Genomic DNA, 57671 nt, shown 5'->3' on the forward strand with positions numbered 1-57671 from the left:
ATATCCTGGTATCCAATGTAATTGACCCCAGAACCCGCCCCTACAGTCTTGGGTTCCGGTAGGGAGCTAAAGAGACCCAACAGGTGGTAAAATCGGAGAGCTAACAGACCCAAGACTGTCCCCCTAGGGGCAAAATGTTAAAGTGTGTGAATTTAATTGCTGTGGGAACCTATGGATTTTTCTAATCTAGCGGCCCAGTTGAATGCTGGGGCGATTTTACCAGAAAGTATTGTATTGATCACTTTGATGGTGGTCTTAATCGGTGATCTAATTGTAGGGCGGACAGCATCTGCTAAATGGACACCCTATGCCGCTATTGGCGGGTTGCTGCTGTCTATCGTGGCTTTATACTCCCAGTGGGATAGTACCAACACCCTGGCGTTTTTGGGGAGTTTTAATGCTGATCCCCTCAGTATTGTATTCCGGGGAATTATTGCCCTGTCGGCGGCAGTGACAATTTTGATGTCCGTTAGCTATATTGAACAAACGGGAACCGCTTTAGCAGAATTTATTTGTATTTTGCTGACAGCGACTCTGGGGGGGATGTTCCTGTCTGGGGCTAATGAGTTGGTGATGATCTTTGTGTCCCTGGAAACTCTCAGTATTTCCTCTTATATGCTGACAGGATACGCTAAACGAGACCCTCGGTCGAATGAGGCGGCGCTGAAATATCTGCTAATTGGGGCAGCTAGTGCGTCGGTGTTCCTGTATGGTTTATCGTTGCTGTATGGTCTATCTGGCGGCGAAACTAACCTAAATGCGATCGCCCAAGCCATTGCTAATAACGGAGTAAGTGACTCTCTGGGGCTGGTAATTGCTTTAGTATTTGTAATTGCGGGAATTTCGTTTAAGATATCGGCGGTTCCTTTCCACCAGTGGACTCCTGATGTCTATGAAGGTTCACCAACTCCGGTGGTCGCATTTCTCTCCGTGGGGTCCAAGGCGGCCGGGTTTGCTTTGGCAATTCGTCTGTTATTAAATGCTTTCCCTGTATTGTCGGAACAGTGGCACTTTGTGTTTACTGCCCTAGCCATCCTCAGTATGATCTTAGGAAATGTCGTGGCCCTCGCCCAAACCAGCATGAAACGGATGTTGGCTTATTCTTCTATCGCCCAGGCGGGGTTTGTCATGATTGGGTTAATTGCCGGAACTGAGGCGGGTTATTCCAGCATGGTATTTTACCTGTTGATTTACCTGTTTATGAACTTGGGCGGTTTTACCTGCGTGATTCTGTTCTCCCTGCGGACCGGTACAGACCAAATTAGTGAGTATAGCGGTTTGTATCAAAAAGACCCCCTACTAACTTTGGGGTTGAGTATTTGTCTGTTGTCTTTGGGTGGTATTCCTCCCTTGGCTGGATTTTTTGGGAAAATTTATCTATTCTGGGCCGGTTGGCAAGCGGGGTTATATGCCCTGGTTTTACTGGGTTTAGTTACCAGTGTGGTTTCCATTTACTACTACATTCGGGTAGTGAAAATGATGGTGGTTAAGGAACCTCACGAAATGTCTGATGTGGTGAAAAATTATCCGCCAATTCGCTGGAATTTGCCGGGGATGCGTCCCTTACAGGTGGGCTTGGTTTTGTCGGTAATTGTCACCTCTCTGGCGGGGATTTTATCTAATCCTTTGTTTACCCTGGCTAATGATTCTGTTAGCCGTAGCCCCATATTCCAACAGGCGGCAATTTCGCAGGCGGAAACTGTGGCAACTGTTGATGTTATTTCTAGTCCGGCAATAATCGCTCAGGATTAGTAATCACCTGGTTTAGGGGCGGGTGATATCGACAGCTTTTTAGTTGCTCGCAAATCTGGCTAAACTCGCCCCTAATCATAGCGGTTGGCAGTAATTACCCCCGTTGGGCGATCGCATAATATCTCCACGGGGCGGGGTATCCTTCCATGGTTTCTTGGGGATTTTCGGGGTTGAGAAACTCCTGTAAACTGTCGATATTAGCCCAGGTAGTCCGCCGTTGTTCTTCTACTGATAAAGGTGAAGCGAAAATACAGCGAACTTTAGTAAATCCTGCCCTAATCATCCAGGTTTCTAAACAGGACTGGGTGGGGAGAAACCAAATTCCTTTGGCGTTGGCGTAGCGTTGGCGAGGGGTGAGGGCGATCGCTTTTTCTCCGGGGATACCCTGACAGTCGATGATGATTTCTCCTTTTGGCGCTAAGGCTTGCCGCATTTTTCTCAATAAACCAATGGGGTCGGTGTGGTGATAGAGAATACCTAAGCAGAAAATGGTATCGAAAAATTGGGGATAATAATCTATATGTTCGACTCCTAATAATTCAAAATGTAGGTTTGACTGACGGACTAGGTTTTGCATTAGTTGGAAGTTCCAAAAGTGTTTGGCGTAGGGTTCAAAGCCAATTACACAATCGGGTTGCTGGTCTGCCATGCGAAACATATAATAACCATTATGGCAGCCAATATCCGCTACTTTTCGCTGTTTTAGGGGCTGAATATGGGGGGTAATTCTCTCCCATTTTAAATGCGATCGCCATTCCGCATCTATCAGGGTTCCAAATAATTCAAAAGGCCCTTTTTTCCAGGGGCAAAAAGTTTTTAATGTCGCCTCAAACCGCCGTTGCTGGTCTGCGGAAAGTTCCCCCAAGCGTCCGATTTTCACCACCGAACCCGACAAGTCAAACCATTGAGTTTGGATATCCTCAACTGCTTCTACTGCTTCTCTATACCGGTTTATTTTATCATCAAATAACCGAGGATAAGCATATTGGCGCTGTTGCTGAATCCCATCACGGTTAATGTCGATATCATAGGCAGCCAAATAATCATCAGCATGGTACATATAACAATCCTTATTCGCTGTCAATTTTCCATCAATAATTAGCCAAGGGTCATTGGGGGTTATTTGATAGCAATAAATGAGGTGAAATTGTGAAACTTTAATAAGGAATCCACCGCCGCAAATCCACTGTCATGCAGCATGGCTACCTGTTGCATTTGAGTGAGGGGAATTAAGACATTTTCTAGGGCTTCCTTTTTGCGTTCAATCTCATTTGTCGCATAGCCGTTTCTGGTTTTAAAGGCTTCATAATGGCGGGTCATGGTTTCCTGGAATTGGGGATAAGGCGATCGTAATTTTTCACTCAGGAATAATAAACCACCCGGCACTAACCCTTCATAAACCGCATTTAAAACCTGTTGTCTCTGGTGAACCGGCAGAAATTGTAGGGTATAATTCATCACCACAATACTGCTATTTTCAAAACTACTATTTCCCGCACTTTCACAGATTAACTCTATGTGGTGGGTGTCTTCTAAACCTGATAACTTTTCCTTAGCTTTCGCTAACATAGGTTCCGAGTTGTCAATACCAACTAGGGTAGCAGGTGTTTTTAAAAATCGCCCCAGTAACTCTAAAAACGTCCCCGTTGAACAACCCACATCAATAATTTTAGTACCAGGTTGATAATAGGCTTTAGTCCATTGTACCGCACAGGCAACCACTTCTTTATATAGGGGAACCGAACGGGAAACCATATCATCAAAAACCCGCACCACATCTTCATTAAAAGTAAAAGGTTTTGGCCAGGTTTCCTGTTCAAATAGTTGGTCTTTGTCGGAACTTAGATAAAGTTCTGTATCCCAGAAGTTAGTCATAATTTAATTTTCCATATCGGGTCATACAATCATATTTTACAACCAACCTGCCTCCCCAACATCAATAATGACGGTAACAGACATTACTGATAATTTCAGAAATTGATAAATTTGATAATATCATGTAATAGTTCAACCATCAAATACCCAGATGAATCTTATGTTTTTGGCTAAAGGTTTAGTTATTGGCTTCTCCATTGCTGCCCCCATTGGACCCATTGGAATTTTGTGTATTAGGAGGTCTCTGACTCAAGGTAAAATAGTTGGCTTAGTGTCCGGTTTGGGGGCGGCTACTGCTGATGCAATTTATGGCTTTATGGCTGGTTTTGGACTCACAGCAATTTCTAGTTTACTCCTGGGTCAACAAACATTATTAAGAATATTGGGCGGTTTATTTTTATGCTATTTGGGCTGCAAAATTTTTGGGGATAAGCCAGCTAATGAGTCTGCTAAAATTAACCATAAACTCGGTGCTTATGCTTCCACCTTTTTATTAACTCTCACTAATCCCATGACTATTTTAGGGTTTATTGCTATTTTTTCTGGCTTGGGTTTAGGGGAAACCAATAACTATTTTGATGCCACGTTGTTAGTGTTAGGAGTATTTTGGGGTTCCGCCCTCTGGTGGTTACTGTTGGTGGGGTTCATTGAATTATTTCGCGATCGCTTAAATTCTACTATTTTTCAATGGGTTAATCGAGTATCTGGGCTAATAATTATCAGTTTTGGTATCTTAGCCATTGCTACAGTTATATGGCAATAAAACCGCCCTAGCTGGCGCACCCTCTGACCCGATAATTTTTAAAGGTAGACAAATTAACTGATATTCTCCAGGTGCAATTTCCGCTAAATTAATGCCTTCTAAAATAACCACTCCTGCAGTCAGTAATATTTCATGAGTTAAGGGACTATCATTAAACCTTTGAACTGACAGATAATCAACACCGACTAATTGAATACCAGCATCAACTACCCATTGGGCGGCATCAGCAGTTAAGGCAACATAATCTTGTTTAAATTCCGATATTCCTCGCTCCCAAAGCTGAGAATTAGCAGTTTTAAATAAGATTCTTTCCGTGTCTTTGGGGATGTTTAATTTATTTAATAAATTAGCAGTAATTTCGGTAACATCAGCCACTGAAATTACTAAAGCCCGCCCGATTAACGTCTCTAATGATAGTTGTTCGACAGTAAGACCACCATTAATAAAATGAGAGGGAGCATCTACATGGGTTCCCACATGAACGCTGCTTGCCATTTTAGAAACATTTACCCCATGTTGGTCAATGGTTTTGGTAGACTCTAGTTGAAAGTTTAAACCTCCTGGCCAAGTGGGGAGTTGGGAGTGTAGACCAACGGAAATATCGAGTATTTTTACCATGTTGATAACCCCAGGAATTGACAACCTTGCTCTAATTATACCATGAGTTATCTTACTATTCATATAATGATAATTAGAGACTTCAATATTTCAAATAAAAATCACGGATTAATGCGATAAATTCATCACTGTAAATGTGTCGGTATTTTTCAATTATTAAGGTGTGTGTCTGGCAGGGTTTTTGATGTTTGCTTAATTCCATAATGATGCGTTTAACGGAATGTGTGGCTGTGGGTTTGATTAACAATTGACGATCGCAATATAATCCGAAGGTTGGGGCTATGTCTTGAAAGTTGATGGCGGCTGCTGTGGGATAAATTATTGCTAGTTTCCCGGTGGGTTTTAATAATTTGGTCGTTACTTGTAAAATATCTAGCTGGGAGAGGCTGTCGCTATGTTTGGCGAGGGCTATTTGATGATTATTGGGTTTATAAGCATTGGCAAAAAAGGGGGGATTAGAAATGATTAAATCGTATTGTATATCACAGAAATCCGCATATTGTTGGATAGAATTATGATGAATTTTTAGGCGCGATCGCCAAGGGGAATTAGCTATATTTTCACTGGCTTGTATATAAGCATCTCTATCAATTTCTACAGCATCAATTTTCGCTGGTGAACGTTGGGCTAAGATTAAAGCAATTAATCCGCTTCCCGTCCCAATATCTAAGATATTATCGACAGATTTTACATCTGTCCAGGTTCCTAATATTACCCCGTCTGTGCCGACTTTCATCCCACAGCGATCCTGAAAAATGGTAAACTGTTTAAACTGAAATTTATGGCTGACCATACCTAGGATTAATTGCGTAAAATTAAACTACCTGGGGTAACTTTTTTAATCCAGTCGGTGATGATAATTTGGTCACGATCGCCTTTTTTGATTGGGTCTCCTTGGAGATTTTTAAATGTCACAGTTTCAGGAATATCAACTTTTTCTCCGGTGGGAATTACCACTTGATTAATTTCGGATATATCAAAAGGACGTAGGACTTGGAAAACGATATATTTACCACTTTCTCCCCCCAAAACTTCGGCGACACATGAATCATTGCGATAATGGGAAATTTTGGATTTTGACTTCATTCGGGAGAAAATAGAGGTGGTGCGATTAGCTTTAAAAAATGGCGATCGCGCTTCGGTCTGCCAATTTTTTTTAAGGGTTACTGGGTCGGTGAAAATCTGCTCACATATCTGGTCAATATCTGGGGCTAAATTACCATTTTTTCCGAAGTGTCTGAGGTCTAGGCGCAGGCTATGTAAACCCGCCTTTTCTAGTCCCTCTAGTTGATCTAAAATAAACCAATCTTTATCTAAAAATAGAAAAGTTCCCTGGTGAGTTTCTACCGCAGGAAGGGGGCGATCGCCATTTTCTTCAGCCATAGCTTTCACTTCAATAAAACCTTGATTATTCTCCTCTGATATATGTTCAGCTAATAGCGATCGGGGTGAGTAAAAAAGCAAAATTCTCCCCACCCCCAATACTTCACAGGGTACAGGTAATTTCTGGCAATATTCAATTAACTTATTTTCGGGAATTTCAGTTGATAAAATCAGACGTTCTAAACATCCAGCGAACAGTTGACACCATCCTATTAACGCCTCAAAATTATGATTTCCTGTCTCTACAATTAACTGAATAGGTAATTGGGGATAATGAACCATTAACCATTCCGCCGCGCCAGGATCACATACTCGAATAGCGGCAAAATTTAGGAGATCCCAATAACAGAGGCGATCGACAATTTGCATCATCACCCCTTCGGTCATTAAAATATCCCAGACCAAAACCGGACGCAACCCCCGCTTTTTCGCCTCTTCCGCCAGAAAAAACGCCTCTGGCTCGGTTAACTTTCCCTGTCTAGCCAATAAAAAAGGTTCTAATAAAACCTCCCCTAAATTAGCTACCCTAGCGCATCTATCTAAGTCCTCTAAACTACCCACAAAAGTATTAAATAGCATCAATTATTCCCTAATTAACTACCAGTAACCATAGAGTATGGGGCTGTTATTTCCACTTTAGATGGAGATAATCTCAGCAAATGCAGTTGGTTAACTTGCGCCAATTTGGGGACTTTGGGGATACAAACAATCCCATCTTTTCGCATACAATTAATCTCCTCACCCACGACGGAAAATAAGCGATTAACTTGATAATTAATGGGCTGACTATGAGGAAGGATAAACTCGACTTTATCTCCCACAGATAAAGGTTCTACCAATTTGATAGCGATCGCCTCTTCAGTCGTATCTAAAACCATCCCTAAATAATCATGAGTTCCGGTATTATTTCCGGCGGCTTGCTCAAAAACCGAACCATCACCCGCCGCCGTTTCTAGGGAACCAGAAAAATAATCCCTATGGGGAATTGACTGTAAATCTGCCGCTATTTCCTGCAATAATTCCGGGGTTAACTCACCTTGAGAATAAGCATCAATCGCCCGACGATAGGCTTTACAAGTCATCGCTACATAAAAGGATGATTTCATCCGTCCTTCAATTTTTAGGGAACAAATGTGATGTTTGAAAAAATCACCCACCTGATAGATACCCCACAAATCTTTGGAGGACATAAAGGTAATTGGGGAAGCCTCAGAAGATAGTTGATAAGGAAGGCGACAGGATTGAATACATCCACCTCGGTTAGAATCCCGTCCGGCGGTATAATTAGAAATGGTACAATGTCCAGAATATGCCATACACATCGCCCCATGAATAAACATCTCTATTTCTAAGGGCGCTTTCTGGGGATTTTCGGCTGAGAATTTAGCCCGAATTTGACCAGCTTCGGGGATGCTAACTTCCCTACCTAAAATTAGGCGATCGACCCCAAATCTCGTCCAGAGTCTCGCTGCATATCCATTTAAACAGGAAGCCTGAGTTGATAGGTGAATTTTCAGATTAGAACAGTTTTTAATAACTCGCATAACTCCCAAATCGGAGACAATGACTGCATCCACATTGAGCTGTTCTAATAGTTGACAATAATCCCCAAATTCGCTAAAATCTTCATCATGAAGGAAAGCGTTTAAAGTTACATAAACTTTAGCACCCTGTTGATGAGCAAATGTAACACCTCTCTGTAATTCTTCGGGGCTAAAATTATCAGCCCTAGCCCGCAATCCATAATTTTGACCGCCCAGATAGACAGCATCTGCGCCATAGGTAATAGCAACTTGTAATCTTTCTAAATTCTTGGCTGGGGCTAATAGTTCTGGTTTCCACATAACAAAAAAACTGCTTAACTAACGGGTGTCTGATTAACTTCTAAAATCTCTCTAACGGTTCGTCCATCTCCTTGAAATCCAAAATACCATAAAGCTGTCGCTGCTTCCGCCCTAGTGACAGTTTTTTGCGGTTGAAATAGGGTAGTAAATCCAAACACGCGCCGAATATTAGCATTATCTCCGTTATCAAAATCTGCTAAAATTGCCCTGATTGCATTACTATTAATTTTCGAGGCATCCTGAAATCCCCAACGTTGTTCAACGGCATCTACAGTCCCTTGGGGTAAGCCTTGGCGAGTATCTAAGGGCACTTTCCAAAGGATTAAATACTCGCGGGTTAAGGGTGCATCTGGGCGGAATTGCACGGCGGTAGAATCCCCTGATAAAGAACTAGGAATTAATCCAGCTTCAGCTAGTCCTTGAATTTCGGAAAAATAGGGATGATTCGCGGGAACATCGGTAAATACAGGTTGACTACTAGAAATGGCTAAACGAATTTGTCTACCGGGAATATCAGCATAAATTTTATTGTTAGCTTGGACTAAAGCGCGGGCAAATTCTCCCCTGGTAATAGCTTGATTAGGATTAGGAAAATTTTGCTCAAAAATACCTATTTGGGCGACATCCATGGCAAACTGTTTTAATTCCTGGGGAATGTCGCTAGTTGTAGAAGTGGTGGGGGTAGGGGTGGGAGTAGTTTCAGATTCTGGGGTAGGACTTGAAGTGGTAGCTGTAGGGTCAGGAGACTCTGGGGACTCGGAGGGGGTAGTTTCGGGTTGAGAAGCGATCGCTTGTGGGTCGCGAGAATAGTCTATAGAAAACTTAGTTTTTCCCTCTAATACTTGCTCCAATTGCAGGTTAATTGTTACCTGTAAATCCTGTTTAGTCGCCACCAACAAACCATCACTTTCTTGGTCGCTATTGCTAACTATTTCCCAGCCATCTGATGTCAATCTATTTTGATAGTAGGTTTTGACTAAATCAATGGAGTCGGTGGTTCCCCAAACTGTTGAAGTTTTTTGTGTATCGCTGGCTGCGAGGGTAACATCTTGTAAGCTGGAACCGGGATAAATGGCGATTTCTTGGGGGAAATTAGCGGGTAATTTGAGAAAATCATCCGGGGGGGAAATTTGCTGATTTTCGGTATCAGTAGATTCCTGAAAAGGTTGATTTTCTTGCAGTTGTGGATCTGCTTCTAAAGATTGTTGTAAGGAGTCTCCTAGGGTACTGTTGGCACAACTACTTAATAGGGCAGTTATGCCAATTATGGGGATAAGTTTGATTAAATAGGGGCGGGAATATTTCACGATTTTAGGTTCTCAATGGGTTGATAATTACTCAAGGAAATGGCTGATAATTTAATTGGGGACAGTTACGGGAACCCCATTTTTTTTGGGGCTCAGTCCTAGAATAAAAGGAACTGCTTTTTTCACCCATTCCTGTGGGGAAGTAAAAGCGGCTGCATCTTCTCCATAACAAATTTCTAACATATCTGTGTGAATAATTCCCGGACTCATGGGAATGGCTGCTAACCCTGGGGGAAGTTCCTGGGCGAGGGCTTGGGTTAACCCTTCGATCGCCCATTTTGAGGTACAATAGGTGGCTACCTGGGGAGAAGTAGATCGCCCCCAACCGGAACTCAGGTTAATGATGATACCGCTACCCCGTTTAATCATGGCGGGGACTAGATAACGGATAACATTTGCTACTCCTTTAATATTGACATCAATTACCTGATTAAATTCATGGGGTGGCACTTCCCACAGGGGCGCAAGTGGATTAATAATGGCGGCGTTATTAATAACTATATCGGGGGCAGGATAATTTTTTAATAGGTGGTTAACCCAATTTTCGACTGATTGATGGTCTTCGACATTAACTACTTGAAAATCATGGGGTTTTCCATATTGTTGGTTCAGTAGGTCTATGGGTTCCGGGGAACGGGCGCAACCAATAACGGTATGCCCTAAATTAATAAAACTCTCGGTCAAAACTCTACCTAAACCTCGACTGACTCCAGTAATTAAAATAATCTTACTCATCATTAACTCCTATTTAGCCATTAATTAGTTTAACAGATAATCGTTTAAATTGCCATCATAAACTCTATCAATCTGTCAATATGTTCTGGTTCATGGGTTGCCATTAAGGAAATCCGCAGGCGGCTGGTGGTGACGGTGGGGGGGCGAATAGCGGGGGCAAAAATTCCCTGCTGTTGTAATTTTTGGGCTACCTGTAAAGCGATCGCTGCATTTTTTAGGTGGTAGCATAAAATCGGGGAAGTAAAACTGGTAAAGCCGGAAAAATTGGGATTTTCAGAATTATCAATATTCCCTAATTTTTGCTGAATAGTTGCCACATTTTCCCATAATTGGGCGCGTCGGTGGGGTTCTTGTTGCACAATTTTAACTGCTGTTAAAGCGGCTGCTGTATCCGCTGGAGTTAAACCCGTTGTATAAATCCAACTAGGGGCGCGGTTTCGCAAAAAATCAATGGCTGTGGCTGAACCTGCTACATAACCTCCCAGACTTCCTAAAGCCTTACTTAGGGTTCCCATTTGTAACAGGGGAGTCCCGGTTAAATCGAAGTATTCGACACAACCCGCGCCAGTGTTTCCAAAAACTCCGGTAGCGTGGGCTTCATCGACTAATAACATACTATCAAAATCTTGGGCGAGTTCTACTAATTGTGGTAGGGGGCATAAATCGCCATCCATGCTAAACAGAGTGTCGGTTATAATTAGACTTCTGCGGTATTGGTGGCGATGATTTTTTAACAGGTTGGTTAGGTGATTAATGTCGTTGTGGGGATAGTTAAAAACGGTCGCACCGCTGAGTTTTGCCCCCATCTTTAAACTGGAGTGGTTATACTCATCAGAGAGAATGATATCTCGCTGATTAACTATGGCGCTAATAGTGCCAATATTAGCTAAATAACCGGAACTAAAAACTATGGCATCTTCGGTATTTTTCAGGTGAGCGATCGCCAATTCTAGCTGTCTGTGTAATTCCCGATGTCCGGTTAAAAGTCGCGAGCCGGTGGTTCCTGTTCCCCACTCACTGGTCGCGTTCATGGCGGCTTCTATTAGACGTTTATCTCCTGCTAAACCTAAATAATCATTACTCGCAAAATTGAGCATTTCTCGCCCATTTACAGTAATTATCGGACCGGGAAGACTCGTAATGGGTGTAACGGAACGATACCAATTAGCCTGGTGAATAGTATTAAGCGATCGCTGCATCCACCCATAAGCATCTTTAACCATAACTCGTATTTTTTAATCGGGGAATAAATGTTCAGAGGGGTTAATAGTATCGATATCCGCACTATTGCCACGCACAGGAGGCAGCCTTTCGACTAATCCCATATCAAAGGCAATATCTGGCAACTCACCCACCATATATTGTCCGGCTTCCCAAATGCGATTAGGGGTAAAACAGATCTGGCGCAGTTCCACCACTTCGGTGGGGTCAAACATTTGCCTAGACATTCTTCTTTCTAGTCCCATTCTTCTATAATCTCCTCTTTTTTGATTCGATGACGGGCATTTTTGAGGTCATTACTATTAATCATTTTACCACAGTGGGGGCATATAAATCTGGTGACTTCATATTTTTGGGCTTTTCTTTCCTCAATTACCTCCGCAAAGCCAGAGGCGATAATACCTGCGGGAAGTGCAATAATACCAATACCAGTGATGGCTAGAACCGCCCCCAATAATCTCCCCCAGGGGGTAATGGGATAAACATCACCATATCCCACGGTGGTTAATGTCACTACCGCCCACCACATGGCTAAGGGAATATTAGCAAACTGTTCCGGTTGGGCTTCATTTTCCAAAAAATAGATGAGACTCCCGGAGAAAAACAACAAAATTATCACCATTCCTAGGGTCATGATTAACTCTTCTTTTTTATTGTTTAAAACACTTTTAATCATGTTTAATGATTTCATATATCTAGTTAATTTAAAAAACCGCAAAAATCGAATTAATCTAAATAAACGCGCCGCCCTCATATCGGGAATCATCATCGGCAAGAAAAAGGGTAAAACTGCTATTAAATCAATTAAAGCCAAAGGGGTTAACATATATTTAATTCGTCCCCAAAATGGATGCTTATAATGTTCATCGATTGTACAAGACCACAGCCTCAAAATATATTCGATGGTAAAGGAAGCAATGGAAAAATATTCAAAGTTTTGGAATAAAACATAATATCTTTGTCTAAAATCAGCCACAGTAGCTAAAGAAACTGCGATGACATTGAGGACGATTAAAATAATAATAAAAAAATCGAAAATCTTACTAAATGAATCATGGATAGTCCAGACTTCTAAAATGAGGAAAAGTCGTCTTTTGAATTTTGGTAGCATTATTCATAAACCCAGCTAATGTGATGATTTTATTATAAAACACGAAAAGTAGCGATCGCGTAATCATTACCCGATCGCCACTTTCAGAATTATCAACTTAGGGAATAGCCCCAGTGTTACCGACTCACATTAGCATCCTGTAGTTCCCCAGGACGCACCGCGATTTGTTCCGTAGCATTTCCCCGCCTAACTTCCAGTCTTAAAGGCTTCCCAATTTGGGCTTTTTCGACAACCTTCTGTAGTTGGTCTGTTTGAGTAATGGATTTACCATCAATTTTAGTCACCACATCACCGCGACGTAAACCGGCGTTGGCGGCTGGACTGTCAGGAATAACCTGCACTACCAAAACTCCCTCAATTTCAGGAATCATCACCATCGAGTTAGGATCACTATTAAATTCCTTAGCTAATTCTGGCGTTAAAGTAATCATCCGAATACCAATAAACGGATGAGGGATTCTTTCACCCCTGGCTAAATTGTCTTTAATAGCCTTAGCCGTATCAATAGGAATGGCAAAACCAATCCCTTGACCATCGGCGCGAATCGCTGTATTTATGCCAATTACTTCCCCTTGTTCATTTAACAAGGGTCCCCCCGAATTACCAGGGTTAATAGCTGCATCAGTTTGGATAAATTCTAGGCGTTTATCAGGGATTCCTACCTGAGAACTAGGACGGTTTAAAGTGCTAACAATTCCTAAAGTCACCGTGTTATCTAATCCCAGGGGATTACCAACAGCGATCGCCCAATCTCCCACCTGTACTTCCGCCGAATTACCCAACTTAGCCACAGGTAAATTATTGCCATTAATCTTAACCACAGCTAAGTCAGAAGGCTCATCAGCCCCCTTAACTTCTCCTTGAAATTCGCGGCCATCTCGCAGCGTGACAGTAACTTTATCCGCACCTCTGACCACATGGGCGTTAGTTAAAATCATGCCATTACTGTCCACAATAAAACCCGAACCTTGTCCCCGTTGTTGATATTCCCGGGGAAATTGTGGCATATCTTCCCCGAAGAAACGCCGGAAAAATGGATCATCAAAAAAAGGTTGAGGAATATTAGTAGAAACAGTCCTTTCTGTATCCAATCGCACCACCGCCGGACCCACACGATTGACAGCATCGGAAACAAAATTTCCGACCCTTTGGGGGACAAGCGCCACCGTTTCCGGTGGGGTAGTTGACCCCCTTACCACCTCCTGCTTAATGGTCGCCTGGGCTACAGGGGTTAACCAATCAGGAAACAATCGCAGGAATCCTAAAGTTAACCCTACACTCAACACAATGGCGATCGCATAACCGCCAAACCGACCCAAAAAGTTAGATCCTTTTTTGTCTTGCATTAACCAGCCTCTCAACAAGCATTTGATTATATTTTAGATTGCCGGCCACAAAATATCACTAGCTGTTTTAAACCAGCCATTCACCTTGCGCCATAACCTTTCTGGTTTATTATCTACCACCTCAGAGGCGATAGTTTCCACATCGACAACTGTGGCATTTTCCCAATCATCCCGTTCAAAATTCCGAATCGGACGGGTATAAGATGCCATATTTTCCGATTCAATTAATTTCCTTTTCACCCAGTCACGCACCTCTCCGGTTTGATTAATTACCAAATTTTCCCAGGTAGTTTGAGAGTTCATAGCTTCTCCTTTGTGTGAGTTGTTTTACTTCAGCCAATTTTCTAGGTTTTGACGAGGGTTAAAACTGCTGATTTGTTGTAGTTCTTGGTATAATTGCCGTTGGCGATCGCTTAAACTTTTCGGGGCTACCACCTTTAACCGCACAATCTGATCACCTCGCCCCCCTTTAGGAATCGGCCAACCCTTACCTCGCAGCCGCAGAGACTGTCCCGATGCCACCCCTGGGGGAACCTTCATTGTCACCTTACCGGACGGCGTAGGAACCTGAATTTCCGCCCCTAAAACCGCCTCCTCTGGACTAATTCCCACCTCACAAATTATATCGTTTCCATCAAACTGAAAAAACGGATGTGCTTCGAGTTCAACAGTCAAATATAAATCCCCTCTTTTACCAGAAGTAGGACTAACTCCCCCCTTGCCTTTTAAGCGGATCTTACTATCAGGCTTCGCCCCTGGGGGAATTTTTACCTTAATCGTTTCTCCATCCAAGTTAAATTTCTTTTCCACCCCATTAAAAGCCTCCGCAAAAGTCAGAGGTAATGTCGCCGTAAAATCGCGGGGAGGCACTTGTTCATAATCCCTATAACCGCCACCAAAAAAGTCCCCAAACTCATCAAAAGCACTATAACCGCCACCACTAGGATAGCCATAGGACTGGCGAGGATTACCCCCAAACCTGCCTAGTAACTCATTAATAAAGTCATCAAAATTACCATATTGGTTAAAGTCAAAATCACCCACCCCTCCCGGTGGTGGTCCCGCACTAGAAGGGTCCCAATATTTCCCAAATTGATCATACTTCTGTCGTTTATCGCGATCGCCAAGAACCTCGTATGCTTCATTAATATCTTTAAATCTTTGTTCCGCAGTGCGATCGTTAGGATTAACATCAGGGTGATATTTCCGCGCTAAGTTCCGGTAGGCTTTTTTGATCTCCTGTTGACTGGCATTCTTATCTACCCCCAAAATCCCATAATAATCTTTATAGTTCGTTTTAGATGACATCAGCAAGCACCTCCTTCTTAGCTTATCTACAAGATAACAAAATTGGGAATTGGGTTCAAAGCCAGATCACCTTTACTTACCCATTCCCAACTTATTAACTCTTATATTAGCAGTCTAGTCGCTGTTTTTCTGGGTTCAGAGTACATATCAGCCAGCCTGATCAGCATCCAGTCTACCTAGATTATAACTGATTTAACCCAGATTGACTTTAACCACCCGATTTTTTTCTTCCTCAGCTTTAGGGAGAGTCAGGCTGAGAATGCCATCTTTATATTCTCCATGAACATTAGTATTTTGGACCCGAATTGGTAGAGGAATCACCCGGCGGAATTTACCATAGCGAAACTCACTGCGGGTTACTCCTTTTTCTTCCGTGTGTCTTTCTAATTTCCGTTCCCCACTGATAGCAATAGAATCCGCCGTTACCTGTACATCAATATCTTCGCGATTCATTCCCGGAACTTCTAATTTCAGATGTAAGGCTTCTGGGGTTTCCTGAAGTTCGGCTGGTGGTACAAATGCCGAACCCACATCTTCCGAAGTAGTAGTTAAGCTATCAAACAAGTGATTCATTTGACGTTGCAGAGTGTCAACTTCCCGGAAAGGTTCCCAACCAAAACGAACGAGTGCCATAATCTTTTCTCCTGTTTTCTATCCTGGTTTACTTGAGGTTATCTCTTACCTCTTGTCTTACAGAATAGTCGATTTATCTCAGTCGTGGATTCGGTTTTAAACACTGAGAATATGGCAATAACCGAACTGCTTTAGTTTCCCTTTATGGTACGTTAAACCGTACCTTAATGGTCGTGAAAAGTGAACCCGCCCCAATCATTTATCAATAGACATAGTACCCCTATCTCAGCCTGATTTCCGACTTGTCTTGCCTTTTCCCCTCCAGCAGCGTTATATTTAGACAATCCACAAACTGAGGCGACTATGAAAATTTGGGTCAACGAACAGCTAGATCCCAATGGTATTATCTATTCTTGTATTGCTTGTTGTGACGAAACTCAAGCTATGGAATGTCATGAGTCTTTCCAAAACAATCTCACGGAAACTCAAAAGGAAATGGGTTGGGTAGCCAGACTCCGCACTGTCGAGTCTTGGGATGATGTCCCTGTTAGCGCCTTGAAACTCAATTAGAACCCCCATCAAATTAAAATCCAGCCCCAAAGTACCGGGCTGGATAATCTTAAACATTCTCCCTGAGACTTACTACAAACCCATTAACCTAGTCAGCCTTTTGAAAGTCTAGGGAAGCCGAATTCATGCAGTAACGCTTTCCTGTCGGTCTTGGTCCATCCTCAAAAACATGACCTAGGTGAGCATCACACTTAGCACAGAGTACCTCTACCCGGCGCATAAACAAACTATTATCTTGTTCATATCGGACACTATTTTCGGAAACAGGTTCCCAAAAACTTGGCCATCCCGTACCGGAATCATATTTGGTTTCTGAGGTGAATAACTCATTACCACAGCAAACACAACGATAAACACCCTTTTCTTTGTTATCGTAATATATGCCAGTAAAAGCCCGTTCAGTTCCCTTTTTCCGGGTGACTTTGAACTGTTCTGGCGTTAGCTGTTGCTTCCACTCTGCCTCAGTTTTTTCTACTTTATCAACCATAAATGAGTCACTCCGATTTGTGTTCTTCCAAAGCCTAACTTAAAGCCTAACTTAAAGCCTAATTCAACGCCAGCCATTTTTGAGCATTCAGGCGCTGAACCACCCCAAACACCAGCAAATCTAAAGTAATCCGGCGCTCATCTCCCAAAAATCCCTCGATCGCCGATGGTTGAGTACCATTAGCCGCCCAGGAAAAAAACTTTTGACCCTTAATATCCTCTTGGGGAAAGTAGATATTGAACTTCCTTGCCCCACCTTGCCAGCTTCCCGTCACCTGCCAACAATCTTCTGCAATTTGCAGGCTAGGCGGAAACTTCGCCTTGACGAATGCCACATCGAGATCTGTAATTCCCTGTTCCTCCAGGGCTTTCTTAACCGCCGGAATATAATGATTTTCGATAAACTCTGGAAACGGCTTATCCTCCACTGCCGGGGGTTTCTCCTTTTTCGCCTTGGCGGCCGGTTTTTTCTTTTCTTCTTCTGACATCGATAGTTCCTGAGTTAAAATTCACCCAAACGTATTCTATCGCTATTCGATCGCGATCGCCTTCCCTCAAAAAACCTCCCCACCTTCCACAACAGTCACCCTCAGATAATCACATCAGTTTTCCTAATCTATAGCTCCCCATAGATTTAATATTCCAAAGATTGTTAAGAATTAATACATTTTTGTTGCTAATCTCTCGCAAAAAGTTGACGAGATTATGGGGGTTATGGTATCCTCAGATAAATCGCATCCAAGGGGTTACTCTGTCTTGATGCCAAAATAGAGGCTACAACCCTGATTATATCGTCGCCTAAATTATTCTCTCACCACAAGTTAAAATTCACGATGCACGAGTTTTGAGGCCAAAAGCGATCGCCATTTTTAGACCTATTGACAAAACCGACATTATGTGCATAGGATGCAATTTTCCGAACAGAGGGAATTTAAACGATGTTAGCCAGTGCCATATTAATCCTAGTGATGGGTTTTTTTGCTGGGGAACTTGCCCGCAGATTAGGAGCGCCGCCTTTGATTGGCATGATTTTGATTGGCATTATCATGGGCAACGAATTTGGCAACTTAATTAGTCCAGAAGTCCTAGAAGCTGCCGATGATCTGCGACTGGTAGCCGTAATGATTATTTTAATGAAAGCAGGTCTAGGACTCGATCGCTCCAAACTAGCGCAACAAGGAACAGTCGCCCTCCGGCTAGGATTTTTACCCGCCGCCATAGAAGCCTTAGTAGTAGCGATCGCCTCAATATTCCTATTCAATTTTGACTTCATGACAGGTCTACTATTAGGCTGCGTAGTCGGCGCAGAATCACCCGCCGTTATTGTCCCCGGAATGTTGCGCCTCAAAAGCCTAGGCTGGGGTGTAGCCAAAGGCATTCCCGATGCCATTTTAACAGGTAGCGCCTTATCAGATGTCCTGCTATTATTAGTATTTAGCCTACTGCTAAATTTCCTAAGTTCAGGAAGCACAGAAGCCCTTAACCTAGGTTTCATTAGCCTATCATCCTTACAAATTCTACCATTCCAAGTAATCCTCGAAATCGTCCTAGGATTAGCTGCAGGTTTCCTAGCCGCGCGATTATTAGTATTTGTATTAGTCAAGCAGACCTGGACGCGCAACGTAGTTCAAGACATCATCATCGCCGCCAGTTTAGGACTGTTTCTGGTAATTTTCAGCAACACCTTTCCCTACTACTCCGGCTATCTAGCCGTAATGGCGATGGGATTCTTTTTAATTGAATTTGATGCTCCCCTAGCGCGATTAATCCGCAATGGCTTTGATGTTTTGTGGATTGTAGCAGAAATTGTTTTATTTGTACTAATGGGCGCTACCATTCAGTTACAGGTTTTAGGAGATGTCTTGTTACCGGGTTTATTGTTACTAGCAATTGGTCTGATAATAGGTAGAGGACTAGGCTGGTATTTATCCACATTAGGGAGTAATTGGAATCTCCAAGAAAAGCTCTTTTTATTACCTGGAAATATGGCAAAAGCCACCGTACAAGCAGCCATTGGTGCTTTACCCTTGGCGGCGGGAATTGAGGGAGGGGAAATAATTTTAGCGATCGCCGCCTTATCAATTCTAGTAACCGCCCCCTTGGGTGCTTGGTCTACCCAAGTATTTGCGCCCAAACTCTTAGAAAAGGGAGAAGTAGACCCCACCAAAGTAGCCGTTAAAGGTCATCCAGTTTTCTTAGCTGCTGTAGACCCATCACCCCTATCCACTTCTGTATTACTAAAAGCCGCCGACCTAGCGCGGCGCAGCCATGGTAAAATCATCGTTTTATATGTAGATAATGTGGTAGACGAACCCGGAAGATTACACCTACAAAAACAAGCCCACCAACTTCTAGCAGATATCCGCTTTGAATTTCTAGTATTATCAGGATTAGTCCCAGAAACCATTATGAAAACCGCCACCAGTCGCGGGGTCACTGATGTAGTGATTGGTAAAAAATCCACTAACGGTAAAAAGGTCATGGTACATTCAGTCTCTCAAGCCGTTTTAGAGATGAGTACAATTCCAGTAATTACCGTATGAGGAAACCAGAGAAAGTAGAGACAAGGCGGGTGTCTTGTCTCTCCAATTTGGTAGTGTTAAATCTCAGCGTAAGCACGCTCAACTAAACGTCGCGCCAGAGTCTGAATACCCGTATGAGTGTAGTAGTTAGTGGTCATGTCTAGGAAAGCCGCCACATAATCCAACTTATCGTCAGCGATATCAACAAAACTCTGGAGGTTGCTAACTACCTTAGAAGGTGTCAATTCATGATCGCTAACAAAACCACTCATCCAACCCGTGACCGAGTTAAAACTTTCCTGAACAAAATGCAACTTTCCGTCTGGGTCTCCCCCAGGAATCATGGGATTAATCCGTTTAAAACCCTCACTTTTCTCCAATTCAGAGGGAGTCAAATTCGCAATAATACTCAACCCCTTTTGAATAAAATCAGGACCCAAAGGAATTAACCCATCCAAACAGACCAAAGCCGCCATACGCATGATAGACTCGCCGCCATAGTTAGCCAGAGAAGCGACAAAATCGCCGATACTATCCCCAGGAATGCCATTAATTTGGCAAAATGCCACCAATTCAGTGACCACCTTTAAAGATAAATCGATCGCCTGTGCTTTATCAGCTTTGGGGGTCAAGTTCCCCAGAAAACCGAGAAAACTGACATTCTGACTAATTTTATTAGCCAGCGCCGCCGTCCCCAAAGCCGTCCCCGCACTGTCAATGGTTTGATATAGCCAAAGTGCGCGCTGATAGCCCTGAGATTTATCATTATAAAGCCAGAGGGCGCGCTCACTGATATCCTGAATCAGACCCGGATCATCCTCCCCAGTGATAGTTTTAACGGTATTTTCAAAACCTACCAAATTATCCCACTGACCAGGAACCGCAAAATCTAGCCCCCGCAATACCATCACAGTTATCCCACCGGTAGGGAGTTCATCAACCAATTCAATAATAGACTTACTCACAATGCAGGCTCCTTGCTCCCAAAAACTTGACAGATTAACGTAATTGTGCTAAACCAGAGAGATTAAAATTTTGTAACCAGACTTCACGATCGCTGGGAGTAAAAGACTCAGAACTAGATTGAACCTTAACCTGAAAGCGATCGCCTACCAATAGCGCCGTAGTGTTTCTACCCTGAGTCACCGCCGGATATCCACCAATTCTCTGGGTAGACTCCTGAAACTTGCGGGCGGCGCTAGGGTTATTAGCCAAATCATTAATCGATAGCAGCGCCAGAGCATCACCACCACGAGAAAGTTGCGCTTGAGCAAATCCCTCTTTTTCTTGGCGGAAGGTAACACTATAGCCATCGGCACCCCTGGGAAAATATCGGTTAAACTGACCGCCAGGGAGAGGTTGAGCATCTGCGACCTGTTGAACAGCCCCGGTAGTACCAGTATCAGGCGTGCTGGTGGTTAGATCTCCGCAGCCGGAAACCAGCACCGATAGACTCAGGACAACCGCCCAGACTAACTTGGGAAAATAGTTGATTTTGATCATGGTTCCCCATTTGTGGAAGGACAGCGAATGGGACATTAGCCAAAAAGCTAATCTGATTTTATGCTATCGGTGAACTACACAAGCATTATCTGGATTTCCTGACTCAATGATGATTAATTAAACTTGTATCAAAGGAGATATCGAGATTTTCTCATAGCAAGCTAAAATCTACGGTTTAACTTCTATGGTTATTGCAGCATGGTCAATCTCACACCAAATCCGAGTTTTAGTGTCACCCTGCGCTTACAATTGCCCAATAAAGCGGGTAAGCTGGCCAGTGTTGTTCAGGCGATCGCCAATACTGGGGGAAATATGGGTCCGATTGATCTGATCGAACAAACTCTCCATACCACCGTCAGGGAGTTCACCGTTGATGCTTCGAGTACAGAACACGCCGAGCAAATTATCGAATCGGTCAAAAATCTACCCGAATCAAAGCTGCTGAAAGTTTACGATCGCACTTTTAACCTACATCGCAGCGGCAAAATTAGCATTCATAGCAAAATCCCCCTTAAATCCCAAAGCGACCTAGCCATGGCTTATACTCCCGGTGTGGGTCGCATTTGTCGGGCGATCGCCGATGACCCAGAACAGGTCTATAATCTCACCATTAAACAAAATACCGTCGCCATTGTCACCGATGGTAGTGCAGTTTTGGGTCTGGGAAATTTAGGACCCGGAGGGGCTTTACCTGTCATGGAAGGTAAGGCTATGCTGTTCAAGGAATTTGCCGATATTGATGCCTTTCCTATCTGTCTGGATACTCAAGACCCTGATGCGATCGTAGAAACCGTCAAAAATATCGCCCCGGTGTTTGGTGGCATCAATTTAGAGGATATCGCCGCCCCTCGCTGTTTTGAGATTGAAGCGCGACTGCGAGAAATTCTTGATATTCCCATATTTCACGATGACCAACATGGTACGGCTATTGTCAGTTTAGCTGCTTTAATCAATGCCCTGAAGTTGGTTAACAAATCCATAGAGGAGGTCAAGATTGTTTTAAATGGGGCGGGGGCTGCGGGAATTGCGATCGCCCGACTTCTCCGAAAAGCTGGGGCTACTCAAATTATGATGTGTGATTCTCACGGTATTCTCTCCAAGGGGCGATCGGACCTCACCCCCCAAAAACAAGAATTTGCTGTCGAGTTATCTGGGACTATTGCTGATGCTATGAAAGGGGCTGATGTGTTTATGGGGATCAGTGTTCCCGGTGTGATCACCAGGGAAATGGTTAAATCTATGGCTAGTGATCCCATTGTATTTGCTATGGCTAACCCCATTCCTGAAATTCAGCCGGAATTAATCACTGATGATGTGGCGATCATTGCTACCGGACGCAGTGATTATGCTAATCAAATCAATAATGTTTTGGCATTTCCTGGCATTTTCCGGGGGGCTTTGGACTGTCGGGCTTCCACTCTGACTATGAGTATGTATTTGGAAGCGGCGGCGGCGATCGCTGCTTTGGTGACAGCTAATGAGTTGAGCCCTGAAAATATTGTCCCCTCCGTTTTTGATAAGCGTGTGGCGATCGCTGTAGCTGCAGCCGTCTCCCATACTGCGCGCCAAGAAGGAATTGCTCGCCGTTAGAGTTGAACTATTGGGGGAATTTTCCCCCACTCCTACTCACCATTCCCAAAATTGCCATAAATACCTGCTCACAGCCTGGCCAACTGGTTGAATTTCATGATCAAAATGTCAACAACTACTCTATTATATTGGGCGGGGAGTTTTGAACAGGCTCCACCTCTATGATACGGGGCGCATATTTTAGATCAATCATAATATTGACAGGAGAAACTCAATCAATGGAGCAAAGAGGTGTAACAGTCTGGTTTACAGGCTTGAGTGGCGCGGGTAAAACCACCATTAGTCAAGCTGTAGCCGAAAAGCTGAAATCTCAGGGATATAAATTAGAAATTTTAGATGGGGATATCGTCCGCACTAACTTAACCAAAGGCTTAGGGTTTAGCAAAGAAGACCGCGATGAGAATATTCGCCGCATTGGCTTTGTTTCTCATTTGTTAACTCGCAACGGTGTGATTGTATTTGTTTCGGCAATTTCTCCCTATCGAGAAATTCGTGAGGAAGTCCGTCAACGGATTGGTGATTTTGTCGAAGTCTTTGTTAATGCGCCCTTAAATGTTTGTGAAGAAAGGGATGTTAAAGGACTCTATCAACGGGCTAGGGCTGGTGAAATTAAAGGCTTTACTGGTATTGATGACCCCTACGAATCTCCCCTAAATCCTGAGATTGAATGTCGCACCGACCTCGAAGAACTTTCGGAAAGTGTTGATAAGGTGATTCAAAGTTTACAAAAATTGGGTTATTTAGGAGCTTGAATAACTCCCGATTCTCAGGGAGGCAACAGGGACTAAGCCAGCACTGAGGGGAATTGATTAACTCTCCCCTTGGGGTTCTGGCTAACTCTATTAGGTTCCTCGCTTCAATGCTAATATCCAACCTCTGGGATGCTGTTTAACTGCAATTAATCAGATAATTATCAATATATTAATGGTCAATTATCCATGAGTGACTTATATATTTCTTGGTCTGAATATCACCAAAAAATCGAAGTTTTAGCAGCTAAAATATATCAATCCCAGTGGGAGTTTAATCAGATTATTTGTCTGGCTAGGGGAGGGCTACGAGTTGGGGATATACTCTCGCGTATTTATGATGTACCCCTAGGGATTTTGGCGGCTTCTTCCTATGGCGGACCGGGGGGAAAAATCCGAGGAGAACTTCATATCGCCCATCATCTTAGCATGACTACAGAAAATTTGGGCGATCGCATTTTGTTAGTAGATGATTTAACTGATTCTGGGATTAGTCTTCAACGTTCGATGGTTTGGTTAACAGAACACTACCCTGATGAGATTACGGAAATTCGTACAGGAGTAATCTGGTATAAAAGTTGTTCTACCTTTGTCCCCGATTATTATGTGGATTTTCTGAGTAATAATCCCTGGATTCATCAACCCTTTGAATATTATGAACAAATCCAGCCCGCCGATTTAGTCCACAAGGTGAATGGACTAGATTCTTAAACAAAATTAACGTTTAACGCCAAGGTATCATATATTTGATAGTCTTAATGGTTGTGTGCGAGACGTTCAGGCTAAACTGTACACTAAAGCAAACCACAGTTGAAAGCTAATGTCAGAGATTGAATCGAATCTCCAGATCTTGATGCGAACCTTGAGACGGAGACTGCATTTATCCCAAGAAGGGTTAGCCCAAAAACTTGGGGTGTCTCGTGGTAGTGTCAATCGTTGGGAAAATGGTCGCGGTGAACCTTCTCAAGCGATTCTTAATAGTATTCACCATCTATGGGAATCGGTATGTGATGAAGATGAACCCGAAGCCAGAACCTCTTACCTCAATAATGTGCCCAAATTCCGACAGTCTGATGTAATGCGGATTTTAGGAGTATCTCACCAACGGGTCAGAACTTTGCGTATTCGCCAGACCCTAAAATTTTATTGGGATGAAGAAATGAATACTTGGGTTACATCAGAAATCGAAATCAAACGTTATCTACGTCGCAAAGGAAAACGATTAAAATACAAGGAAATGCAGTAATCAAGCCCTAGCCCTATGTTCGATATTCCTAGCCCCAGACGATACGCCCATAAACCTATCCCAGGGCGGTTAGTTTTCATCTGTTTACAGCTACCCAAAGGGACGGGAAGCGATCGCCTCTGCCGTCACAGTGCATCGGACTAATTATAGCACAAAATTACTCGAGTTAATCAACTAATAATATGACTCCAACAAGCTGGAAATTACTATTTATATCAACCCCCGTAGGTCCCCTAGGTTCAGGATTAGGTGGGGGAGTCGAATTAACATTATTGAATATGGCAAAAGCCTTAAAAAGCCGAGGTCATGATATAACCGTTGTTGCGCCTTCTGGGTCAGTGTTAGAGTCCCTATCAATTATAGAAATTCCGGGGGAACTACAACCGATCGCCCAAAATCAAGACCGAGATTCTCTGATTACCATACCCGAAAATTCTGTGTTAGGAAATATGTGGGAATATGGGCGACAGGTACAGACAAACTATCATGCAATTGTCAATTGTGCCTTTGATTGGTTACCATTTTATCTCACCCCCTTTTTCGATACTCCCATCGCTCATTGGGTCAGTATGGCTTCCCTAATTTCCGCCTTAGATCAGATAGTTGGTCAGGTGATGAAACAGTTTCCGGGGACTGTCGGATTTCATAGCCATACCCAAGCCGCCACCTTTGGTTCAGACCTAGACTATGCTTGTTTAGGAAGTGGCTTAGAAATGGAGCGCTATCAGTTTTGTGAGCAACCCCATCAACAACTAGCTTGGATGGGTCGTATTTCCCCGGAAAAAGGCTTAGAGGATGCGGTGGCGGCGGCGGCTCAAACAGGTATCCCTCTGGAAATTTTTGGCAAAATTCAGGATGATCAATATTGGCAAAATATCCTGAATACTTATCCGAATGCACCCTTAAATTACCGGGGATTTTTGAAGACAGATGAACTACAACAGGGTCTGCGTCAATGTCGGGGTTTATTAATGACTCATCGCTGGGTAGAAGCCTTTGGAAATGTCGCTATTGAAGCCTTAGCCTGTGGGGTTCCCGTGATTAGTTATCGACGGGGAGGACCCGCCGAAATTGTCCGAGATGGTGAAACGGGTTGGCTAGTTGAACCCGACAGCGTAACGGGTTTGGTCGATGCGATCGCCAAATTAGAGCAAATTGACCGCCGCCAATGTCGCGCTGTAGCCGAAAAGGAATATTCCTTAGCAGCTTTAGGCGATCGCTTAGAAAAATGGTTATCTGATGTTACCCGGCTTAAAAATTGAACTGAGGATGTATCCTAGGATTGAGTTTTTCCTGGACAGGTTTTCCTCCCTGTAAATGTTGGCTGGCGATCGCCTGAACATCCTCCGGTTGAACTCGATAGTACCAAGTCTCATCGGGAATTACCCGCACCGTCGGACCTATATTACACTGTCCTAGACAGCCACTAGCCTCCACCTTCACATTAGGGATATCTGCATCCTCAAAGGCTTTCAGAGTCTCCTGGGAACCATTCCGCAAGCAGGACTGATGCTGACAAACCAGGACACACCGAGATTGATCGGAAGTCGTTTGTGGTTGGGGTGGCTGGGTTTCTGGCATTTGGGAGGTTTTGCTAAAAATTTCCATACTCCCATTATGTACAAAACCCGATCGCTAAAGCCAGGCTATCATTGCTGAGAAGGTCTCACCTCCAAAACCCCCCTATCTGTAAATACCACCTCAAATACCACTGTCTGACCCGAAGTTTCCGCCGCCATAGCATCAGATTCCACTAGAGCAGGTAGAGGGGTATTATCAACGTTTTCGGAAGCCTCAGAAGACTTAGGTTCAAATTCAGCGATCGCCCCCGTCGGAGTCACTGTCACCATATAACTGACCGCCGTAGGAACCGGGGTTCCTTTCACAGTCCAAGCCCGGTCAATTTTATCGTAAATAATATTATTCAATTCTTCAATATTCACCGTCGTCTCAGGAGCTGCCGCCACCTCGTTTCCCGTGGTCATCTCAGCCGTAGGAGTTGGGTCAGGAGTCATGGCTGCTTCAGTTTCCGGGGACTCTGATACTGCTGTAGTTTCTGGTGTAGTTTCTGGAGTCGTTTCTGGAGTCGTAGCAGTAATATCCTCCGTAGTTTCTGGGGTCTGAGGTTCAGAAGCGATCGCATCAGGAGTTTCTGTTGTCTCCGTCGCCGTTGTCTCCTCTACTGGTGCCGGAGTCGCCGCCGTTTCTGGTGCATCAGTAGTTGTCGCTGCTGTTGTTTCCTCTGGAGTAGTTTCTGCCGTTTCTTCCACCACAGAGGCGGCGGGAGTAGTCACCACTTCCATACTACCCTCAGATTCGGTCGCCATAGTCGTCTCTTCTTCCGACTGAGTTGTGGTTGTGGTAGCTGGGTCAGGACTAACCATCAGCGACCCAACCACCGCCATCATCACCACCGCAATTAGGGCTACAATAGACCCAGTTTTGAGCGCCGGGGACATTTCTGAGGTAGTCGTGGAATTATTGACATTTTGCTGAGGGATAAGTGGTTCATTTTCCGGGGTTTCCGGGGAATTATCTTTATGGGAATACATATTCAGACACCTCTGATGATATCAATGTAAATTCGCGCTATATTGTAGATGCTTTCCGTAGTCTTGCCAACCTCTGGCTGGCTGGCTTCCAATTAAACCAGGATTTTTAATACTTAAAAATATGGGTATTTTTGAAAGTAAGTGTGAGGCGATCGCCTCCATTTTGTGACAAAAGCGATCGCCAGCAACACCAAACCCCAAAACACAGACCGATTTTATAGTATCCCAGTCATCCTTAAAGTAACCGATTATACCAAAACCTAGCGCAGATTGAGAATTGCAGATACCGCCGCCAGGCTTTCCTCATACAAAACATCTCGGCCCCAGCGTTGTAGCTGTTGCGCCATCAGATATTCTGCTTTTTGGTCTGTCACCGAAGTCACTTGTTCAGTCTGACACGACTGGGCGCTACCCCCCGCCTCCATACGCATACAGCCAGTAGTTTCCGAACATAGAATAGTGCAGCAATTAGCCTTGGGATTAGTAGAAGTCAGGCGCACACCCACCAAATCGCCCGGAATTTCCCCAGTATCTGCCATAGGAATAGCAGCGAGTTCCCCAATAATCTCCTGATTATCAGGACCACGGAACTTAACGTGCTTCAGGTCATAGTCTCCCCCCGACTCAGTAAACTCCAGAGGTTCCCACTGCAAACGACTAGCAAACCAACCGAGGAACATCAAAGCCTGAGCCGCATTACCCTTTTCATAGTCGAGGGTAATATGGTCAATATCCCCAAGATACATCCGACGTTCTGGGGGGTCAAAAGTAGCCGCTGTCAACTCCTGCCAAGGCGAGAGACGATGCCAATTCAAATCAGCAATATAGGTTTCTTGGTCAACCAGTTCCTGCATTTTGAGTAATTCCGATTCAGGGTCGCTGAAATAACAGGAATCGACAATCACACAATTACTGCAACAGGACAAATGCTTAAACAATTCTTGTTCCGGGTTAGGGGTAGCCTTCCACCAGACAAACTTAGGCAAATCGGGAATTAATAAAGATGTGACCACATTACTAACCCTTTCCAAAGCCGCCTTAGTGCCTCGGAGGGTGACATATTCACAACAGATTAAACCCTCTTCCTTGTTGTTTTGTAGGGGACAATAGGCAGAAACCTGGGCCGTAACTCCCGTATCTTCTCCCCAAGTCGGACAGAGAGTGATAATGCGGCAGGGATTTTGGTTAGCAATAGTTTCGCTGATGCTAAATCCACGAGCATCAATATTTCTAATCACCCGCTGTTCTGGGGAAAGTTTAGCAAACTCAGTGCGTAGGTGTTCCAGGGTATCCGAATCTACCCGACCCGTAATCGGCAATTGATAAGCCTTTTGAGCATCACGAACAGCATCACGGGTCTCCGTACCATGAATACCATCGATCGCCCCTTTATAAAAGCCGAGACCCCCCAGGAGTTGCTGAAACTCCTCCGGTTCATAGATCACCATGCTAAAAGTAGCCGCCCTAGTAGCGATCGCCGCCGTTTTACCCTGACCGAAACTTTGACTAAGCCAGATGCTATTAAGTTCTGCCTCAATTTCACTCAGAGAAATATCCTTTGGTTTCTGGAGTGCAACAAGTGGTGTATTCATATTTAACTCAGTAGCTTATTGATTGAACGCGAACAAAAGTTATAGATAGACCCAAATATCAAAGCCTACGCCAACGGCGACCATCCCGGTTAAGCAATAGTTCCGCCTCCACAGGTTCCCAGGTTCCCGCCTCATAGAAAGGGATACTATCTGGCTTCGCCGGAGCATCCCAGGCTTCCAATACCGGAGTTAGAACCCGCCAGGACGCTTCCACCTCATCCCCTCGCGTAAATAGAGTTTGGTCTCCCAGCATACAGTCAATCAATAACCTAGCATAAGCATCAGTGCTAGGCTTACCAAAAGCCGTATCATAGCGGAAATCCATATCCACCGAGCGAGTTCTGAGGGAATTTCCCGGAGTTTTCACCTCAAACCGCATCGAAATCCCTTCATTCGGCTGAATTCGCAGCGCCAACACATTAGGATTAGCCTGTTTAGCAGCAGATTGGAACATTAAAAAAGGCACTTCCTTAAACTGAATAGCGATTTCCGTAACCTTCTTAGGCATTCGCTTACCAGTACGCAGGTAAAAAGGTACACCCTTCCAGCGCCAATTATCAACACTAAGTTTCAAAGCCGCATAGGTAGGCGTAGTAGACTCTGGTGATGCGCCATCTTCGTCACGATAGCCCGGAACCTGCTGACCATTCATCCATCCCTTGATATATTGTCCTCGGACTGCTGCTGTTTCTAGGTTATTAAAATCTGCCAGACGGGTAGCTTGTACCACCTTAACCTTTTCCGTGCGGATACTATCAGCATCCAAAGAGTTAGGGGGTTCCATAGCCGTGAGCGAGAATAACTGCATCAAATGGTTTTGTACCATATCCCGCAGCGCCCCAGCCGTTTCATAATATCCCGCTCGTCCTTCCAAGCCTACAGTTTCCGCCACCGTTATTTGTACATGATCAACAAACTGACGATTCCACAACGGTTCAAAAATAGCGTTAGCGAACCGAAACACCATCAAATTCTGTACTGTTTCCTTACCGAGGTAGTGGTCAATACGGTAAACTTGCTCCTCAGTGCAGACATTACGCACCACCCGGTTAAGGACTTGCGCCGAACCCAGGTCACGACCAAAAGGCTTTTCAATAACTAGGCGTTGCTTTTTGGGGTCTTCCAACATTCCGGCTTGTCCCAGTTGTTGGGCTGCTTCTCCAAAAAATCTAGGAGCCACCGATAGATAAAATACCCGATTTCCACGGGTTAGGCGTTTCGAGTCTAATTCAGCCAAAAGGGATTTTAGCTTTTGGTAGCTTTCCGGTTCGTCCATATTACCGGAACAGTAGTATAAGCCTTGGGCGAAGTTATGCCATATTTTTTCCGATTGTAGCCCGCCGCCAAATTCTTCAATACCCTGTCGAAGATGCTCACGAAAATAGTCATCAGTCCAGTCTCGGCGTGCTACCCCAACAATGGTTAATTCTGGGGGTAACTTACGTTCGAGGTGCATTTGATAAATGGCGGGAACTAGCTTACGCTGGGTTAAATCGCCGGAAGCCCCGAAAATTACTAAAATTTGGGGTTCGGGAATGCGGTCTTGTTGTAGACCAACGCGGAGGGGATTTTCTGAGAGTGTAACCATCTAGGCTGTCGTGAATAATTAAGTTAACAGAGGTTGCCGGATTTTATTATTGATCTAAGTTTCCGTTTCGCGACGTTTGCGATCGCTTATAAATGACTCCACTAAACCTACATCCTCTTTACTACCAATAATCAGAGGCGTGCGTTGATGGAGTTTTTCGGGAACCACATTTAAGATATCCTGACTACCCGTACTAGCGCGACCCCCCGCCTGTTCCATTAAAAAGGCCATTGGTGCCGACTCATATAATAGGCGCAATTTACCATCAGGGTTTTTCACTGTTCCCGGGTATAGGAATACTCCTCCCTGACAGAGGATGCGGTGAATATCTCCCACCAAAGCCCCACTATAGCGGGCTGTGTAGCCATCATGGCGGTGAACATAACGGATATAGTCTCGGTAGCATTCCTCCCACTGCCAAAAATTACCTTCGTTAACACTGTAGACCGGACCATGTTCGGGAACTTTGATGTTTTCCTCAGCCAGGATAAATTCCCCCAGACTGGGGTCTAAAGTGAATGAATGAACCCCCGTACCAATTGAGTAAACCAGGAGCGTGCTAGGACCATATAGGATGTATCCAGCAGCGATTTGTTTATGACCGTCTTGCAATAAGTCTAGGGCTTCTCCTTCTTCGTCGTAACCTTCCTGTTGACGGATCGCGAAGATGGAACCCACATTCATATTAACATCCAGGTTAGAGGAACCATCTAGGGGGTCATAAAGCAGAGTATAGCGTCCGATGGGGCAGTTTTCCGGGATGTAGTAGGGTTTATCCATTTCTTCGGAAGCTAGGCGACACACTAAGCCGCTTTGTTTGAAGGTCGAGATAAAAACTGCATTCGAGAAAAAATCCATTTGTTTCACTTCTTCCCCCTGGATATTCACTTCTCCCGTAAATCCTAGGGTTCCTTCTACCAACCCCGCCCTTGACAGACGACGGGCGATCAGTTTCCCCGCTAGTCCAATGCGGTTCATCAGGGCGCTAATATCTTGAGCATCTGGACCGAAACTTTGGAGTTGCTGTAAAACGTGCCGCGATAGGGTTGTACAGTCGCGATCTAAGTAGTATCCTCTATCTAAACCTAGGGGATCTGGCTGCATTTGACCGCTTGCTGTCTGTACCATAAGTTAAATTCTCCGTTGAGTTCAGGCTGAGTCGATGTCGATACTGTAGCCTTGGCTTCTATTGTAGGGAACTGTTGGGAGTTTCCGGTTCAGCCTTTAGGCAAACTTTAAGATCTCGATCGCTTATCCTGAATATTTGGATTAAACTGTTGAAAATTCCCTTATTCATGGTTTGCGGTTGTTTAGATGAAGTTAAAATTTACCCCGGTTTTGCTGTTGATCATGTTTGTGGTGGCTTTGGCGGTTCCTATGGTTTTGTCTACTGGGGGACTGGTGGTAGCCGAGGAAGTGGCTAATGTTAATTTAGAATTGCAGCCTACCTGTGGGGTTAGACCTACTACTAATGTAGCTGTGGCTTCTACCCAGGTGGGTCCCCCTATTGAACAGCCAGCACCTTTGACGCGGTTTCGTCGTCCCTTAACTCAAAATTACTCTGGTCATACTCCTCAAGAATATCAGGCGATCGCCAATCAGACTAACTACGGCCAGCGGTTTGTCTATGATATCAATGGTCAACTGAACAATAATCAGCCAATTATTGTCCTCCACGAAACTGTTACCACCAGTCAAAATGCCATTAATTTTTTCCGCACTCGCCACACTTCCGAAGATAATCAAGCCAGTTACCATACCTTAATTACCCTCAATGGGGATATTGTTTATATTGTCCCTCCCGATTTAAGGGCTTTTGGCGCGGGAAATTCTGTCTTTGTTGGTCGTCGCGGTGAAGAAGCCGTCAGGACTCATCCTAAATATCCCGCTTCTGTCAATAATTTTGCTTATCATGTTTCCCTGGAAACGCCCGTAGATGGCATGAATAACGGGTCTAGCCACAGTGGATATACTATGGCTCAATATCAGTCTTTGGCTTGGTTAGTTTCCCGCACAGGGGTTCCTAATGACCGCATTACTACCCATCAAGCTGTTGATAGATCTGGTCATAGATCTGACCCCAGAAGTTTTAATTCACAGCTTTTTTATCAACTTCTCAATAACTACCCCAGAACCCAGGAAATTATCATTGGTTGTCGGGTTCCGGGTTCTCAAGGATAATTGGGGTTTGATTGACTCTCAATAGTTATAGCGTTTCTCATATCCATAAGGTACAGCCCGCTCAAAGAGAAGCCGCTGCGCGTCTACACCCCAAACCCCTCTCCCATACGGGAGAGGCTTGTCCTGAGCTTGTCGAAGGGGGCTTTGAAAAGTACCTCACCAATCCACCGAACCGCTATAATAGTTAATTGGGCGGGTTAATTACCCGCTTTTTTTATTTCCTGAGCTGTGGTTATTGTTGTTGGACTGAATAACCTTGGTCGCGCAACATTTGGATGATACTATCTTCTCCCACTAAATGACCAGCACCAACGACGACCAAATAGTTTTTATCATCTTCTAAAAACTTCTGTATTTCGGTCATCCATTTAATGTGGCGATCGCGAAAAAGGCGATTTCCCAATTCTGGATAATCTTTAAAGCCAGTAATTATCAAATTTTCTAAAGTCTGTTTGTCTCCCGACTTCCAAGCCTGTAGCATTTGTTGAAATGAGTTTTCTAAGGTGTCAATTTCTTTGAGGGTTTGTCTGAGCATCTCATCCTGTTGTTCCCAGGACAGGCTATCAAATATCTTGAGTTGGTCGCTCATGGTTTCTAAACTCATGATGGTTTTGTCTTGGGCGATCGCTTGCTCAAAAAAGTATCTATCCACACCATAAAGCGGGTCAAAACCCAGATTTTGCAGTTGTAATGACATCAAAGACATCGACACAAACCACGGCTTAAAATTCGCAAATATTTGGATAGGATATTGCAACTTTTCCAGGGTTTTTTGAACCAGATGATAAGTTTCATCACTGATTAAATCTAGCAAGGTTTTACCATCTGGCGGCGTAGCTATTTCTAGCATAATATCTTGGCTTTCCAGACTTTCCAGGTCATTGATATTCAGTTCAAATACCACATTATCAGCTTGATTAAAAGCATCAGTCATTACTTGGGGTAAAGGATAATCATCTGCACTCAAAACATGAATAGAACCCAAAAAATAAACTTGATTTTGGGGAGTTTCTACAGACCAGAGAAAGTGTTTAGACTCCGCCGCGTGTAAATGTGTCACCTGGTGGGAAGCATAAATAACCACCAACGCAGTAATTAGACCCGTGGTAACTAATTTTCCCAAAGTAGTTACCAACAGGGACTTGATGAATTTTCGCATAATTAACAAATTAATAGGATTTGATGGTTATTATAACGGTTGGTCGGGGTATCTGGTATAATTATAGTGATTTTATCTAGGGAGTGAGACACTCCCTAACTATTAGGGACTATTCCTCATAAGCCGCCTCGGTAACTTTCCCACGAAAGACAAAGTATTGATAAATGTTGTAAAACAACATCACCGGAATTAAAGCACCGACAAAAATAATCATAACCACCATTGAACTGGGGTCAGCCGCCGCTTGATAAATGGTAATTGTCGGGGGGATAATATAGGGAAAAACGACCATTGCTAATCCCAAAAAAGTGAGGACAAAAATTAAAATTGTCCAGATAAATGGGGTTCTTTCTTCCTGACGAGTTAGACTTCTGAGTAATAACCCAATTAAGGCTATTCCCAAAATCGGGATTAGGGAAAAGATATAAACTAGGGGTTGAGAAAATAAGCGATCGCGGGCTGATTCATAAAAAATCGGCGTTACCACAGTGATTATAATCGCGCCGATTAAAGTAGTAATAGCCGCAAGTTTAGCAGTTTGATAGTGAGTTTTTTGTAACTCGCCTTCAGTCTTCCAAATTAGATAGGTAGACCCAATCAAAACATATCCTTGAATCAAAGTTAATGCTACTACTATAGTTGGGAAACGTAACCAATCCCAAGTAGTGCCAATAAAATGACCGTTAGCATCAACCTTAATCCCTTCCAGAACCCCACCGAGGGCGAAACCTTGACCCAAAGCCGCCAGAAAACTACCCGCCCCAAAGGCAAAATTCCAGAATAACTTATTAGTAGCTTGTTCGCGAAATTCAAAAGCTACCGCCCTAAAAATTAAGCCAAAAATCATCACAAAAATCGGCACATATAGGGCGCTAAGAATAGTGCTATAAGCCAGGGGAAACGCGCCAAATAGACTACCCCCCATCAACACTAACCAGGTTTCATTAGCATCCCAAATATTACTAAGACTGGTCATCAGGATGCTGCGGCGTTTTTCGCTGGAGGAAGTGATAGACAAAATTCCCACCCCCAAATCAAAGCCATCTAGCATCACATACAAAAACAGGAATAAAGCCAAAATTCCAAACCAGACTTGAGGGAGTAAATATTGCAAAGTTTCCATTAATTCTTCTCCGGGGTGATGACTTGATGATGGGTGGGGGCGATGTAGCGATCGCCCCTAATTTTCGGGTAAGATAAAACCAGAGTTAACCTTGAGTTTCTGCTGGTCTTTCGTCCGGGGAAAACTGACCGGGGCTAGTATCAAAAGCCGGACGAACTCCACCAGGAATAGCCAACTCCAAATTCGGACCACGGCGGATAATTCGACTCCCAAAATAAATCGCAGTCACGAAGAGCAAACTATAAACCACAGCAAAACCCACCAAAGTAGTTAAGACATTTTCCGGGGGTAAATTAGAAGCAGCATCAACGGTGCGAATTTCATTATAAACCGTCCAAGGTTGTCGTCCTACACAACGGACAGTCCAGCCAGCCTCAACCGCAATATAACCCAGGGGTGCGGAAATAATCCAACCCCACATTAACCAACCCTGTTGAGTAATATTGTCGGCTGAAAGTTTCCCCCGTAACCACTGAATAACGGTAACCGCCATAAGTCCGGCTAGAAAGAAACCAATAGCAATCATAATCCGAAAAGAGTAGTAAATCAAACCCAACAAACGCGGTCTATCTTCTGGTTTCCACTCTTTTAAACCCAAGACAGGTTCGGATAATTCTTTTTTAAATTCCAGAATATACCCTAAACCATTCGGGATAGTAATTTCCCAATCATTTTGTTGGGTCTGGGGGTTAGGAAAAGCCAACAAACTCCAATCAGCAGACTGTCCAGCGGGGATAGTTTCCCACTGCGCCTCCATAGCGGCTAATTTAGTGGGTTGGTAGTGATAAACTTGTTCGCCACTCAAATGTCCTATATAAAGCTGCATTGGTGCGACAGCGATAGTAGCAGCGATCGCAATTTTTAGGGATTTGGAGAAAAACTGATGATTGCGTTTTTTGAGGATATACCAAGCACTAATTCCACCAATCACAAATAGGGATGTTTCTAATGTTGCGAAGAACATATGCAGAAAGCTGTTGAACATGAAGGGGTTAAAGATGGCTTGAAAATAGTCAAGCACGACAAATTTACCATCCACCATTTCCACTCCTGCCGGGGTTTGCAGCCAGGAATTAGCCGACAAAATCCAAAAGGTTGAAAGATTAGCACCAAAAGCAACAAGAATGGTGGAAATAAAGTGAATAGTGGGGTTAACGCGCTCCCAACCAAATACCATAATTCCCAAAAATGCGGCTTCTAGCATAAACGCCCATGATGCCTCGAAGCCAATCACACTACCAAAAAAGTTACCAATAGCTTCTGATAAAGGAGCCCAATTAGTGCCAAATTGAAACTCCATAGGAATGCCACTAGCGACACCTATGCCGAAGTTGAGGACGTAAAATTTAGACCAAAATCTGGCATGATAATAATAGTCTGGGTTGCGAGTTTTCAGCCATAGTCCTTCAATAATAACTAGGTAGATACCTAGCCCTGTAGTAAGAACCGGCCACAACATATGAAAGATGGCTGTGAGTGCAAATTGCATTCGCGACAGTGCGACGGTGTTGGATAGAATATCCACGCTTTAATCTCCGTTTTAACAATGTTATGGGATGATTCCCTACTACTTGAATAAAGGATAAGTAGGGAAGTCGAGTTATGAGTTATAGCTTGATAATTATGATTGATTATAGTTAAGTTGGCTACCAGAAAGCCCAATTTTAGACTCTGGAGAATGCCAAAAAGGTTTATCTTCTAGGAAAAATGAGTTTGTTAATTTTTGTTAAGGCGGTGGGACCTAGCTGCTGAGTCATGGGGCTGAAAAACTCGACTGGCTGGGCTTTAGGGGGTTATAGATTGATTGATTAGCAATTCTAAACAGTTTGGGGAAAGGGTAAAGTAAAAGAGGGTCGTTTTGGCGACATTTCCCGAAGCGCCCCCCCAAATCATTATTGTTTACCAGGTACTCCTCATGAGTAAAAAAACCGAAGCAGATGCTATTATTCGTAATCACGTCCTCTGGTCAATGGGAGGTGGATTAATCCCTATCCCCATAGTGGATTTTATGGCAGTTACTGCTATTCAAATGGAAATGCTACAGGAACTTGCTAAACTGTATGGAGTCAACTATTCTGTTAGTACGGGAAAAGCATTTGTTTCGGCATTAACAGGTACAACTATTGCTCGTTTGGGTTCTAGTTTCATTAAGGCAATTCCGGGTATTGGTTCGTTAATTGGTGGGACTTCAATGGCTTTGACTTCTGGGGCTTCTACCTATGCGGTGGGACAGGTTGCTATTAACCATTTTTCTAGTGGTGGGTCTCTGAATAATTTTGCGGAAGAAGAGGTTAAGTGGGCTTATGAATCGGCTTTTGAAAGGGGCAAAAACTATGTTTCTGACCTGGAAAAAGACAAGGCTGATGAGGCGGCTAATATCTATCAAACTTTAGAGAAATTGGGTCAATTGAAGCAGCAAGGTGTTTTGAGTGAGGAGGAATTTCAAGCGAAAAAACAAGAACTATTATCTCGGATTTAGGTAAGGTTATCTCTGGGTTAATTAACTGGCTGATTATCTGAAGTATGGTTAAATAGTCACGGTTTATGAAACCTGGTTTCTGGTCATGTTTCCCACCCCTATTTTCCAGCAGACGGGAGAAACTGGGTTTCTTAATTATCAGGATGCACTACTAGAGTTGTCATTAGGAATGCTATATCTAGTATGCTTTATCATATTCCTCAAGCTAAACTTACTACTTCGCCACCAGTGGTATTAGAAATACTGAAGGAGTCTAAAGGTCTGGACCGCGCGCGTCATAAATGCACTGATTATGATTGTTTACTGAAGAGGAATCGTTTGTCTGGTGAGTGTTATAGGATTTTTAAAAACCAGACTAATGATATGCTGATGGGTGTGGTTAGAAATTATTTGAGGGAAATTAAGAGGGGTGATAATGGGACTATTCCCAATTATCAAGATGAGATACGGCGCGAAAAATTACAGTTATTTAATACAATTGTTGATGATATATATACCCAAATTAACAGGGTTATGGATTTACAAAATCCTAATTATCTGGAAAGCCGAAAAGGTAGGGTTGAAGAGGAGATTAGGAAACTCTCGGAAAATATTAATGATGCGAAAAGGTTGTTGATTAAGTCTCTGTCAAAAAATCTCGAACATATCAAAAGTTTGGAAGAACAAAAAGATATGATTGAATGCAGTATTCTCCGGCTAGAGATAGAGATAGATGATAGTCAAGGCTTTGAGTATCATAACTATCAACTGCAACAATTATATGCAAGAAATGAAGGACGCAAACAACGGCTTAACCAGGAAGTATCTAATTTACAACATCAGATAAATGTGATTAAAAAAATTTGCCAAGATTTAGACAACAGGACTAATGATAAAATCCATATATGGAATGAAAAAATACAGGATATAATCCGGGAAAAGCAGCAACTTTCGGCGAAAATTAGCGGGGAAATTGAAGAGGTTAAAAATCAGGTGATGAACGGATTAAATAAACTACAAGAATTATGGCATCAAGAAGGTTCATTGGCTGGGAGTATTCCGAATAATTTGCATGGCTTATTAGGGGATATAGGAATAAAATGGGGTGGTTGTTTAAGGGAATATGAGAATAGCAACCACCCTAGATAAAGTTGGGTTGAGTTGAACTTAAAGGCTTAATTTAAGCGCCGATTCCAAGCTGTTTCAGCATCTAAAATCGCCTGATCAACAGTTTTTTGATTTAACATGGCTGCTTGCAAATTGTTGTAAATAATGGTCTGCAATTCTTTGATGTCTTCTAGGGGTGGAATCAAAACTTGAGCGTTTGGCATCTGTTGGGCGCTAATTTTCCTGGCTTTGTCTTGGGGTGTAGCATCTGCTGGGATGTTTTGAAAGAAGGGATTTTCTAATGCTTGAATACTGGAAGGGATGACGTTTGAGGCTTTGGCAAAGTTTAATTGATTGGGACTATTAGTGACAAATAAGGCAAAATTTATGGCATCTTCTGGGTGGCGAGTATTTTGGGGTATAACTAGGTTCATGACGGCGACGGAGATTTTACCATTTTCGCCGGTAATGGCGCTAGATGGGGCGGAAACTTTGGCGATATCGGGGGCATTTTCTGCGATCGCTCTAAAAAATTGAGGTCCGGTGGTCAATAGGGCAATTTCCCCAGCTTGATACAATTCGATCGCCCTTCGATGTCCCTGAGTTAAGACTTCTCTGGGTAACAGATCCTGTTGATATAAATCAACCCAATATTGAAAGGCGGCGCGACCTTCGGGAGTATTAAAAGCGGCTTTTCTATTATTATCAACTAACTGAACTCCCATCTGAACTAAGGACTGTAAAACTTGGGCGGAGTCGGTGGGAACAAAGGAAACAAATAGGGCATATTTTCCGGTTCTCTGGCGAATAGTTTGGGCAACTGTGGCGAGTTCCTGATAGGTGGTGGGAGGATTTTCAATACCTGCTTGATTGAGTAAATTCTGATTATAAATGACAATTTGGGTAGTCAAATACCAGGGAATGCCAAAGGTGCGATTTTGACAATTATCACCGTCGCAGGTTTGGATCATATTAGCTTCCCAGATATTGGGTAAATATAGCGATCGCACTTCTTCGGATAGGTGTTCATCCAAATTTAACCAAGCATCGCGACCCGCCAACATGGAGGCAAAATCGGGGTTCAAATTAACCAGGTCGGGGGCGGTTTGGGCGGACACCGCCGCCAATATTTTACTCTCCATAGCTGACCAAGGTACATCTACCCAGCGAATTTTTACTTCGGGGTGATCATTTTCAAAGGTAGCAATTAACTGATTAAAATAGTCATTAAACTGAGGTTGAAGCTGCATTGTCCAAAACTCCACCTGACGGCGATCGCTTTGATCAGTAGTTGGGGAGGCGCAACTAACCCCCCAAGTCAACAGCAAACCCAACAAAGCCCAACCTACAAAGCGTTTCCAGGTCTTTGAACCCATACCATTTATATCAAATCAGAATAAATAACTCAGTATACACTATTATTCAGATAACCATCTGCATCCAGTCAGAGGGGGAAGGTGTCTAACCCTTCATTTTGGTTAGAGATAATCAGCCCAATTGCCAGAATCAAGATTTTCTGGAAGTTTCAAACATTTAACAGCTCTTTGGCATATACAATGCTAAATGGGAAATTTTCACAAAATCAATGAGGTCTGAAACTCTAAGTTTATGCTAACGGTAGTGATCATAAATACAGTTTGGGTAGTAGCTTCGGTGGTATGGGTAGAATTAGTGCGAGACACCTACCACGCCCTGGCCCATGTTTGGCAACCCCTGTATCGCCTCCATTCTTGGCATCATCGGGTATTTCGTCCCGACTATAGCATCAAAAGTGAGGAGATTTATCGGAAAGCACACTGGTATAATGATGTGCCAGAGGCGATGGTGATGTTAGTATTCAGTTTAGGGTTTTGGCTGGGTATCTATGGGCTGACAGGAGATCCTCACTGGTTGACGCTGACAGGTCCAGTGTACACCCTCGGCTTTCTACTACCTGCGATCGCTAGAGGTTCAGGAATTCCCAACGCGGACACACTGACTGACTTAACCCACCTTCCGGGTGCTTTTTCTCAGCCACCGTCGCGGTTATTGGTGAACCAATCTTATCACTGGCGACACCATTTTGATAACCAAAATGCCTACTTTTGCGGGACTCTCACGGTTTTAGATAAAATTATGGGGACAGGACTTTCTCTAAAAGGTAAAACAGTGGCGGTGACTGGCGCTTCTGGGAGTTTAGGGCGATCGCTACTTAAACACCTCCACAACTCTGGGGCGAAGGCGATCGCTTTATCATCAACTTCCCAAACTGTCACCGTCACCATTGACCAGGAAGAATTACCCCTAAAAACTATAACCTGGCAAGTAGGCGAAGAGGAACAATTAGCGAATCTGTTGGAAACGGTAGATATCCTAATTATCAATCATGGTATTAATGTACACGGTGAGCGAACCCCAGAGGCGATCGCCAAATCCTACGAAATCAATACTTTCTCGAGTTGGCGACTGCTAGAATTGTTTTTAAAAACGGTTCGCACCAACACAGATATCGCCCGCAAGGAGGTCTGGGTAAATACTTCGGAGGCGGAAGTTAGCCCGGCTTTTAGTCCTCTGTATGAACTCAGTAAACGCACTTTAGGGGATTTAATCACATTACGTCGCCTAGACTCTCCCTGTGTGATTCGTAAGCTGATTTTAGGGCCTTTTAAAAGTAACCTTAACCCGATTGGGGTGATGTCAGCCGACTGGGTAGCAAAGCAAATTATCAAACAAGCCAAGTCCGACGTGAGGACTATTATTGTCACCATTAACCCTTTAACATTTGTGGCTATCCCGATTAAAGAGTTTTGGGTTTCTACCTATTTCAGGTTATTTAGCAAATCTGAGCATACCTAGACGGACATGATCATCAATGAGCTATCGTAATCCCGCGCCGACAGTAGATATCATCATCGAACTTATGGATCGGCGATCGCGACCGATTGTATTAATAGAACGGAAAAACCCCCCCTATGGTTGGGCTATTCCTGGAGGATTTGTAGACTACGGCGAGTCAGTGGAAACCGCAGCCACCAGAGAAGCCAAAGAAGAAACGGGGCTAGATGTCACGTTAATTCAACAGTTCCATGTCTACTCAGACCCTAACCGAGACCCTCGCCAACATACCCTAGCTGTGGTATTTATCGCTACGGCGAAGGGAGAACCCCAGGCGGCTGATGATGCTCAAAATTTAGAAATCTTTGAGCCCTGGCGCATTCCCCAGGATCTATGCTTTGACCACGATCGCATTTTACAAGACTATCTGCAATTTCGCCATTTTGGACTCCGACCCAGGCTAATGTGAGTCAGTGAACACCCGACTACCCCCAACTCGCTTCTTCTCAGAAAAAGAGAGTAAGAGACAGAGGTGGCCCACTAAGTATGGGGGTAATATCCACTTACTCAGCACCGGAATTGGGTTCTAAGCCCCACTGATACTTGAGAAAGTGCTGATACATATTTTCCCTAACCAACATTTGTTCGTAAAGATCAACCAAAAACTCCTGGGCTTGTTCCCGGCTCATTTGGTTTACCTGCATTCTAAAGGAGGACAGGTTAAATTGTTGTTCCAAAGATAAGCTACTAGATTCCATGATGACGTGAACTCCTTAAAAGTGAATTTGGGTTAATTTTCTAGGATGGCCACCCTTGTCCCGGAAATTATTACGAATTATAACAATTATTTGACAAAGTGCCTACCTTAATATACCCAAATCTTTGGATTTACCATAACAGATCTAGCCCTAAAATTTGTCATCCACGATACGAGATGACTGGATAGTTGGGAAAAAACTATGGCTGTGGGGGGATAAGTGGCAATAATTAACCGAAACTGAGAGGATCAACATCAATGGAAAAGCGAACAGACTGGGGGCATTTTTCAGCCAAAGCAGCGAGAGAGGGAGGCGGGGTAGTCTGACCTGGGAGGAATTTTAATAAAATCTGCCAGCGGTATTGATTAGCAACACGCATAATGGGAGCGGGTGCGGGTCCCAAAAGTTCGCAAGTTCCCGGAAGCAGCTCAGAAGTTAACTCAGAGGCGATCAGGTGGGCGGTTTGTTCAACGTCGATCGCATCGTAACCCCTTAACCGGAGTAAAATCAAGCCACCAGAGGGGGGATAATTCAGCTCTGAGCGGTGTTGTAGCTCGGTTTCGACAAAAGAATCATAAGCATGGTTGCGGACGGCTTCCACGACGGGATGTTCGGGGGTATAGGTTTGTAGAATCACCTGTCCGGGGTCGTTACCACGTCCCGCACGTCCGGCTACCTGTAGCAAGGTCTGGAAAGCACGTTCATTAGCGCGGTAGTCGGACAGGTGCAGAAGTCCATCAGCGGAGACAATACCGACGAGCCCTACAGAGTCTAAGTCTAAACCTTTGGTGAGCATTTGAGTACCAACTAATAAATCAGCCTCCCGGTTAGCAAACTGAGTTAAGAGAATTCTGTGGGCATTTTTGGTGCGGGTGGTGTCACTGTCAAAACGGATAAACCGCAATTCTGGAAAAAGGCGGGTTAATTCCTGGGCGACTCGTTGGGTCCCACTGCCAAAATGTTTAAAATAGGGAGAGTCACACTGGGGACAGCGTTGGGGGTAGGATTGGGAATGGTTGCAGTAGTGACAGCGTAGGTATGGGATAGCTTCGGCGTGAATGTGGTGATAGGAGAGAGAAACATCACAACGGGGACATTCCATGACGTAGCCACAACTGCGACAGGAAACAAAGGTGCTATGTCCGCGACGGTGGATGAATAAAATGCCCTGCTGATTATTGTCTCGCAAAGAGGCGATCGCCAATTGTAGACTTCTACTGAAAATGGATCGATTTCCCTGCTTCAATTCCCGACGCATATCAACTACTTCTATAGGAGGCTGAGGGCGAGATAAGACCCTTTCCGGTAGAGATAGATAATGAATGGATGGGTTATGATTATGGCGATGATGTTGCCAAGTTTCCAGGGCGGGAGTGGCTGAACCCAAAATTAAGGGGCAGTTTTCCAGTTCCGCCCGCCATACTGCGACAGTGCGGGCATGGTAGCATGGTTGTGGCTGGTCTTGTTTAAAGCTGCTGTCATGTTCTTCATCAAGAACAATTAAGCCTAAATTGGGTAAAGGGGCAAAAATTGCCGATCGCGTTCCGATAACTACCTGGGGAGTACCTTCGATCATATTACGCCAGGTGTCGTAGCGTTCACCTTCTGACAAACCACTATGATAGACAAATACCCGATTACCAAACCGGGCGCGAAAGCGATCGGTTAGTTGGGGAGTTAAGCCAATTTCCGGCACTAGGACTAGGGCTGATTTACCCTGGTTGATAATGGGGGCGATCGCCTGTAAATATACCTCAGTTTTGCCCGAACCTGTGACACCATGCAACAGCAGTTGATGAAAACCAGATAACCCCAAAATCACATCTAGGGCTTGTTGTTGATGCTCAGTCAGAGATAAAGGCTGATCGGCTATTGTAGGAATACCCTGTTCCGTGCGTAGAATTTCGCGATCGCCAATTACCACACATCCCTTTTTCTCCAGAGTTTTGAGTAACCCAGAACTGGTATTGCAGGTTTGCAATAAATCCGTTACCCACATTTCCCCACCCCGCCGCCGCAAAATTTCCAGGACCTCTCGCTGGCGGGGGGTGATATCTATAAAGTCTAACTCTACCCAATCTATCACTAGGGTGATTGCTGGTCTGAGTTTAGGGCGCGGTGGTGTCGGCGGTTCCAGATAGCTTTCCACCCAACCCCGTTTGATCAGATCCTGTAGTCCCCGAGAGCCTCCCTTAATTTGTCGTTGCAAATACTGCCAGGTATAGTCTCCTGTAGCTGACTGCTTCAAAACTTGTAAAATCCTTTGGGCTTTGGGTTGCAAAAACTCTTCAGCACCGCCTGGAATGGCATCATTAACTAAACGAATACGTCGCTGGCTACGGCCTAGGAGTCCGGGGGGGAGGGCGGTTCGGATCGCCCTAATTAGGGGAGTTTGATAATACTGGGCGACCTGTTGTAATAATTGCCAATAATGAGCCGGGAAAAATCCCTTGGCGGTGATATCTTCTACCGGACGCAGCTTGATAGAGGTAGCCTTACCCGGTTCCCTCAGATTTTCTGGCAGTTCTGATGTTAACCTAATGGCGATCGCCCCTATCTGTTGAGCCCCAAAGGGGACACTGAGAATATCCCCCGGCATAATATCTAAATGAGGGGGCACTTGGTAGGTATAAAGTTGTTCTATGTCTTCCGTGTCTTCTGTCTGGCGGAGGGTGAGTATATCCACTAGAACCTCAACCAGTTTATAATCACCATCACCGCCCAACTTTTCTGAACCGTAAGATACACCAGGTTCAGCCAGTTTTAGGGGAAGTGGGTCGCTTTTCGGAAATAACCCGCTCGAAACAGAGGATGATTCGATAACCCCCCCGTACAAGACCACGGAAGATTTATACATACAACCTACCAAAAAGTTATGAGGTGCTGAGAATATCTGCGATCGCCTGATGTTCTTCTGGGGGATCACCCACAGCCTGTCGAGCATCAGTAATCAGCCAATCCAAAGCCGCCGCCTGAACATCAATAGAAGCTCCCAGCTTATCCACACAGTAGCGACCAAACACCAATTTGTCTACCAGGCGCACCCCACGCCCCAACCGAGAATACTCGAAAATCACGCTATTACTCACATAGGAGTTGCTACATATTGAGCAACTCGGACCTATCATAGTCGGACCAATAATAGTTGCACCATCTTCAATGCGGGTCATACCACCGATATAGACCGGTCCTTCAATATGGACTTTATCCCAATTCACTGCCACATTTAGCCCCGTATAAATTCCCGGAGCCACTTCTCTACCGGGGATCGGCACATTTTTCACCTCACCCAGTAACACACTGCGAATAGCCCGCCAGTAGTCGGGAACCTTCCCAATATCTACCCACTGAAAATCCATAGTAATCCCATAGAAGGGCGCGCCTATTTCCACCAAATGGGGGAACAGTTGGCTACCAATATCATACTCGCACCCAGAGGGGATGTAATCAAATATCTCCGGCTCAAAGATATAAATTCCCGTGTTAATACTGGTGCTGAGAGCTTCTTCTACAGATGGTTTTTCCTGAAAAGCCCTAATCCTGTCCATTTCATCCGTAACTACCACCCCATAGCTGGAAACCTCCTCTTTGGGTACAGATTTCATCACCACAGTAGCGATCGCACCTTTCTCTTTATGCCATTTTACCGCCTCACTCAGGTCTAAATCAATGAGGGCATCCCCGCACAACACCACAAAAGTATCATCAAAAAATGGGTTAAAGTCCTGGATTTTTTTCATTCCCCCAGCAGACCCCAAAGCCTTACCTATCAGTTGACCATCTTCGATACTCCCCTCAAATGAGTAAGAAATCTCTACCCCAAACCGCTGACCATCACGAAAATAGTTCTCAATTTCATCAGCTAAATGGCTTACATTGACCATAATTTCCTTAAAACCATGGCGACGCAGCAAATCTACCAAAAACTCCATTACTGGCTTTTGAAGAATCGGAATTAATGGTTTCGGTATCGTGTAAGTAATAGGGCGAACACGAGTCCCCTTACCAGCAGCCAAAATCATCGCTTTCATATTCACGTACTCTACCCTCAGCTATTCTTTGACATTTCCCGCCCACAAAGGCCAGGGATTCTTAGGTGTTCAGGCAGCGGGGACTTAACCCCTCGCTAAATATCTTCCCTGTGTGCTTAATGGTTGTCTGTTATCCTTAAACAATCGCCTGAGCAGCCTCTAGTCTCTATCAGCCCTCTGGTGACATTTACAGACACCATTAACCATAACTTAAAGACACTTATCTTCCCCTGGTGTATCAACACTCCACTACAGCTTTCATTAGCCTATCAATATTTCCCGATTTTACCCAAAACAGATTGACCCCCTACCTTCCCGGTTCCCTTTCCTGAGTTCTTATGCACAAAACCTTATTTTTGTCAATAGGTATCACCAAGGGCGAACCAACAAATAATCTGGTGGAGAGCGAAGATGGTCGGAGAATCTGCCCCTACGGGTGCATCGTGAATTTTAATTTTTGCCCAGATAATATTTTGGGGGACGATAGAATCAGGGTTATAGCCTCTTTTTTTGCGTATAGACACAATAACCCCTTTGGTGCGATTTCTTCCATGATACCATAACCCCTATAATATCGTCAACTTTTGGGCAGATATTTTCCCTAAAATTGCCACAATTGTTAACAGTCTTTGAAACATCAAATAAATACAGTTGATTAACTCTCCTGATCAGAAGTTCCGGTAGTGGTTGCTAAAGCGAGGGCATAATGAGCGATCGCCAAACTCAAGCGAGCTTGTTCTACCTGTGAGAGTTCATGCCATTCTTGGGAACCCACTTTAGTAAATATTGATTCTAGGGCGCGATTGTCATTTCCGCGCATAGCATTAACCATAGGACGGGCGAGAACCTGCAAATCTTCCGAGTCCCACTGAGGTAGAATCTGACTAACACAAAATACAAGCTGTTCACCCAGACTCTGGAAAGCCTGATCCTGAACAACTGCTGCTTTAGATATTCCCCTAAGTATATCTTCAGGGATACGAGATAGAAGAGTTACCCCGCCATTAAGTGTCAATTTCTCAACTAATAATTGATACAGAGAAATCGGCGGCCAAAGATTTTCTATATGTTCAAAGAAGACTTGGGATCTTTCAGTTATATCATCGTTACTGAGACACTCTGACACAGACAAGTTTAGATCTGCCTCCTCAAAATATCCATAAGATTCTGCTTGTTCAGGACTCCAGGGATAGGCAGAATTTTCCGAGTCATCTAACAGTAGTGACCATAAATCCAATTCAGTCTCGCCATTGTGACAATTAAGTTTAGTCATTGAGCAACATCCTTTGTTGACAGCATAATCCAAGGTTCGGGATAGCCGGATAATGGACAATTGTTCGGGATACTATCCCGCACCCATAGCTACAAAACTGAGAGCAGCAATTCCGCAACTTCTCTGAGGATATAGTTCTACAGGCTATCAATCACAAATTCCCAAATCCGACCCTGGGAACTGCCAAATTTTAACTTAGTTCCCGATGTAAGTTGTACCTCTTGATGATGAATGCGTTGCCACTTCTGGTTATTTTCCTCCCAAATTAGAGTACCGTAGCGGGAGAAATCCCGCAGAAAGTAGGTGGGCTGATTTGTGGGCGACCCATTACCATTGCGGCAGAAAATCTCAGCGTGTTGATTAGAAATCCATGATTCATGCAAAACAATATCATTTTGCTCCGATCGCCCTATTTGAACCCGTCCCGCTTCTATTAGCCAGCTTTTTGATGTGACTTCCTCAGTTTCCTGGAGTTTCAGATAAGCGCAGGGGAGATCATATCCTAGGGCGGTGGGTGAGTTGGCGGGTAGTTGGGTGCGAATACCCTCCTCGGTGGGGACTAGCAAGCCATTAAACTCAGGGTGCATATATAATATGGGCAGAGTCCAAGCTGGCTGGTTGAATTTGTAGAGGGTCAGCAACTGTTGTCTGGCGATCGCTACAGCCCGATCAATGGGCATCCTTTCTGATAAGGCTCTCGCAAAGGTTTGAATAAAACTGAGGGCTTCGCTGTCGGTAATGGAGTCTCGCATTCCTAAAACCACTGGGACTCCATGATGGATTAATACTTTAGCCAAGCTGCTGCTGGGAATGGCGGGAAGAGTGATGTTTTGTAGAGTCGATGATAATTCCATGGCTGGGACAGCACTCCAGCAGGCATTAAATACCGCCAGAGTGATACCACAGCGCACTAGAACTTGAGCTAATTCTGTACCATTAATGGTAGTTTGCTCTTGTAGAAATAATAAACCACCATCAGGACCCGTGAAGCCATGACCGGCATAGAAGATCACGTTATAGGGTATCTGGCCTAGTTGCTGGGGGGTTTCTAGTTCGGTAATTAGTTGGGCTACACTGGGCTGGATTAGTGTTTTTATGAAACAGGGAAGGCGATCGCTTCTTGATGAGTCAGATCCTGGGTCGGTGCTGTTGGCTAAAACTTGGGCAATTTGTGAGGCTTCCGTTTCTAATTGCAGCCTATGGGAATTTGTGGCTGTTGGGGTTTGACATGGGGGGATGTCGTTATGACCTAAAACTAATAAGATGTTTAGGGCTGGGACTAGGGGGCGATCGCTTAATGGTTGAACATCACAGGTAGTGCGACTAAATAACAGCCTGGGACTTAGGGAGATGGCTGGTTGTCCCGGCTGTGATTGCATAATTTCCCATGGTAGGGGAATTAAATTAGGCGATCGCACATCTAATCGTATTCTCAGCGGACACTTTTGGCCTAGGGCTAGTCCTTGACAACGGTGGAAACTGCTTTGAATTGGTCCCTGAAACAGCCACTGCCATAAATCTATTCCCAATTGCTGCATTAGTCGGCTGCTGTAGCTGGGTTTGGTTTCCAGATCTGGTGATAATGGTGCTAGACTCAATGGCTCACCCATGGCCGACTCACTCAGCGCCAGGGGTAAGCTATCTGGGGAAAACATTTCTAACCAGGCTTGCCATAATTGTGACAGAGATTCCGGCCAGATACAATCATGGTGGACATAATCGCTGGCATTGACAGAATTAAACACCCAGGTGGCGAAGTGGTTGCCTGTGGGTGAATTCAGACGGGCGATCGCAATACTTAGGGTCGGAGTCTCATTCGGCGACATTCATTCGTTAGCATTTTCAAGAGATAACCCTGAACTTCAGAGTTGGTAGACTTAGCAGTTTCGCCTCGTCTAATTTTACCGTGAATCTGTCGCGAAATGTGTCGCGATCGCCTAAAATCTTAAAGGATTTCTTGACAACATCTTGGCCATAGCCGCCTCGATTGGGAACTAGGGGACATCCCTCATAGACTGAACATACTAAGGAAACACCCAAATCTAACTCAAGTCAAGGAGAAACAATTTCTCCCATTAAAGCCTGGTTGCTACATACAGCCTTTGAGGACCCACCTCAACAGTCTCCGGTTGGTTTGCATTTAACCTGAGAATATTAAAACCTCTAAGATTTGAAAAGGAGTCGATTAATTAATGAAGTCTGATATTGGGCGCGGTCAGAGTTTCCCCCTCGGTGCTACAGTTTATCCTGATGGGGTCAATTTTTGCTTATTTTCCAAAACTTGTGCATCTTTAGAGTTACTGTTTTTTGATGCCCCAGATGATGCCAAACCTAGCCATATAATTAAGTTTGAACCTCAGTATAATAAAACTTTCTACTACTGGCATATTTTTGTCAAAGGCATTAAGGCGGGGCAAATTTATGGATATCGCGCCTATGGAATGTTTGAGCCAGAATTGGGCTATAGGTTTGACTCGGATAAGGTACTGCTTGACCCCTATGCTAAAGCTGTAGTTAATACCGAAAACTATAGTCGGGAAGCTGCATCAAAACGTGGTGATAACTGTGCTAAGGCTATGAAAGCCGTAGTCGTAGACCCAAAAACTTATGATTGGGAAGATGATAAGCGTCTGGAAATACCCTATTCTCAAACCATCATTTATGAGATGCACGTGGGCGGTTTTACCCGCCATCCCAACTCAGGTATTCCCCCGTCTAAACGAGGAACTTATGCAGCCTTAATTGATAAGATACCTTATCTAAAAGACTTGGGAATCACAGCAGTAGAATTAATGCCAGTTCACCAATTTGATGAACAAGATGCTGTTCCCCCTCGAAAAAATTACTGGGGTTATAGTACCGTTTCCTTTTTCGCACCCCATAGACAGTATAGTTTTCGGCGCGACCCCCTCGGACCTGTTGATGAATTTCGCGATATGGTAAAAGCCCTTCATAAAGCGGGTATTGAGGTTATTTTAGATGTGGTTTATAACCACACCGCCGAGGGAAATGAGAATGGTCCGACTCTCTCATTTAGGGGGATTGACAATTCTATGTATTATATGCTGGAAGAGGAGGATAAGTCCTTTTATAGCAACTATAGTGGCTGCGGAAATACCATTAAAGCCAACCATGAAATCGCGGGACAAATGATTATTGATAGTCTCCGCTATTGGGTTTCGGAGATGCACGTTGATGGTTTTAGGTTCGATTTGGCATCGATTTTTTCGCGAAATCGTGATGGTACACCCATGGAAGATGCGCCGATTTTATGGATTATTAAATCTGACCCGGTATTGGCGGGAGCCAAACTAATTGCTGAGGCTTGGGACGCTGGGGGACTCTATGAGGTGGGGTCTTTTGCAGGCGATCGCTTTACCGAATGGAATGGACAATTTCGGGATGATGTTCGCAGTTTTGTCAAAAGTGAACCCAAACAAATCCAACGCCTAGCCTATCGAATTATGGGGAGTCCAGATATTTACCCCAAACCCGATCGCGAACCTCATTGTAGCATTAACTTTATCACCTGTCACGATGGCTTTACCCTCAATGATTTGGTTTCCTATAACCAGAAACATAATCAAGCCAATGGTGAAAATAACCGGGACGGACACAATGATAATCGCAGTTGGAATTGTGGAGTTGAGGGCTTAACTAATGATACCTATATCGAAGCCCTACGCAATCAACAAATGAAAAACTTGTGGACAATTCTGTTAGTATCCCAAGGAACTCCCATGCTGTTAATGGGTGATGAAGTCCGCCGCACCCAAAACGGAAATAATAACGCCTATTGTCAAGATAACGAGTTAGGTTGGTTTGACTGGAGTGATGTCGGTAAACACCCGGAACTATTGCGATTTGTGAAAAATCTGATCCGATTTACCCAAAGACTGCAAATTTTTCGGATTGAAAGCATTTTAGTCATGGACCCCAATAGTAAATTACCTAACATTACATGGCATGGGGTACGCTTAAATAAACCCGATTGGGCAGATTATTCCCGCAGTATTGCCTTTAGTTTACGACATCCCGAAAAACAGGAATATCTTCATATTATGCTCAATTCTTATTGGGAACCCCTCCTGTTTGAGATACCTATTCTCCCAAAAGGTCAACGGTGGTATCGTATTGTGGATACAGCTTTAGCAGTCCCCAATGATTTCTGTACCGAGAAAACAGCCCCCCCAATTCAAGGGAATCACTATCGAGTCCAGGGACGCGGATCAGTTATTCTGATGGCACAGTCCCGGTAGCAATTACCAAAATACTAACTTAACCATCGCGCTATATGTCTGATATCTCTGACCGACAACAACTGTATGAAGGGAAAGCCAAAATCGTCTATACCACTGATGACCCAGAGGTGTTGCTGGCTTACTATAAGGATGATGCCACAGCATTTAACGCCCAGAAACGGGGGACGATTAAAGGGAAGGGTGAAATTAATAACACCATGTCTGGTCATCTGTTCAAACTCCTAGAGGCGGCGGGTGTTCCCACTCATTACATTGATACCCCTAGTCCTAATGAAATGCGGATCAAACGGGTGAAGATTGTTCCTGTGGAAGTGATTGTTCGTAATATCGCCGCAGGGAGTCTGTGTAAACAGACGGGAATTCCCCTGGGAACAGTTTTGCAGCCCCCTTTGGTGGAATTTTGCTATAAAAATGACCAGCTAGGTGATCCTCTACTAACTCGCGATCGCCTCTTGGTGATGAATTTGGCGACCCCAGAACAGCTTAAATCTATGGAAGACCTCAGCCGCCAGATTGACCAGATTTTGAGTGACTTTTTCAGTGAATGTGGTATCACTCTGGTAGACTTTAAGCTAGAATTTGGCATTACCTCTGATGGTCAGTTAATATTGGCTGATGAGATTAGCCCTGACACTTGTCGCCTCTGGGACCAAGCCGAAACTGACCCTAACCTCCGGGTGATGGATAAGGATCGCTTCCGTAATGACCTCGGAAATGTCGAGAGTGCTTATCAGCAAGTATTAGCTAGGATTCTCAGTCGTCTGGGTTGAACTTGCGGGTTCTACGATCAGCCCCCTGACCGGGGCAAAGAAGGAACCCGCCTCAACAGATCGCCCTATAAATAAATTGGGCAAAATGCCTGATCATGGCGGATTGGGTCAGGTATCTGGGACGGGAAAAGGAATTTTTCCACCTTGAGGTTGTAACATGATCGATGGCTGATTATTTGGTGTGTGGATGTCCAAGAATGTCAATAACATGGGCTTCTGTTCTTTCTGGGTTGCCTGTTTGGCAACTTCAGCAACGTTTGGGCTATCAAATTCTGCTAGTGGTAAAACCCCTCCACTGATTTTCAATGACTATCAAGGGTCTTTGGCAGTTTCTGATCAGTCTAACGATGCTCATAAGGAGTCAGAAGCGATCGCTATCCCTTCTGTCCAATCGGGGACGACCAGCTCAGACCCGACCCAGTTTCCCCTATTTCAACTCAAAAATAACGACTACCAGAAACTGGCAGATTTTCCTCGGTCCGTAAGTTCCCCATTGGTAGCACTGGAAAACGTCGATGATAGCCTTGTAGCGTCCGACAGCACCGCCAGCGCCAGAACACAGGCACACAAGGAGCCTGCCTCGACCAAGGTGGAAATGGGTCTCGCCTCCTGGTCGGAAAATCCACCCACGCCAGTATATTCGCCTTTTGAACCCTCTCTGGGTAAGCCGGAGTCAAAACAGGCGAATTTTGATGTCATGCCGTCAGCAGACCAAATAGCCATTGCTAACCTTCAGGAAAGGTCAAAGTTTAGGCTCCCTCACTCTCCACAAGACTTGGATAGTTCCACCAAAAGCCATTTATTGACCCCTCAGACACCTTTGGCTGTGTCTCAGGAGCGCGCCGCCGGGGTAAGGCCATCAGAAGACTGGTCTAGGGAGCCTCAATGGGTGGTTAATTTGATGCAGGCGATCGCCTACGAGTGTGAACATTGCAGCCTCGACGGCACTAGGGGCCAGGAAAATCTGGAGTTAGCCCAAAATAATCTACCGCCATCAGTCCCCGGAACAGGCCAGCCGGGAGAACCTGATGTGCTAATTGCTGAAGTTCTCGTATCGGGAACTGATAATGAGCAGTTGGTGGATGTTGTCTATGGGGCGATCGCAGTTCAACCAGGACGCACCGCTACCCGTTCCCAACTCCAACAAGATATTAATGCCATTTTTGCCACCGGTCTATTTAGAAACGTCCGAGCTGTCCCAGAAGATACCCCCCTGGGAGTCAGAGTCACTTTTGATGTCGAACCTAACCCTCCCCTACAGCAGGTTATTATCGAAGGAGATCAGGTTCTCCCCTCCGAGGTCGTTGATGCTAGTTTTGCTAATCAATTCGGTCAAATTATCAACCTGCGACGCATTGAAGAGGCGATCGACGATATCCAAACCTGGTACCAACAAAATGGCTATGTACTCGCCCAGGTAATTGCCGCCCCAGACGTTACCACAGAGGGGGTAGTAACTTTAAGAGTCGCTGAGGGCGTAATTTCCGAGATTATAGTTCGTTTCCTCAATGCTGATGGAGACCCAACCGACCCTGACGGTAATCCCGTTACAGGTCGCACCCGTGACTTTATTATCACCCGTGAAATTCAGTTGCAGCCCGGAGATGTCTTTAACCAAGCAACTATTCAACAGGACTTAGGTAGGGTATTCAGATTAGGCATTTTTGATGATGTCCGACTTCAGCTTGAACCTGCCCCCGAAGACCCCACCAAGGCTAATATGATTGTTAATGTCATTGAACGTAGCACTGGGTCCGTCGCCTTTGGGGGTGGTTTCAGTTCCGCCACCGGTTTGTTTGGAACTCTTAGCTATCGTGAAGCCAACTTGGGGGGAAATAATCACCAATTAGCCGCCGAAGTGCAGGTTGGTGAACAGGTTTTACTCGTCGATTTGAGCTTTACAGACCCTTGGATTGCTGGAGACCCTTACCGCACCTCCTACACTGTTAATGCTTTTCGCCGCCGTGGGATTTCTCTAGTTTTTGAGGAAGGCTCCGAAGATGTTAGACTCCCTAATGAAGACCGCCCTAGGGTAATTCGGACTGGTGGTGGTATTAGTTTTACCCGTCCCTTTGCCGAAAATCCTTTTGTTGACCCCGACTGGGTGGCTTCCTTGGGTTTTCAATATCAACGCGCTCAGGTAACAGATTCTCGTGAACGTATCACCCCCCGCGATGAGAGAGGTAAACTTCTTTCCGCTAGTGAGTCTGGCGAGGATGATTTATTTACCGTTCAGTTTGGGTTGGCCACCGATCGCCGTAATAATCGCCAAATTCCCACCAGTGGCTATGCTTTTCGCTTCGGAACAGAACAATCGATTCCCATAGGTTCCGGGAATATATTTTTTAATCGCGTCCGAGGTAGTTATAGTTATTATATCCCCGTTGATTTCTTACAGTTGGTTCCAGGCGCACCCCAAGCCTTAGCTTTCAATATTCAAGCTGGCACAATTATGGGCGATTTCCCACCCTATGAAGCCTTCCCCTTGGGGGGTGCTAACACTGTCCGAGGTTGGCGTGAAGGTGCTTTAGCCGCCGCCCGCAGTTTTGTCTTGGGTTCCGTCGAGTATCGCTTCCCAGTCTTTTCTGTTGCTAATTTTTTGATTGGCGGCGCTTTATTTATTGATGGTGCCCATGCTTTGGGTACTCAAAGCAGTGTCCAAGGAAATCCTGGCGGTATTCGTGGTAAACCCGGAAGTGGCATTGGTTTCGGTGGTGGCGTTCGCATTCAGTCCCCTTTGGGTCCAATTCGGATTGATTATGGGATTAATGATGAAGGCGGAAATCAGATCCACTTCGGTATTGGTGAACGCTTCTAAATCTCCAGTCCATTACATCTAGTTGGGTGCCTCAGAATTCCTAAACAGCCAGGGCACCCCATAGCCTTTTTGTAGCCGTGTTTGATTTAACATCAACCGCAACATCAATAATTATCTATTACACTCTGAACTCACATAGCGAACCGGCTTCGTTAATTTAGTCACCTTACCATCTTCTATAGCTCGCTTTAACCAGGCTTGTATTTGATTGTACTGTACATCTAATAATTTCGCTAAGTTTTTCGCGTCTATCGGCTCCTGTAGATGTGTTAAAATTATTGGTAAAACCGCTTGATAAATATCCATAGATACATCAATTTTAGCCTCTGATAACTCCGGGGATGGACTCACATTAGGTGCTTCTGTAGGTGTCGGATTTACATCTACATATATAGGAGTTGGGGCGGGATTTTCAGGTGTTAAATTTACCGCGAAATCTAAAGCCATTTGTTCCACTTCTACCGCATCTTCCGTCTCCCCTGGCTTCAGGATATCCAATAAATCCAACTTCCCAGACATTTCCGGGAAAGGTTTAGCCCCTAGTTTCAATAATTCCATATTGCCTTGATTTTGGCTATTTTGGCACACAAAAACAGGTATATTTGGTAGTTTTTTTAGGGCTTCTACCGCCCCACTCCAAGTGCCACCCTTATTAAAACTTGCACTAATTACCACAGCATAATCAGCTAAAGCATAAATATATTTATTGCGTCCCATGGCATTACCCACATGAAAACCAGCTTCTGGATCGTAGGGGGAAATTAGCGCTAGTCTATCCTCATCAAGACTTTGCCGATAGTCACTTTCTAAAGATGCCTTCCCTAAACTATTTGCCAAAACCCCAATCGTAGTTCCTCCGGCTTCTAAACAGGATAACATCCCACATTTATCTATGCCTCTCGCACCTCCAGAAATTACCTGTATATTTTGTTGGGCAGAAATGTGGGCTAATTGTTGGGTATAGCTTAATACTGCTTCATTAACATTACGAGAACCTACTATAGCTAACCCGCCCTTATTCAATAGTTCCAGGTTACCTACACCATATAAAATTGGGGGAGACAGATATTTTAAATGCTGCTTCAAACGCTGGGGATAATGGCGATCGCTACGACTTACAATCCACAGACCTTGACTGCGCCATTTTTCTAATGATAAAGTTAGTAAAAATCCTCTCTGTAGCAGTTCGATAATTCGTTGATTATCTAAAGAATGATTCAGGGAGCATAATTTCTGTTCTCCATCAGGTGCTAATAGATGAGCGGGAGTCATTTGATGCGATCGCAATGCCGCCGCCAGCAGATTATATTCCCTTAAACTTAACGGTTGCGGGGAGTGATTACGACTCTTGCCAAAACTCCCGCACAGAAGTAAAATACCCTGAGTATCCTGGGATAATTGATGATTTGACATAAACCCAAAAAATCGAGATTTGCAGAATTGAGAGGTCACCCTATTCGGGAATATTTGCTAATCCTTAGTAACATTGATATTACCTAAAAGAATTTAATGTCAAAGCCACAGGAAAAACCCGACCACTTCCCGACTGTCGCAACAGTGCAGTAATTATAGTTACAGTCCAACGGGAGTCTACCATATCATCAATTAAAAATACAGACCCTGGTTGAACTTCCTGATAATTAATCCGAAAAGCACCATCTAAATTATGGGCTTGTTGATAGCTATTGCTCATCTTTTTTTGGGGTGGTGTTTCACGGATTTTTTCCACAACTGGAAGGAAGCGTAAATTTAATCTAACGGCTACTCTTTCAGCAAAATTTGGCACCAAATGGGGACGAGTTAGGGAAGGAACACAAGTTACCCATGTAGGGAAAGGTTGCGGTTGCCATTTGTTAATCATCTCCACCATAGCCTCTACCAATTTATCATCAAAGTGATTATTTTGATATTTTCCTTGTTGTACCTGTTCCCCCCAACCCGGATCACCCCAACAACACAAACTGCGTCCCGCTTCTGCTTGTAATTGGTGACTAATCTTGCCATTAAAATTATATTCAAGTAAGGCATTTTTGGGAAATTGTCGGCGAGGTTCAATCGTTTGATAGGTGCGTTTTAAATATTCAATAGCTTCCTTGACTAACTCCTGGTTACAGGTAGTTTTGAGTAAGGGTCGATTTAAACAAACCGCACACTTTCCACAGGGTGCTGGGTTGGGGTCATCGAGGGAACATTGTAAGAATTGCATCAAGCATTCTTGACTGTTCATATAGTCTCGCATTTCCGCCTGTTCTTCCTCTCGAATACGAGTAATTTCATCAATTTTATGACTATTCAGTTGATAACGTAATGCTGCCGGGGTAGCATACCATTTTGACTTGCGTTTAACTACCGGGGGAGAAGATTCTAAAGACAGGAATTTTAACACCTTCTCAATTTGACCACGACCGATATTGACACTTTGTTCAATTTCAGGCACTGATAATTCATTTTTAGTCAGCAGCGCCTCAAGAATTTGTTGGATATTATGTGAGGAAGGAAAGGCATTTTTGATAAAGTAATTAGTGATTTCCTCATCTTCTTTTCCACTTAATAAAATACCATAGGCTTCATCTACAGCACGTCCGGCTCGACCGACTTGTTGATAATAATGGACAACTGAACCAGGTCTTTGATAATGAATAACAAAGCCTAAATCCGGTTTATCAAAACCCATACCTAAAGC

At 44.2% G+C, this 57671-nt stretch carries 55 protein-coding genes (1 of these 55 running past the window's edge); 18 read left to right on the plus strand and 37 right to left on the minus strand.

The genetic code is table 11. The features are described 5' to 3' along the window. Window positions 1–171 precede the first annotated feature (171 nt). Window positions 172–1752 (plus strand): NAD(P)H-quinone oxidoreductase subunit N, encoded by a 1581-nt coding sequence (locus P5674_RS00445; RefSeq protein ID WP_006617584.1) that lies wholly within the window; start codon window positions 172–174, stop codon window positions 1750–1752. Window positions 1753–1846: 94 nt separating this feature from the next. Here P5674_RS00445 and cmoB read toward each other — a convergent pair whose 3' ends face one another. Together cmoB and cmoA are read right to left on the minus strand one after the other, a co-directional pair. Then, on the minus strand, window positions 1847–2812 hold the full coding sequence (gene cmoB / locus P5674_RS00450; protein ID WP_006617583.1) for a tRNA 5-methoxyuridine(34)/uridine 5-oxyacetic acid(34) synthase CmoB: 966 nt from the start codon (window positions 2810–2812) through the stop codon (window positions 1847–1849). A gap of 59 nt (window positions 2813–2871) precedes the next feature. Then, window positions 2872–3627 (minus strand): carboxy-S-adenosyl-L-methionine synthase CmoA, encoded by a 756-nt coding sequence (gene cmoA / locus P5674_RS00455; protein ID WP_006617582.1) that lies wholly within the window; start codon window positions 3625–3627, stop codon window positions 2872–2874. 151 nt (window positions 3628–3778) lie between these two features. On the opposite strand from cmoA, the gene P5674_RS00460 reads away from it, so the two are divergent. After that, window positions 3779–4390 (plus strand): LysE family translocator, encoded by a 612-nt coding sequence (locus P5674_RS00460; protein WP_014273987.1) that lies wholly within the window; start codon window positions 3779–3781, stop codon window positions 4388–4390. Here the strand turns inward: P5674_RS00460 and P5674_RS00465 are convergent. The 13 genes from P5674_RS00465 to P5674_RS00525 all read right to left on the minus strand — a co-directional run bounded on the left by P5674_RS00465 (window position 4361) and on the right by P5674_RS00525 (window position 15896). Next, window positions 4361–5008 (minus strand): cyclase family protein, encoded by a 648-nt coding sequence (locus P5674_RS00465; protein ID WP_006617580.1) that lies wholly within the window; start codon window positions 5006–5008, stop codon window positions 4361–4363. The two genes, P5674_RS00460 and P5674_RS00465, sit on opposite strands and share 30 nt — an antisense overlap. 82 nt (window positions 5009–5090) lie before the next feature. After that, complete coding sequence (locus tag P5674_RS00470; protein ID WP_006617579.1) at window positions 5091–5801, minus strand: tRNA1(Val) (adenine(37)-N6)-methyltransferase; 711 nt, start codon at window positions 5799–5801, stop codon at window positions 5091–5093. Window positions 5802–5809: 8 nt separating this feature from the next. Then, window positions 5810–6970, minus strand: coding sequence for a U32 family peptidase (locus tag P5674_RS00475; RefSeq protein ID WP_006617578.1), 1161 nt, complete (start codon window positions 6968–6970; stop codon window positions 5810–5812). A gap of 14 nt (window positions 6971–6984) precedes the next feature. After that, window positions 6985–8235, minus strand: coding sequence for a peptidase U32 family protein (locus tag P5674_RS00480; RefSeq protein ID WP_006617577.1), 1251 nt, complete (start codon window positions 8233–8235; stop codon window positions 6985–6987). A 14-nt stretch (window positions 8236–8249) separates the two neighbouring features. Further along, on the minus strand, window positions 8250–9542 hold the full coding sequence (locus tag P5674_RS00485) for an S-layer homology domain-containing protein (protein WP_014273989.1): 1293 nt from the start codon (window positions 9540–9542) through the stop codon (window positions 8250–8252). A gap of 51 nt (window positions 9543–9593) precedes the next feature. Beyond that, entirely contained in the window at window positions 9594–10277 is a 684-nt protein-coding gene (locus tag P5674_RS00490) for an SDR family oxidoreductase (RefSeq protein ID WP_006617575.1), read from the minus strand. Window positions 10278–10321: 44 nt separating this feature from the next. Next, window positions 10322–11500 carry an 8-amino-7-oxononanoate synthase gene (bioF, locus tag P5674_RS00495; RefSeq protein ID WP_014273991.1) on the minus strand — a complete coding sequence of 393 codons (1179 nt, stop codon included), beginning with the start codon at window positions 11498–11500 and terminating at the stop codon, window positions 10322–10324. Window positions 11501–11512: 12 nt separating this feature from the next. Continuing rightward, entirely contained in the window at window positions 11513–11743 is a 231-nt protein-coding gene (locus P5674_RS00500) for a hypothetical protein (protein ID WP_006618852.1), read from the minus strand. Then, window positions 11734–12609: an ion transporter gene (locus P5674_RS00505; protein WP_006618851.1), complete on the minus strand. Its 876-nt coding sequence runs from the start codon at window positions 12607–12609 to the stop codon at window positions 11734–11736. Before P5674_RS00505 ends, P5674_RS00500 begins: the two co-directional genes overlap by 10 nt. Before the next feature lie 116 nt (window positions 12610–12725). Then, window positions 12726–13955, minus strand: coding sequence for an HhoA/HhoB/HtrA family serine endopeptidase (locus tag P5674_RS00510; protein ID WP_006618850.1), 1230 nt, complete (start codon window positions 13953–13955; stop codon window positions 12726–12728). Window positions 13956–13988: 33 nt separating this feature from the next. Beyond that, the gene (locus P5674_RS00515; RefSeq protein WP_006618849.1) at window positions 13989–14258 is read right to left on the minus strand and encodes a hypothetical protein; all 270 of its coding nucleotides are present in this window, start codon (window positions 14256–14258) and stop codon (window positions 13989–13991) included. Window positions 14259–14282: 24 nt separating this feature from the next. Beyond that, window positions 14283–15263, minus strand: coding sequence for a DnaJ C-terminal domain-containing protein (locus tag P5674_RS00520; RefSeq protein WP_006618848.1), 981 nt, complete (start codon window positions 15261–15263; stop codon window positions 14283–14285). A 192-nt stretch (window positions 15264–15455) separates the two neighbouring features. Next, window positions 15456–15896 carry an Hsp20/alpha crystallin family protein gene (locus P5674_RS00525; RefSeq protein ID WP_006618847.1) on the minus strand — a complete coding sequence of 147 codons (441 nt, stop codon included), beginning with the start codon at window positions 15894–15896 and terminating at the stop codon, window positions 15456–15458. A gap of 303 nt (window positions 15897–16199) precedes the next feature. Between P5674_RS00525 and P5674_RS00530 the strand changes: the two genes are divergently transcribed. Next, window positions 16200–16406, plus strand: coding sequence for a hypothetical protein (locus P5674_RS00530; RefSeq protein ID WP_006618846.1), 207 nt, complete (start codon window positions 16200–16202; stop codon window positions 16404–16406). 88 nt (window positions 16407–16494) lie between these two features. Here the strand turns inward: P5674_RS00530 and msrB are convergent, their stop codons facing one another. Next, window positions 16495–16893, minus strand: a complete 399-nt coding sequence (msrB, locus tag P5674_RS00535) for a peptide-methionine (R)-S-oxide reductase MsrB (protein WP_006618845.1) — start codon at window positions 16891–16893, stop codon at window positions 16495–16497. 58 nt (window positions 16894–16951) lie between these two features. Then, window positions 16952–17380, minus strand: a complete 429-nt coding sequence (locus P5674_RS00540) for a DUF2996 domain-containing protein (RefSeq protein ID WP_014273992.1) — start codon at window positions 17378–17380, stop codon at window positions 16952–16954. A gap of 450 nt (window positions 17381–17830) precedes the next feature. Between P5674_RS00540 and P5674_RS00545 the strand changes: the two genes are divergently transcribed. Then, complete coding sequence (locus P5674_RS00545) at window positions 17831–19435, plus strand: cation:proton antiporter domain-containing protein (protein WP_006618843.1); 1605 nt, start codon at window positions 17831–17833, stop codon at window positions 19433–19435. Window positions 19436–19491: 56 nt separating this feature from the next. Here P5674_RS00545 and P5674_RS00550 read toward each other — a convergent pair whose 3' ends face one another. Beyond that, window positions 19492–20379 carry a hypothetical protein gene (locus P5674_RS00550; RefSeq protein WP_006618842.1) on the minus strand — a complete coding sequence of 296 codons (888 nt, stop codon included), beginning with the start codon at window positions 20377–20379 and terminating at the stop codon, window positions 19492–19494. 34 nt (window positions 20380–20413) lie between these two features. Then, window positions 20414–20917, minus strand: a complete 504-nt coding sequence (locus P5674_RS00555) for a hypothetical protein (protein ID WP_006618841.1) — start codon at window positions 20915–20917, stop codon at window positions 20414–20416. Window positions 20918–21115: 198 nt separating this feature from the next. Between P5674_RS00555 and P5674_RS00560 the strand changes: the two genes are divergently transcribed. From P5674_RS00560 to P5674_RS00585, 6 genes are all read left to right on the plus strand, one after another. Continuing rightward, window positions 21116–22507: an NAD-dependent malic enzyme gene (locus tag P5674_RS00560; protein ID WP_014273995.1), complete on the plus strand. Its 1392-nt coding sequence runs from the start codon at window positions 21116–21118 to the stop codon at window positions 22505–22507. A gap of 218 nt (window positions 22508–22725) precedes the next feature. Next, window positions 22726–23259: an adenylyl-sulfate kinase gene (cysC, locus tag P5674_RS00565; protein ID WP_014273996.1), complete on the plus strand. Its 534-nt coding sequence runs from the start codon at window positions 22726–22728 to the stop codon at window positions 23257–23259. A 186-nt stretch (window positions 23260–23445) separates the two neighbouring features. Further along, window positions 23446–23967, plus strand: a complete 522-nt coding sequence (locus P5674_RS00570) for a phosphoribosyltransferase (protein WP_315669708.1) — start codon at window positions 23446–23448, stop codon at window positions 23965–23967. 109 nt (window positions 23968–24076) lie between these two features. After that, window positions 24077–24502 carry a helix-turn-helix domain-containing protein gene (locus tag P5674_RS00575; RefSeq protein WP_043467874.1) on the plus strand — a complete coding sequence of 142 codons (426 nt, stop codon included), beginning with the start codon at window positions 24077–24079 and terminating at the stop codon, window positions 24500–24502. 15 nt (window positions 24503–24517) lie between these two features. Further along, window positions 24518–24646: a hypothetical protein gene (locus tag P5674_RS00580; RefSeq protein WP_315669709.1), complete on the plus strand. Its 129-nt coding sequence runs from the start codon at window positions 24518–24520 to the stop codon at window positions 24644–24646. Between the two features lie 38 nt (window positions 24647–24684). After that, window positions 24685–25764, plus strand: coding sequence for a glycosyltransferase family 4 protein (locus P5674_RS00585; RefSeq protein ID WP_014273999.1), 1080 nt, complete (start codon window positions 24685–24687; stop codon window positions 25762–25764). On the opposite strand, the gene P5674_RS00590 is transcribed toward P5674_RS00585, so the two are convergent. The 6 genes from P5674_RS00590 to fbp are packed head-to-tail and all read right to left on the minus strand — an operon-like array spanning window position 25754 to window position 31362. Beyond that, window positions 25754–26110 (minus strand): (2Fe-2S) ferredoxin domain-containing protein, encoded by a 357-nt coding sequence (locus P5674_RS00590; RefSeq protein WP_006618835.1) that lies wholly within the window; start codon window positions 26108–26110, stop codon window positions 25754–25756. The two genes, P5674_RS00585 and P5674_RS00590, sit on opposite strands and share 11 nt — an antisense overlap. 41 nt (window positions 26111–26151) lie before the next feature. After that, window positions 26152–27054: a ferredoxin-thioredoxin reductase catalytic chain gene (locus tag P5674_RS00595; RefSeq protein WP_315669710.1), complete on the minus strand. Its 903-nt coding sequence runs from the start codon at window positions 27052–27054 to the stop codon at window positions 26152–26154. 21 nt (window positions 27055–27075) lie between these two features. Continuing rightward, window positions 27076–27255: a hypothetical protein gene (locus P5674_RS00600; RefSeq protein WP_014274002.1), complete on the minus strand. Its 180-nt coding sequence runs from the start codon at window positions 27253–27255 to the stop codon at window positions 27076–27078. A 59-nt stretch (window positions 27256–27314) separates the two neighbouring features. Beyond that, window positions 27315–28646 (minus strand): glucose-6-phosphate dehydrogenase assembly protein OpcA, encoded by a 1332-nt coding sequence (opcA, locus tag P5674_RS00605; protein ID WP_006622478.1) that lies wholly within the window; start codon window positions 28644–28646, stop codon window positions 27315–27317. Between the two features lie 58 nt (window positions 28647–28704). Continuing rightward, window positions 28705–30234 carry a glucose-6-phosphate dehydrogenase gene (gene zwf / locus P5674_RS00610; protein WP_006622479.1) on the minus strand — a complete coding sequence of 510 codons (1530 nt, stop codon included), beginning with the start codon at window positions 30232–30234 and terminating at the stop codon, window positions 28705–28707. Window positions 30235–30288: 54 nt separating this feature from the next. Continuing rightward, on the minus strand, window positions 30289–31362 hold the full coding sequence (gene fbp, locus P5674_RS00615; RefSeq protein ID WP_043467878.1) for a class 1 fructose-bisphosphatase: 1074 nt from the start codon (window positions 31360–31362) through the stop codon (window positions 30289–30291). A 186-nt stretch (window positions 31363–31548) separates the two neighbouring features. Here fbp and P5674_RS00620 point away from each other — a divergent pair, with 186 nt between their 5' ends. Beyond that, window positions 31549–32415, plus strand: a complete 867-nt coding sequence (locus P5674_RS00620; RefSeq protein ID WP_006618830.1) for a peptidoglycan recognition protein family protein — start codon at window positions 31549–31551, stop codon at window positions 32413–32415. 232 nt (window positions 32416–32647) lie between these two features. Here P5674_RS00620 and P5674_RS00625 read toward each other — a convergent pair whose 3' ends face one another. The 3 genes from P5674_RS00625 to P5674_RS00635 all read right to left on the minus strand — a co-directional run bounded on the left by P5674_RS00625 (window position 32648) and on the right by P5674_RS00635 (window position 36222). After that, window positions 32648–33574 carry a TraB/GumN family protein gene (locus P5674_RS00625; protein ID WP_006619269.1) on the minus strand — a complete coding sequence of 309 codons (927 nt, stop codon included), beginning with the start codon at window positions 33572–33574 and terminating at the stop codon, window positions 32648–32650. Window positions 33575–33683: 109 nt separating this feature from the next. Next, window positions 33684–34697 carry a cytochrome d ubiquinol oxidase subunit II gene (gene cydB, locus P5674_RS00630; protein ID WP_006619268.1) on the minus strand — a complete coding sequence of 338 codons (1014 nt, stop codon included), beginning with the start codon at window positions 34695–34697 and terminating at the stop codon, window positions 33684–33686. A gap of 85 nt (window positions 34698–34782) precedes the next feature. Beyond that, entirely contained in the window at window positions 34783–36222 is a 1440-nt protein-coding gene (locus tag P5674_RS00635; protein WP_006619267.1) for a cytochrome ubiquinol oxidase subunit I, read from the minus strand. Between the two features lie 390 nt (window positions 36223–36612). On the opposite strand from P5674_RS00635, the gene P5674_RS00640 reads away from it, so the two are divergent. Together P5674_RS00640 and P5674_RS00645 are read left to right on the plus strand one after the other, a co-directional pair. Then, a complete protein-coding gene (locus P5674_RS00640) occupies window positions 36613–37176 on the plus strand; it encodes a DUF697 domain-containing protein (RefSeq protein WP_014274008.1) in 564 nt (187 codons plus the stop codon). A gap of 363 nt (window positions 37177–37539) precedes the next feature. After that, window positions 37540–38304, plus strand: a complete 765-nt coding sequence (locus P5674_RS00645; protein WP_231852063.1) for a hypothetical protein — start codon at window positions 37540–37542, stop codon at window positions 38302–38304. Window positions 38305–38330: 26 nt separating this feature from the next. Here the strand turns inward: P5674_RS00645 and P5674_RS00650 are convergent, their stop codons facing one another. Next, entirely contained in the window at window positions 38331–39638 is a 1308-nt protein-coding gene (locus P5674_RS00650; RefSeq protein WP_006619264.1) for an ABC transporter substrate-binding protein, read from the minus strand. 232 nt (window positions 39639–39870) lie between these two features. Here P5674_RS00650 and P5674_RS00655 point away from each other — a divergent pair, with 232 nt between their 5' ends. Then, entirely contained in the window at window positions 39871–41097 is a 1227-nt protein-coding gene (locus P5674_RS00655; protein ID WP_006619263.1) for a bifunctional sterol desaturase/short chain dehydrogenase, read from the plus strand. A 16-nt stretch (window positions 41098–41113) separates the two neighbouring features. Then, window positions 41114–41545, plus strand: coding sequence for an NUDIX domain-containing protein (locus P5674_RS00660; RefSeq protein ID WP_006619262.1), 432 nt, complete (start codon window positions 41114–41116; stop codon window positions 41543–41545). A 94-nt stretch (window positions 41546–41639) separates the two neighbouring features. Here P5674_RS00660 and P5674_RS00665 read toward each other — a convergent pair whose 3' ends face one another. The 6 genes from P5674_RS00665 to P5674_RS00690 all read right to left on the minus strand — a co-directional run bounded on the left by P5674_RS00665 (window position 41640) and on the right by P5674_RS00690 (window position 49178). Next, window positions 41640–41834, minus strand: a complete 195-nt coding sequence (locus tag P5674_RS00665) for an NblA/ycf18 family protein (RefSeq protein ID WP_006619261.1) — start codon at window positions 41832–41834, stop codon at window positions 41640–41642. Window positions 41835–42063: 229 nt separating this feature from the next. Further along, window positions 42064–44691: a primosomal protein N' gene (priA, locus tag P5674_RS00670; protein WP_006619260.1), complete on the minus strand. Its 2628-nt coding sequence runs from the start codon at window positions 44689–44691 to the stop codon at window positions 42064–42066. A gap of 16 nt (window positions 44692–44707) precedes the next feature. After that, window positions 44708–45865, minus strand: a complete 1158-nt coding sequence (locus tag P5674_RS00675; protein ID WP_006619259.1) for a sugar phosphate nucleotidyltransferase — start codon at window positions 45863–45865, stop codon at window positions 44708–44710. Between the two features lie 655 nt (window positions 45866–46520). Further along, window positions 46521–47138 (minus strand): hypothetical protein, encoded by a 618-nt coding sequence (locus P5674_RS00680; RefSeq protein ID WP_006619258.1) that lies wholly within the window; start codon window positions 47136–47138, stop codon window positions 46521–46523. A 137-nt stretch (window positions 47139–47275) separates the two neighbouring features. Then, the gene (locus tag P5674_RS00685; RefSeq protein WP_014274015.1) at window positions 47276–48964 is read right to left on the minus strand and encodes a CHAT domain-containing protein; all 1689 of its coding nucleotides are present in this window, start codon (window positions 48962–48964) and stop codon (window positions 47276–47278) included. Window positions 48965–48980: 16 nt separating this feature from the next. Next, window positions 48981–49178, minus strand: a complete 198-nt coding sequence (locus tag P5674_RS00690; RefSeq protein WP_014274016.1) for a hypothetical protein — start codon at window positions 49176–49178, stop codon at window positions 48981–48983. Window positions 49179–49330: 152 nt separating this feature from the next. Here P5674_RS00690 and glgX point away from each other — a divergent pair, with 152 nt between their 5' ends. The 3 genes from glgX to P5674_RS00705 all read left to right on the plus strand — a co-directional run bounded on the left by glgX (window position 49331) and on the right by P5674_RS00705 (window position 54988). Then, window positions 49331–51397 carry a glycogen debranching protein GlgX gene (gene glgX / locus P5674_RS00695; RefSeq protein ID WP_315669713.1) on the plus strand — a complete coding sequence of 689 codons (2067 nt, stop codon included), beginning with the start codon at window positions 49331–49333 and terminating at the stop codon, window positions 51395–51397. 35 nt (window positions 51398–51432) lie between these two features. Then, window positions 51433–52170 carry a phosphoribosylaminoimidazolesuccinocarboxamide synthase gene (purC, locus tag P5674_RS00700; protein ID WP_006622504.1) on the plus strand — a complete coding sequence of 246 codons (738 nt, stop codon included), beginning with the start codon at window positions 51433–51435 and terminating at the stop codon, window positions 52168–52170. A gap of 187 nt (window positions 52171–52357) precedes the next feature. Next, the gene (locus P5674_RS00705) at window positions 52358–54988 is read left to right on the plus strand and encodes a cell surface protein (protein WP_006622505.1); all 2631 of its coding nucleotides are present in this window, start codon (window positions 52358–52360) and stop codon (window positions 54986–54988) included. Window positions 54989–55099: 111 nt separating this feature from the next. Here the strand turns inward: P5674_RS00705 and P5674_RS00710 are convergent, their stop codons facing one another. Then, window positions 55100–56401: a DNA-processing protein DprA gene (locus P5674_RS00710; RefSeq protein WP_014274020.1), complete on the minus strand. Its 1302-nt coding sequence runs from the start codon at window positions 56399–56401 to the stop codon at window positions 55100–55102. 79 nt (window positions 56402–56480) lie between these two features. Next, window positions 56481–57671, minus strand: partial view of a helicase-related protein gene (locus P5674_RS00715; protein ID WP_373869259.1) — the 3' portion only. 153 nt of this gene lie beyond the right edge of the window; the window shows 1191 of its 1344 coding nt (coding positions 154–1344); its start codon lies off the right edge, out of view — the gene reads right to left on this strand; it ends in the stop codon at window positions 56481–56483.

This window comes from Limnospira sp. PMC 289.06 (assembly GCF_032350395.1).
In the GTDB taxonomy this organism is placed as follows: Bacteria; Cyanobacteriota; Cyanobacteriia; order Cyanobacteriales; family Microcoleaceae; genus Limnospira; species Limnospira platensis.

Bases quoted from the DNA above. Each gene is read 5' to 3' on its own strand.
- P5674_RS00445 (WP_006617584.1), top strand. From the start codon at position 172: ATGGATTTTTCTAATCTAGCGGCCCAGTTGAATGCTGGGGCGATTTTA.
- cmoB (WP_006617583.1), bottom strand. From the start codon at position 2,812: ATGTACCATGCTGATGATTATTTGGCTGCCTATGATATCGACATTAAC.
- cmoA (WP_006617582.1), bottom strand. From the start codon at position 3,627: ATGACTAACTTCTGGGATACAGAACTTTATCTAAGTTCCGACAAAGAC.
- P5674_RS00460 (WP_014273987.1), top strand. From the start codon at position 3,779: ATGAATCTTATGTTTTTGGCTAAAGGTTTAGTTATTGGCTTCTCCATT.
- P5674_RS00465 (WP_006617580.1), bottom strand. From the start codon at position 5,008: ATGGTAAAAATACTCGATATTTCCGTTGGTCTACACTCCCAACTCCCC.
- P5674_RS00470 (WP_006617579.1), bottom strand. From the start codon at position 5,801: ATGGTCAGCCATAAATTTCAGTTTAAACAGTTTACCATTTTTCAGGAT.
- P5674_RS00475 (WP_006617578.1), bottom strand. From the start codon at position 6,970: ATGCTATTTAATACTTTTGTGGGTAGTTTAGAGGACTTAGATAGATGC.
- P5674_RS00480 (WP_006617577.1), bottom strand. From the start codon at position 8,235: ATGTGGAAACCAGAACTATTAGCCCCAGCCAAGAATTTAGAAAGATTA.
- P5674_RS00490 (WP_006617575.1), bottom strand. From the start codon at position 10,277: ATGAGTAAGATTATTTTAATTACTGGAGTCAGTCGAGGTTTAGGTAGA.
- bioF (WP_014273991.1), bottom strand. From the start codon at position 11,500: ATGGTTAAAGATGCTTATGGGTGGATGCAGCGATCGCTTAATACTATT.
- P5674_RS00500 (WP_006618852.1), bottom strand. From the start codon at position 11,743: ATGGGACTAGAAAGAAGAATGTCTAGGCAAATGTTTGACCCCACCGAA.
- P5674_RS00505 (WP_006618851.1), bottom strand. From the start codon at position 12,609: ATGCTACCAAAATTCAAAAGACGACTTTTCCTCATTTTAGAAGTCTGG.
- P5674_RS00510 (WP_006618850.1), bottom strand. From the start codon at position 13,955: ATGCAAGACAAAAAAGGATCTAACTTTTTGGGTCGGTTTGGCGGTTAT.
- P5674_RS00515 (WP_006618849.1), bottom strand. From the start codon at position 14,258: ATGAACTCTCAAACTACCTGGGAAAATTTGGTAATTAATCAAACCGGA.
- P5674_RS00520 (WP_006618848.1), bottom strand. From the start codon at position 15,263: ATGTCATCTAAAACGAACTATAAAGATTATTATGGGATTTTGGGGGTA.
- P5674_RS00525 (WP_006618847.1), bottom strand. From the start codon at position 15,896: ATGGCACTCGTTCGTTTTGGTTGGGAACCTTTCCGGGAAGTTGACACT.
- P5674_RS00530 (WP_006618846.1), top strand. From the start codon at position 16,200: ATGAAAATTTGGGTCAACGAACAGCTAGATCCCAATGGTATTATCTAT.
- msrB (WP_006618845.1), bottom strand. From the start codon at position 16,893: ATGGTTGATAAAGTAGAAAAAACTGAGGCAGAGTGGAAGCAACAGCTA.
- P5674_RS00540 (WP_014273992.1), bottom strand. From the start codon at position 17,380: ATGTCAGAAGAAGAAAAGAAAAAACCGGCCGCCAAGGCGAAAAAGGAG.
- P5674_RS00545 (WP_006618843.1), top strand. From the start codon at position 17,831: ATGTTAGCCAGTGCCATATTAATCCTAGTGATGGGTTTTTTTGCTGGG.
- P5674_RS00555 (WP_006618841.1), bottom strand. From the start codon at position 20,917: ATGATCAAAATCAACTATTTTCCCAAGTTAGTCTGGGCGGTTGTCCTG.
- P5674_RS00560 (WP_014273995.1), top strand. From the start codon at position 21,116: ATGGTCAATCTCACACCAAATCCGAGTTTTAGTGTCACCCTGCGCTTA.
- cysC (WP_014273996.1), top strand. From the start codon at position 22,726: ATGGAGCAAAGAGGTGTAACAGTCTGGTTTACAGGCTTGAGTGGCGCG.
- P5674_RS00570 (WP_315669708.1), top strand. From the start codon at position 23,446: ATGAGTGACTTATATATTTCTTGGTCTGAATATCACCAAAAAATCGAA.
- P5674_RS00575 (WP_043467874.1), top strand. From the start codon at position 24,077: ATGTCAGAGATTGAATCGAATCTCCAGATCTTGATGCGAACCTTGAGA.
- P5674_RS00580 (WP_315669709.1), top strand. From the start codon at position 24,518: ATGTTCGATATTCCTAGCCCCAGACGATACGCCCATAAACCTATCCCA.
- P5674_RS00585 (WP_014273999.1), top strand. From the start codon at position 24,685: ATGACTCCAACAAGCTGGAAATTACTATTTATATCAACCCCCGTAGGT.
- P5674_RS00590 (WP_006618835.1), bottom strand. From the start codon at position 26,110: ATGGAAATTTTTAGCAAAACCTCCCAAATGCCAGAAACCCAGCCACCC.
- P5674_RS00595 (WP_315669710.1), bottom strand. From the start codon at position 27,054: ATGTATTCCCATAAAGATAATTCCCCGGAAACCCCGGAAAATGAACCA.
- opcA (WP_006622478.1), bottom strand. From the start codon at position 28,646: ATGAATACACCACTTGTTGCACTCCAGAAACCAAAGGATATTTCTCTG.
- zwf (WP_006622479.1), bottom strand. From the start codon at position 30,234: ATGGTTACACTCTCAGAAAATCCCCTCCGCGTTGGTCTACAACAAGAC.
- fbp (WP_043467878.1), bottom strand. From the start codon at position 31,362: ATGGTACAGACAGCAAGCGGTCAAATGCAGCCAGATCCCCTAGGTTTA.
- P5674_RS00620 (WP_006618830.1), top strand. From the start codon at position 31,549: ATGAAGTTAAAATTTACCCCGGTTTTGCTGTTGATCATGTTTGTGGTG.
- P5674_RS00625 (WP_006619269.1), bottom strand. From the start codon at position 33,574: ATGCGAAAATTCATCAAGTCCCTGTTGGTAACTACTTTGGGAAAATTA.
- cydB (WP_006619268.1), bottom strand. From the start codon at position 34,697: ATGGAAACTTTGCAATATTTACTCCCTCAAGTCTGGTTTGGAATTTTG.
- P5674_RS00640 (WP_014274008.1), top strand. From the start codon at position 36,613: ATGAGTAAAAAAACCGAAGCAGATGCTATTATTCGTAATCACGTCCTC.
- P5674_RS00645 (WP_231852063.1), top strand. From the start codon at position 37,540: ATGCTGATGGGTGTGGTTAGAAATTATTTGAGGGAAATTAAGAGGGGT.
- P5674_RS00650 (WP_006619264.1), bottom strand. From the start codon at position 39,638: ATGGGTTCAAAGACCTGGAAACGCTTTGTAGGTTGGGCTTTGTTGGGT.
- P5674_RS00655 (WP_006619263.1), top strand. From the start codon at position 39,871: ATGCTAACGGTAGTGATCATAAATACAGTTTGGGTAGTAGCTTCGGTG.
- P5674_RS00660 (WP_006619262.1), top strand. From the start codon at position 41,114: ATGAGCTATCGTAATCCCGCGCCGACAGTAGATATCATCATCGAACTT.
- P5674_RS00665 (WP_006619261.1), bottom strand. From the start codon at position 41,834: ATGGAATCTAGTAGCTTATCTTTGGAACAACAATTTAACCTGTCCTCC.
- priA (WP_006619260.1), bottom strand. From the start codon at position 44,691: ATGTATAAATCTTCCGTGGTCTTGTACGGGGGGGTTATCGAATCATCC.
- P5674_RS00675 (WP_006619259.1), bottom strand. From the start codon at position 45,865: ATGAAAGCGATGATTTTGGCTGCTGGTAAGGGGACTCGTGTTCGCCCT.
- P5674_RS00680 (WP_006619258.1), bottom strand. From the start codon at position 47,138: ATGACTAAACTTAATTGTCACAATGGCGAGACTGAATTGGATTTATGG.
- P5674_RS00685 (WP_014274015.1), bottom strand. From the start codon at position 48,964: ATGTCGCCGAATGAGACTCCGACCCTAAGTATTGCGATCGCCCGTCTG.
- glgX (WP_315669713.1), top strand. From the start codon at position 49,331: ATGAAGTCTGATATTGGGCGCGGTCAGAGTTTCCCCCTCGGTGCTACA.
- purC (WP_006622504.1), top strand. From the start codon at position 51,433: ATGTCTGATATCTCTGACCGACAACAACTGTATGAAGGGAAAGCCAAA.
- P5674_RS00705 (WP_006622505.1), top strand. From the start codon at position 52,358: ATGTCCAAGAATGTCAATAACATGGGCTTCTGTTCTTTCTGGGTTGCC.
- P5674_RS00710 (WP_014274020.1), bottom strand. From the start codon at position 56,401: ATGTCAAATCATCAATTATCCCAGGATACTCAGGGTATTTTACTTCTG.